50 protein-coding genes and 2 riboswitches (1 of these 52 cut by a window edge) are annotated in these 57,671 nt (G+C 72.6%); of the genes, 32 read left to right on the top strand and 18 right to left on the bottom strand.

The window, feature by feature from the left end:
* From H9652_RS06750 to H9652_RS06740, 3 genes are all read left to right on the top strand, one after another.
* Window positions 1-502: the 3' portion of a hypothetical protein gene (locus H9652_RS06750; protein WP_191795560.1), read on the top strand. 260 nt of this gene lie to the left of the window's left edge; only the last 502 of its 762 coding nucleotides appear in the window; the start codon falls outside the window, past its left edge; its stop codon occupies window positions 500-502.
* 142 nt (window positions 503-644) lie between these two features.
* Entirely contained in the window at window positions 645-1,241 is a 597-nt protein-coding gene (locus tag H9652_RS06745) for a LemA family protein (protein ID WP_036571475.1), read from the top strand.
* 248 nt (window positions 1,242-1,489) lie between these two features.
* The gene (locus H9652_RS06740; protein ID WP_191795559.1) at window positions 1,490-6,211 is read left to right on the top strand and encodes an HtaA domain-containing protein; all 4,722 of its coding nucleotides are present in this window, start codon (window positions 1,490-1,492) and stop codon (window positions 6,209-6,211) included.
* A gap of 101 nt (window positions 6,212-6,312) precedes the next feature.
* On the opposite strand, the gene H9652_RS06735 is transcribed toward H9652_RS06740, so the two are convergent.
* Entirely contained in the window at window positions 6,313-7,041 is a 729-nt protein-coding gene (locus H9652_RS06735; RefSeq protein ID WP_191795558.1) for a response regulator, read from the bottom strand.
* Window positions 7,038-8,798 (bottom strand): ATP-binding protein, encoded by a 1,761-nt coding sequence (locus H9652_RS06730; RefSeq protein WP_191795557.1) that lies wholly within the window; start codon window positions 8,796-8,798, stop codon window positions 7,038-7,040. The genes H9652_RS06735 and H9652_RS06730 overlap by 4 nt, the downstream gene beginning before the upstream one ends.
* 225 nt (window positions 8,799-9,023) lie before the next feature.
* On the opposite strand from H9652_RS06730, the gene H9652_RS06725 reads away from it, so the two are divergent.
* From H9652_RS06725 to H9652_RS06710, 4 genes are read left to right on the top strand one after another with little or no spacing between them, the layout of a single operon-like run.
* Window positions 9,024-10,097: a Bug family tripartite tricarboxylate transporter substrate binding protein gene (locus H9652_RS06725; RefSeq protein ID WP_191795556.1), complete on the top strand. Its 1,074-nt coding sequence runs from the start codon at window positions 9,024-9,026 to the stop codon at window positions 10,095-10,097.
* Window position 10,098: 1 nt separating this feature from the next.
* Entirely contained in the window at window positions 10,099-10,773 is a 675-nt protein-coding gene (locus H9652_RS06720; RefSeq protein ID WP_191795555.1) for a tripartite tricarboxylate transporter TctB family protein, read from the top strand.
* Window positions 10,766-12,325, top strand: a complete 1,560-nt coding sequence (locus H9652_RS06715) for a tripartite tricarboxylate transporter permease (protein ID WP_191795554.1) — start codon at window positions 10,766-10,768, stop codon at window positions 12,323-12,325. Before H9652_RS06720 ends, H9652_RS06715 begins: the two co-directional genes overlap by 8 nt.
* Window positions 12,325-12,714 (top strand): universal stress protein, encoded by a 390-nt coding sequence (locus H9652_RS06710; RefSeq protein WP_191795553.1) that lies wholly within the window; start codon window positions 12,325-12,327, stop codon window positions 12,712-12,714. Before H9652_RS06715 ends, H9652_RS06710 begins: the two co-directional genes overlap by 1 nt.
* A 152-nt stretch (window positions 12,715-12,866) precedes the next feature.
* Here H9652_RS06710 and H9652_RS06705 read toward each other — a convergent pair whose 3' ends face one another.
* Together H9652_RS06705 and H9652_RS06700 are read right to left on the bottom strand one after the other, a co-directional pair.
* Window positions 12,867-13,640: an HAD-IIA family hydrolase gene (locus H9652_RS06705; protein ID WP_030151063.1), complete on the bottom strand. Its 774-nt coding sequence runs from the start codon at window positions 13,638-13,640 to the stop codon at window positions 12,867-12,869.
* Complete coding sequence (locus H9652_RS06700) at window positions 13,637-14,536, bottom strand: DedA family protein (protein ID WP_318244013.1); 900 nt, start codon at window positions 14,534-14,536, stop codon at window positions 13,637-13,639. The genes H9652_RS06705 and H9652_RS06700 overlap by 4 nt, the downstream gene beginning before the upstream one ends.
* A gap of 126 nt (window positions 14,537-14,662) precedes the next feature.
* Between H9652_RS06700 and H9652_RS06695 the strand changes: the two genes are divergently transcribed.
* Window positions 14,663-15,382, top strand: a complete 720-nt coding sequence (locus H9652_RS06695; RefSeq protein ID WP_191795551.1) for a TrmH family RNA methyltransferase — start codon at window positions 14,663-14,665, stop codon at window positions 15,380-15,382.
* A gap of 170 nt (window positions 15,383-15,552) precedes the next feature.
* On the top strand, window positions 15,553-16,575 hold the full coding sequence (gene fbaA / locus H9652_RS06690) for a class II fructose-bisphosphate aldolase (protein ID WP_030151060.1): 1,023 nt from the start codon (window positions 15,553-15,555) through the stop codon (window positions 16,573-16,575).
* A gap of 151 nt (window positions 16,576-16,726) precedes the next feature.
* Here fbaA and H9652_RS06685 read toward each other — a convergent pair whose 3' ends face one another.
* On the bottom strand, window positions 16,727-17,182 hold the full coding sequence (locus tag H9652_RS06685; protein WP_138826418.1) for an STAS domain-containing protein: 456 nt from the start codon (window positions 17,180-17,182) through the stop codon (window positions 16,727-16,729).
* Window positions 17,183-17,296: 114 nt separating this feature from the next.
* Between H9652_RS06685 and H9652_RS06680 the strand changes: the two genes are divergently transcribed.
* The gene (locus tag H9652_RS06680) at window positions 17,297-19,654 is read left to right on the top strand and encodes a SpoIIE family protein phosphatase (protein WP_191795550.1); all 2,358 of its coding nucleotides are present in this window, start codon (window positions 17,297-17,299) and stop codon (window positions 19,652-19,654) included.
* A 7-nt stretch (window positions 19,655-19,661) separates the two neighbouring features.
* On the opposite strand, the gene H9652_RS06675 is transcribed toward H9652_RS06680, so the two are convergent.
* Window positions 19,662-20,000: an STAS domain-containing protein gene (locus H9652_RS06675; protein WP_030151057.1), complete on the bottom strand. Its 339-nt coding sequence runs from the start codon at window positions 19,998-20,000 to the stop codon at window positions 19,662-19,664.
* 69 nt (window positions 20,001-20,069) lie between these two features.
* On the opposite strand from H9652_RS06675, the gene H9652_RS06670 reads away from it, so the two are divergent.
* From H9652_RS06670 to purD, 7 genes are all read left to right on the top strand, one after another.
* The gene (locus tag H9652_RS06670) at window positions 20,070-20,510 is read left to right on the top strand and encodes a DUF3151 domain-containing protein (protein WP_191795549.1); all 441 of its coding nucleotides are present in this window, start codon (window positions 20,070-20,072) and stop codon (window positions 20,508-20,510) included.
* Window positions 20,511-20,895: 385 nt separating this feature from the next.
* The gene (locus tag H9652_RS06665; protein ID WP_138826414.1) at window positions 20,896-22,182 is read left to right on the top strand and encodes an adenylosuccinate synthase; all 1,287 of its coding nucleotides are present in this window, start codon (window positions 20,896-20,898) and stop codon (window positions 22,180-22,182) included.
* A 388-nt stretch (window positions 22,183-22,570) separates the two neighbouring features.
* Window positions 22,571-23,110 (top strand): hypothetical protein, encoded by a 540-nt coding sequence (locus tag H9652_RS06660; protein WP_191795548.1) that lies wholly within the window; start codon window positions 22,571-22,573, stop codon window positions 23,108-23,110.
* Window position 23,111: 1 nt separating this feature from the next.
* Complete coding sequence (locus tag H9652_RS06655) at window positions 23,112-23,843, top strand: LPXTG cell wall anchor domain-containing protein (protein WP_191795547.1); 732 nt, start codon at window positions 23,112-23,114, stop codon at window positions 23,841-23,843.
* Window positions 23,840-25,192 carry an RCC1 domain-containing protein gene (locus tag H9652_RS06650; RefSeq protein ID WP_191795546.1) on the top strand — a complete coding sequence of 451 codons (1,353 nt, stop codon included), beginning with the start codon at window positions 23,840-23,842 and terminating at the stop codon, window positions 25,190-25,192. Before H9652_RS06655 ends, H9652_RS06650 begins: the two co-directional genes overlap by 4 nt.
* A gap of 76 nt (window positions 25,193-25,268) precedes the next feature.
* Window positions 25,269-25,826, top strand: a complete 558-nt coding sequence (locus H9652_RS06645) for a signal peptidase I (RefSeq protein WP_191795545.1) — start codon at window positions 25,269-25,271, stop codon at window positions 25,824-25,826.
* An 11-nt stretch (window positions 25,827-25,837) separates the two neighbouring features.
* The gene (gene purD, locus H9652_RS06640) at window positions 25,838-27,127 is read left to right on the top strand and encodes a phosphoribosylamine--glycine ligase (RefSeq protein WP_191795544.1); all 1,290 of its coding nucleotides are present in this window, start codon (window positions 25,838-25,840) and stop codon (window positions 27,125-27,127) included.
* Between the two features lie 162 nt (window positions 27,128-27,289).
* Here the strand turns inward: purD and H9652_RS06635 are convergent, their stop codons facing one another.
* Window positions 27,290-29,536 (bottom strand): glycoside hydrolase family 6 protein, encoded by a 2,247-nt coding sequence (locus H9652_RS06635; RefSeq protein ID WP_191795592.1) that lies wholly within the window; start codon window positions 29,534-29,536, stop codon window positions 27,290-27,292.
* A gap of 227 nt (window positions 29,537-29,763) precedes the next feature.
* A complete protein-coding gene (locus H9652_RS06630; protein WP_191795543.1) occupies window positions 29,764-30,903 on the bottom strand; it encodes a LacI family DNA-binding transcriptional regulator in 1,140 nt (379 codons plus the stop codon).
* Between the two features lie 100 nt (window positions 30,904-31,003).
* On the opposite strand from H9652_RS06630, the gene H9652_RS06625 reads away from it, so the two are divergent.
* Together H9652_RS06625 and H9652_RS06620 are read left to right on the top strand one after the other, a co-directional pair.
* Window positions 31,004-33,406, top strand: a complete 2,403-nt coding sequence (locus H9652_RS06625; protein WP_191795542.1) for a substrate-binding domain-containing protein — start codon at window positions 31,004-31,006, stop codon at window positions 33,404-33,406.
* A 75-nt stretch (window positions 33,407-33,481) separates the two neighbouring features.
* Window positions 33,482-34,438, top strand: coding sequence for a phosphoribosylaminoimidazolesuccinocarboxamide synthase (locus tag H9652_RS06620; protein WP_191795541.1), 957 nt, complete (start codon window positions 33,482-33,484; stop codon window positions 34,436-34,438).
* Here H9652_RS06620 and H9652_RS06615 read toward each other — a convergent pair.
* Window positions 34,416-34,775 carry an HNH endonuclease signature motif containing protein gene (locus H9652_RS06615; RefSeq protein WP_191795540.1) on the bottom strand — a complete coding sequence of 120 codons (360 nt, stop codon included), beginning with the start codon at window positions 34,773-34,775 and terminating at the stop codon, window positions 34,416-34,418. The genes H9652_RS06620 and H9652_RS06615 overlap by 23 nt on opposite strands.
* Window positions 34,776-34,867: 92 nt before the next feature.
* Between H9652_RS06615 and H9652_RS06610 the strand changes: the two genes are divergently transcribed.
* From H9652_RS06610 to H9652_RS06590, 5 genes are all read left to right on the top strand, one after another.
* Window positions 34,868-35,266 carry a PadR family transcriptional regulator gene (locus H9652_RS06610; RefSeq protein ID WP_225227837.1) on the top strand — a complete coding sequence of 133 codons (399 nt, stop codon included), beginning with the start codon at window positions 34,868-34,870 and terminating at the stop codon, window positions 35,264-35,266.
* Window positions 35,266-35,889: a hypothetical protein gene (locus H9652_RS06605; RefSeq protein ID WP_191795539.1), complete on the top strand. Its 624-nt coding sequence runs from the start codon at window positions 35,266-35,268 to the stop codon at window positions 35,887-35,889. Before H9652_RS06610 ends, H9652_RS06605 begins: the two co-directional genes overlap by 1 nt.
* Window positions 35,890-36,173: 284 nt before the next feature.
* A complete protein-coding gene (purS, locus tag H9652_RS06600) occupies window positions 36,174-36,446 on the top strand; it encodes a phosphoribosylformylglycinamidine synthase subunit PurS (RefSeq protein WP_030151045.1) in 273 nt (90 codons plus the stop codon).
* A complete protein-coding gene (gene purQ, locus H9652_RS06595; RefSeq protein WP_030151044.1) occupies window positions 36,446-37,174 on the top strand; it encodes a phosphoribosylformylglycinamidine synthase subunit PurQ in 729 nt (242 codons plus the stop codon). Before purS ends, purQ begins: the two co-directional genes overlap by 1 nt.
* A 144-nt stretch (window positions 37,175-37,318) precedes the next feature.
* A complete protein-coding gene (locus tag H9652_RS06590; RefSeq protein ID WP_030151039.1) occupies window positions 37,319-37,600 on the top strand; it encodes a hypothetical protein in 282 nt (93 codons plus the stop codon).
* Window positions 37,601-37,610: 10 nt separating this feature from the next.
* Here H9652_RS06590 and H9652_RS06585 read toward each other — a convergent pair whose 3' ends face one another.
* The 5 genes from H9652_RS06585 to H9652_RS06565 form a co-directional block, all read right to left on the bottom strand.
* Window positions 37,611-38,282, bottom strand: a complete 672-nt coding sequence (locus tag H9652_RS06585; protein ID WP_191795538.1) for a DUF1345 domain-containing protein — start codon at window positions 38,280-38,282, stop codon at window positions 37,611-37,613.
* Between the two features lie 66 nt (window positions 38,283-38,348).
* Entirely contained in the window at window positions 38,349-39,143 is a 795-nt protein-coding gene (locus tag H9652_RS06580; RefSeq protein ID WP_318244017.1) for an MBL fold metallo-hydrolase, read from the bottom strand.
* A gap of 67 nt (window positions 39,144-39,210) precedes the next feature.
* Window positions 39,211-40,260, bottom strand: coding sequence for an LLM class flavin-dependent oxidoreductase (locus tag H9652_RS06575; protein WP_191795537.1), 1,050 nt, complete (start codon window positions 40,258-40,260; stop codon window positions 39,211-39,213).
* A gap of 121 nt (window positions 40,261-40,381) precedes the next feature.
* Entirely contained in the window at window positions 40,382-41,644 is a 1,263-nt protein-coding gene (locus H9652_RS06570; RefSeq protein WP_191795589.1) for an O-succinylhomoserine sulfhydrylase, read from the bottom strand.
* 20 nt (window positions 41,645-41,664) lie between these two features.
* Window positions 41,665-42,129, bottom strand: coding sequence for a rhodanese-like domain-containing protein (locus H9652_RS06565; protein WP_191795536.1), 465 nt, complete (start codon window positions 42,127-42,129; stop codon window positions 41,665-41,667).
* Between the two features lie 6 nt (window positions 42,130-42,135).
* Window positions 42,136-42,228, bottom strand: a riboswitch (SAM riboswitch).
* Window positions 42,229-42,302: 74 nt separating this feature from the next.
* Here H9652_RS06565 and H9652_RS06560 point away from each other — a divergent pair.
* From H9652_RS06560 to H9652_RS06550, 3 genes are all read left to right on the top strand, one after another.
* A complete protein-coding gene (locus H9652_RS06560; RefSeq protein WP_191795535.1) occupies window positions 42,303-43,109 on the top strand; it encodes a phosphotransferase enzyme family protein in 807 nt (268 codons plus the stop codon).
* 97 nt (window positions 43,110-43,206) lie between these two features.
* Window positions 43,207-43,321, top strand: a riboswitch (SAM riboswitch).
* Window positions 43,322-43,362: 41 nt separating this feature from the next.
* Window positions 43,363-44,763, top strand: coding sequence for an aminotransferase class V-fold PLP-dependent enzyme (locus tag H9652_RS06555; RefSeq protein ID WP_191795534.1), 1,401 nt, complete (start codon window positions 43,363-43,365; stop codon window positions 44,761-44,763).
* Between the two features lie 81 nt (window positions 44,764-44,844).
* Complete coding sequence (locus tag H9652_RS06550) at window positions 44,845-45,675, top strand: GNAT family N-acetyltransferase (protein WP_318244011.1); 831 nt, start codon at window positions 44,845-44,847, stop codon at window positions 45,673-45,675.
* A gap of 77 nt (window positions 45,676-45,752) precedes the next feature.
* Here H9652_RS06550 and H9652_RS06545 read toward each other — a convergent pair whose 3' ends face one another.
* Entirely contained in the window at window positions 45,753-45,929 is a 177-nt protein-coding gene (locus H9652_RS06545) for a CsbD family protein (RefSeq protein ID WP_138826384.1), read from the bottom strand.
* A gap of 123 nt (window positions 45,930-46,052) precedes the next feature.
* Here H9652_RS06545 and H9652_RS06540 point away from each other — a divergent pair, with 123 nt between their 5' ends.
* The 3 genes from H9652_RS06540 (at window position 46,053) to H9652_RS06530 (ending at window position 50,492) form a co-directional block, all read left to right on the top strand.
* Window positions 46,053-46,673, top strand: coding sequence for a GNAT family N-acetyltransferase (locus tag H9652_RS06540; RefSeq protein WP_191795532.1), 621 nt, complete (start codon window positions 46,053-46,055; stop codon window positions 46,671-46,673).
* Window positions 46,674-46,777: 104 nt separating this feature from the next.
* Window positions 46,778-48,271 (top strand): peptide MFS transporter, encoded by a 1,494-nt coding sequence (locus H9652_RS06535; protein ID WP_225227836.1) that lies wholly within the window; start codon window positions 46,778-46,780, stop codon window positions 48,269-48,271.
* Window positions 48,272-48,320: 49 nt separating this feature from the next.
* Window positions 48,321-50,492, top strand: a complete 2,172-nt coding sequence (locus H9652_RS06530; protein WP_191795531.1) for a CocE/NonD family hydrolase — start codon at window positions 48,321-48,323, stop codon at window positions 50,490-50,492.
* 85 nt (window positions 50,493-50,577) lie between these two features.
* On the opposite strand, the gene H9652_RS06525 is transcribed toward H9652_RS06530, so the two are convergent.
* Genes H9652_RS06525 through H9652_RS06515 form a run of 3 tightly spaced genes read right to left on the bottom strand, consistent with a single transcriptional unit; the run spans window position 50,578 to window position 54,397 of the window.
* Window positions 50,578-51,555, bottom strand: a complete 978-nt coding sequence (locus H9652_RS06525) for a MaoC/PaaZ C-terminal domain-containing protein (protein WP_191795530.1) — start codon at window positions 51,553-51,555, stop codon at window positions 50,578-50,580.
* Entirely contained in the window at window positions 51,552-52,904 is a 1,353-nt protein-coding gene (locus H9652_RS06520; protein WP_191795529.1) for a 3-oxoacyl-ACP reductase, read from the bottom strand. Before H9652_RS06520 ends, H9652_RS06525 begins: the two co-directional genes overlap by 4 nt.
* 11 nt (window positions 52,905-52,915) lie before the next feature.
* Window positions 52,916-54,397, bottom strand: coding sequence for an acetyl-CoA C-acetyltransferase (locus H9652_RS06515; protein ID WP_191795528.1), 1,482 nt, complete (start codon window positions 54,395-54,397; stop codon window positions 52,916-52,918).
* 323 nt (window positions 54,398-54,720) lie between these two features.
* Between H9652_RS06515 and H9652_RS06510 the strand changes: the two genes are divergently transcribed.
* Both H9652_RS06510 and H9652_RS06505 read left to right on the top strand, forming a co-directional pair.
* Window positions 54,721-55,404 (top strand): TetR/AcrR family transcriptional regulator, encoded by a 684-nt coding sequence (locus H9652_RS06510; RefSeq protein ID WP_318244010.1) that lies wholly within the window; start codon window positions 54,721-54,723, stop codon window positions 55,402-55,404.
* Between the two features lie 38 nt (window positions 55,405-55,442).
* Window positions 55,443-57,626, top strand: coding sequence for an acyl-CoA dehydrogenase family protein (locus tag H9652_RS06505; RefSeq protein ID WP_191795526.1), 2,184 nt, complete (start codon window positions 55,443-55,445; stop codon window positions 57,624-57,626).
* Window positions 57,627-57,671 lie beyond the last annotated feature (45 nt).

The following is a 57,671-nucleotide window of genomic DNA, read 5'->3' as shown; positions in this document are numbered from 1 at the left end:
GACCACGGGCTCGGGCAAGGAGTCGACGACCCACTCCGCGCACGTGGTCGCGCTGCTGCTCGACGCGTCGTTCCCGACGCTCCAGCTCACGCCCGAGGGGCTCGGTGCGAAGCTGGCCAAGGCGTTCGGGGGGCAGGACATCCAGCTCGAGTCGGACGCCTTCAACCGGGCGTGGCGGGTCGAGTCGAGCGACCTGCGGTTCGCGCACGACGTGCTGCACCCGCGCACCATGCACCGGTTGCTGGAGGCGGACTTCGAGCGCAGGTTCCTGCGGATCGAGGGCGACGCGATCCTCGCGTGGACGGGCGGGCGGACGGTGCCGGACAACCTCTTCCCGATGCTCTCGCGGCTCGCGGTGGTGGTCGACGCGGTCCCGGACTTCGTGTGGCTGGACCGCGGGGCGCTCCCGCCGCGTCGTGCGGAGCGGCCGCCGCGCGGGCCGGGCGGGGCCGGCGCGGGGTCGGCGGCCGACGCGCCGCCGTGGGGCACGCCGTCACCGTGAGCCGCACGGTCCGGCGAGGGTCCGCCCCGCTACGATGCACCTACCTTCCGCGCCGCCCGACGGCGTCTCGCGCCCGGTCCGTCAGGTCCGGCCGCGTGGTGCTCGGGCGGGCGGTCCGACCAGCTCAGCCCAAGGGGGCAGCATGACAGGCGGCACCATCGCCTTGATCGTCATCGGCATCGTCGTCCTGATCGTCCTGTTCTGGGCGGTCGCGCAGTACAACGGCTTCGTCCGGCTGCGGAACCTGGTGCAGGAGTCGTGGCGCCAGATCGACGTCGAGCTGCACCGGCGCCACGACCTCATCCCGAACCTCATGGAGACCGTGAAGGGGTACGCGGCGCACGAGCGCGGCGTGTTCGACGAGGTCGCGGCGGCTCGTGCGGCCGCGGCCGGTCCGGCGTCGGGTCCGGCGGACCAGGCGGCCAAGGAGAACCAGCTGACCCAGGCTCTGGGGCGGTTGTTCGCAGTCGCCGAGGCCTACCCGGTGCTGCGGGCGAGCGAGAACTTCGGTCGGCTCCAGGACGAGCTGACGAACACGGAGGACCGCATCGCGGCCGGTCGCCGGTTCTACAACGCGAACGTGCGCACGTTGAACACGAAGGTCGAGACCTTCCCGCCGAACGTGGTCGCGAGGATGTTCGGGTTCCAGCGGGCGGAGTACTTCGAGGTCGAGAACCCGGCTGTGCGCGCCGCGCCGCGCGTCGACTTTCACGGGAACGGGTCGATCGTCGACCGCTGAGACGTGAGCCGCCGACCGGGCGACGGGAGCGGGCGCGACGCGGCTGAGGGGGGGGGTGCCGGTGGGCGCTCCGCCCCTCAGCCGCGTCACCGGTGTCCCGGGCGATACGTGTGTGACTCCGCGCACAGCAGATAAGGTTTACCTTGCTTTGGTGAGGCAGCCCTTATATGGTCCACGGGGCGATGGTCGAGAGACCTGTCGCCATGCGTCGCCATCGCGGGCGACCCTGGACCTTCACAGGAGATCGAGTGCTCATCACGCAACGGGGAGGGCGCCGACGCGCCCTCGCGTCACTCCTGACCGGAGCGCTCGTCGCCGGTCTCACCTTCGTCGGGGTCGCTCCGGCGGGCGCCGCCGCGGACACCGTCACGGTGTCGGGCGGCAGCGCCACCTGGAACTTCACCGACGGCTGGACGGACTACGTCACCGGCCCGATCGCCAAGGGGACCGTCACGCCCGCACTGATCGACGGGAAGTCGGTCTACAAGCCGGCCTCCGGTTCGCTCGACACGGCAGGCGCGGGGACCGTGAGGTTCGCCGGGACGACGAAGTACTCGGGCCACGACGGCGCCCTCGACCTCACGATCTCGGACCTCACGCTCCGCCTCACCTCCGCGACGGCGGGCGTGCTCACGGCCGACTTCAGCGGCACGGTCAACGCGGGCGCCGGGAACGACGCGAAGGTCGCCGACGTCACCGTCACGCCGACGCGGACCGGCGACAAGCTCGCCCTCGTCGTGAACGGGACGGTCGCGAGCACCCTCGCGTCGGTCTCGAGCTACTTCAGCGCCTACACCGGCAAGCCCATGTCCACGCTCACGGCGACGCTCGACGCGCCGCTCCCGGTGGCCCCTGCCACGGCGACGACCACGACGCTCGCGGTCTCGCCCGCGGGCACCTCGGTCGAGGGCACGGCGCTCGCGCTCGGTGCGACGGTCGCGCCCGCCGCCGCGGGCACGGTCGAGTTCCGGGACGGCTCCTCGTCGCTCGGCACCGCCACGGTCTCCGCAGGTGTCGCTCGCCTGGACGTGCCCGCCCCCGCCGTCGGTGCGCACTCCTTGAGCGCGCACTTCACGCCGACGGACGCCGCGGCGTTCACTGCCTCGGCCTCTGCGTCGGTCACGCACACCGTGACGGCCAAGCAGGTCGACCCGCCGGCCCCGGCCGCAGACCCCAAGGTCACGGTCACCCCGACCAAGGACGTCGACCCCGCGGTCGAGAACACGTTCACGATCTCGGGCACCGGTTTCGTCGGCGCGGGTGCGAAGAACGGCGCATACGTGCTCCTTGGTGAGACCTCGGTCTGGAGCGGCGGCTCGGCCCTGCCCGGTGCGGGCTGGCTGAAGCAGGCGTTCGTCCCGAGCGCCCTCGTCAAGGACGGCGCGTTCACGACCACGATCACGGTCCCGGCAGGCACGCTCGACGCGTCGAAGTCCTATCAGGTGGCCACGTCGGCCGCGCACGGGCTGTCGGTCACCGACCGCTCGCTCGACACGTTCACCCCGATCACGTTCAAGGCGGAGGAGCCCACGACCCCGGTGTTCGCACCGAAGATCGACGTGTTCGCCGCCGACGGGAAGACGCCGCTCGGCACCACCGTGGTGCGTCCTGGTGACGAGATCGTCGTCAAGGGCGCCGGCTTCGACCCGGCTGCGAACGTCGGGGGTCGTGGGGTGCCGATCCCGGCGCACCTGCCGCAGGGCAGCTACGTGGTGTTCGGGTCGTTCGCGAAGGACTGGCAGCCCTCGACGGGGGCGCCGTCGTCGGCCCGCAAGGCGGGGCCCCAGGCCTGGGCCCTGGCCGAGTCGGTGCTGGACCAGGTCCCGCCGCAGTACCAGGCCGCGATCCGCAAGGACTGGGTGAACATCTCTGCTGACGGCTCGTTCACGGCGACGCTGAAGCTCACCACGCTCGACGCGATCGAGGGCGGGACGTTCGGCATCTACACGTACGCCGCGGGCGGTATGAAGAACGCCGCACAGGAGAAGTCCGTCGCGGTGAACTTCACCAACGCACCGGCCCCGGCGTTCGAGCCGAAGGTCGAGGTCTTCGCCGCTGACGGCACGACGCCGCTGAGGAGCACGTTGGTGCGCGCGGGGGACAAGGTCGTCGTGAAGGGCTCCGGGTTCGACCCGGCCGGAAACGTCGCCCCTGAGGGCAACCGTCCGCCGATCTCAGCGGGCAACCCCGCGGGGACGTACGTGGTCTTCGGGAAGTTCGCCGACGCGTGGAAGCCGTCCACGGGTGCACCGTCGTCGGCTCGCGTGGTCGGTGACCAGCGGTGGGCGCTGAGCCAGGCCGGGTTCGACGCGATCTCGCCTGCTCTCCAGGGTGCGGTGCGTGGTCAGTGGGTCACGGTCTCGCCCGAGGGCGAGTTCACGGCCGAGCTGACGGTCAAGCCTGGGCAGAAGTTGGGCGTGGACGTCGCGTGGCCGGAGTCCGGCTCCTTCGGTGTCTACACCTACGGGGCAGGCGGCGTGACGAACGCCGCTCAGGAGCTCTCCGTCCCGGTCAACTACACCGACGCAGCGGCGCCCGCAGGGCTGACCGTGACGCCGGGCCTGCCCCAGGTCGTCCCGGGTGGGAAGCAGACCCTGACGGTCGACGGCCTCGGCGCGGGGGACAGGGTCCGGGCGGTCGCGCTCGACGGTGCCGCCGCGACCTTCTCGTCCACCGGTGCCTCGATCACCGTCACGGTCCCCAGGGCGGCCTCCGCAGGGACGGCGACGGTCACGGTCCTGAGCGAGCTCGGTGCGCACGGCGAGGCGGTCTTCTCGATCGTGAAGCCCACCGTGACGGTCACGCCGAACGGCGACGTCGACCCGTCGGTCGCGAACACCTTCACGATCACAGGCACCGGCTTCGTGGGAGCCGGTGCCAAGAACGGCGCCTACGTCCTGCTGGGTGACGCGACGATCTGGAAGGGCGAAGGCCCCTTGGTCGCCGCTGGCTGGTTGCAGCTCGCGCACGTGGCCTCGATCGTCGACGGGAAGTTCACCACGACCGTCACGGTCCCGGCCGGTTCGTTCGACCCGACCACGGAGTACGTCGTCGCGACCTCCGCGGCGCACGGTCTCTCCGTGACCGACCGCACGCTCGACACGTTCTCCTCCATCACGGTCAAGCAGGCTGTTCCCGGGGCCGTCGAGACGACCACGACCCTGAGCGCGGCATCCGCCGAGGTCCCTCGTGGCGACGCCGCGGAGCTCTCGGCGATCGTCACCCCGACCAGCGCTGTCGGCACCGTCGAGTTCCTGCGTGGGGACTCCGTCGTGGCCAGGGTCCCCGTGGTCCAGGGCGCGGCACGTATCGGTGTGCCGACCTCGGGTCTCGGCCCGATCCAGTTCTCGGCGCGCTTCGTCCCGTCGGACGCGGCGGCATTCCTGCCGTCAGCGTCGCAGACCGTCACCGTGACCGCCGTCGAAGGGCCACCCGTCGACGGCAACCTCCCGGTGGGCAACCTCCAGTGGGGCGTCAAGGAGAGCTTCCGCAGCTACATCACGGGGAGCACCGCCAAGGGCGGAGCCGTGGCGTCCGCCGGCGCCTCCATCAAGGACGGGACCTTCGACTTCCGCCAGACCGGCGGTTCGTGGAAGGCAGGCTCGCTCCTCGGGACCGCCGAGTACGGCGGGACGGTCACCTTCTCGGGCCATGACGGGCTGCTCAACCTCACCCTGTCGAACCCGACCGTCGAGGTGTCGTCGGCGCTGCACGGCACCCTCGTCGTCGACGTGCGCTCCGCGAACCTCGACGGGACCACGTTCGAGGCCAAGCGCGTCCCGTTCGCCTCGCTCGCGCTGAACAACGGCGCGATCGAGCACGAGAGCGGCTCGGTCACCTACGTCAACGTCGCCACGACGCTGACCGAAGCGGGATCGACGGCCTTCAGCGGTTTCTACCCGGCGGGAACCCCGCTCGACCCGATCTTCTTCGTGATGGGTGCCCTCGGGTCCCAGGGCGGCGGCGACGGCGGCACCATCGGGACCCCCGACGACGGGACGGGAACGACCCCGGTCGACCCCGCCAAGGCCACCCTCTCGGTCTCCCAGGTCGCTCCCGGCGGCCAGGTCACGATCAGCGGTGTCGGCTTCGACGCGAACGAGACCGGCCTCAAGTCGGTCATCCGCTCGACCCCGCGGACGCTCGCGACGGGCATCACGGCCAACGCCGGCGGCGCCGCGTCGGCCACGGTCACGATCCCCAAGGACCTCGAGCCGGGCGAGCACACGCTGTCCCTCGAGGGGGCGAACCACACCGTCCGCGCGGCCATCACGGTCGTGGGGACCAGCACCTCGGGCGGTTCTGCCGCCCAGCAGTGCTACGCGCAGGGCGTCAACGGTGCGAGCCTGAGCTGGGGTGTGAGCGACTCGTTCCGTGCGTACATCGCGGGGCCGATCGCGAAGGGCTCGGTCTCGACCAGCGGCGTCAAGGACAACGGTTCGTCCTTCACGTGGAGCGGTGGCAAGGGCTCCTTCAACACCGACCTCGGCAAGGGACGCACGAGCTTCGCCGGCTCGGTGAAGTTCACGGGCCACGACGGCATCCTCGACCTGCAGATCTCCAACCCGCGGGTCCAGGTCGACGGCAGCACCGGCACCCTGGTCGTCGACGTCGTGAGCAGCGACATGCAGGGCAACAAGTCCACGAGCAAGGGCGTCGCGTTCGCGAGCCTGAACCTCTCGGGCAAGAAGTCGACCTCGGGCAGCACGATCACCTGGAAGGGCGCCCCCGCCACGCTGACCGCTGCGGGCGCCAAGGCGTTCGCGGGCTTCTACGAGCCAGGGACGGCACTCGCTCCTGTCACGTTCAGCTTCCCGGTCGGCGGTGACGTCGAGTGCGACGTCTACTCGGGCCTCGCGGACACCGGTGCCGACTCGGCGACGCTCACGGCCTTCGCCGTGATGCTGCTCCTGGGTGGCGCAGGCCTGCTCGCGGTGAGCAAGCGCCGTCGGGCGCGCGTCCACGCCTGACGACCCACCTGCACGACCCGGGCGGGGGGGGGGGGGGGGGGGGGGGGCCGGGACCTTTCGAGGTCCCGGCCCGCCCGCCGTCCTTCTGCTCCGTGGCCCCGCTAGGACGGCGACTCCGCGCTGACCGCGAGGAGCGGCTTGTAGCGGTTCTCGGGCCGACCGGCCGAGCCGTACCGCGGGTTGACCTCGGCCTGGCCGATCGCGACGAGGTGCTCGAGGTAGCGTCGGGCGCTGACCCGGGACATCCCTGTCGCCTCGGCCACGTCGACCGCCGAGGCGTCGACCGACCCGGTCCGGCACACCTCGACGAGAGCCCCGACGACGAGCTCCAGGCTGCGGTCGGACAGGCCCTTGGGCAGCTGGGGACCCTCGTTGCGGGCCTGTCGGACGAGCCGGTCGACCGTGGCCTGGTCGAGGGCGCCGTCGGTCGCCCGCACCTGTGCGCGGAACCGGACGACCTCGTCGAGCCGTCCCCGCAGCACGGCCGCCGTGAACGGCTTGACGAGGTAGTGCTGCACCCCGCCCGCCATGGCACGCCGCACGCTGTCGAGCTCCCGCGCCGCCGTCGTCGCGATGACGTCCACGGGGGGACCGGGCCGCCGGCGCAGCTGGTTCAGCACCGCGAACCCGCTCGTGTCGGGCAGGTAGATGTCGAGCAGGACGAGGTCGGGCTCGAGCACCGAGATCGCTCGCACCGCCTCCGCCCCCGTGCGAGCCTCCCCGACGACGACGAAGCGGGGGTGGCTCTCCACGAACCCGCGGTGCAGGCGGGAGATGAGGGGATCGTCCTCGACGATCAGGGTCCGCAGTCGGTCGTCTGTGGAAGTCATCGGTGCACCGTCCCGGTGAGTCGGTCGAGCGCGGCCCCCGAGAGGGCCGCGGAGGAGCGCACGGGCAGCGTCAGCGTGAGGCGCGCGCCGCCGAGCGGTGAGGTCGTGAAGCCGACGGTCCCGCCCCGTCGGGCGACGATCCGTCGCACGAGGGCGAGCCCGATGCCGCGCGCGGTTCCCGCGTCGGAACCTGGCGTCGGCTGGAGCAGAGGTGCGGGGGCGTCGTCGTGCCGGAGGGCGTCCCACCGGGGTGACGACGACGTGCCGGCACGCGGCACCCGGCGGACGGACCGGGGCGGCTGCGCTCCCGCGTGCTTGGTGCTGAAGCCGGGCCGGAAGACCGCGGCGCGCAACGCCGTCGGGACGCCCGGGCCGTCGTCGTCGACGAGGACGGCGACCTCCTCGTCGTCCTCCTGGACGAGGACCTGGACCGTCCCGCCGGGGCCCGCCGCGTCGATCGCGTTGTCGATCGCGTTGCCGAGGATCGTCAGGACGTCCTGCTGGAGGGCCGTCGCGTCGGGGGAGTCGGGGGCGTCGAGCACCGAGCAGGGGTCGACCTCGAGGTCGATCCCGCGCTCGCGCGCAGTGGTCGCCTTGGCCAGGAGCAGGGCCGCGACCTGCGGGCTGTGGACGCCCGGGGCGATCACGCTCGCCGTGAGGAGCCCGCCGTGCCCGGCGCGCTCGATGAAGGCGACGGCCTCGACGTGCTGCCCCAGCTCGAGGAGCCCCGAGACGACGTGCAGCTTGTTGGCGAACTCGTGCGACTGCGCGCGCAGCGCGTCGGTCAGGTCGCGGGCGCCGTCGAGGTCCTGCAGGAGGGCGTGCAGCTCGGTGTGGTCGCGCAGGACGAGCACCGCGCCCACTGCCCGCCCGTCGACCGTCGCCGGGTTGGCGCGGGCCAGGAGCACGCGTTCGCCCGCGAGGAGCAGCTCGCCGCTCGAGTGGTCGCCGGGCCGGTCGGCGAGCTCCAGGAGCTGGCCGTCGAGCACGTCGGTCGCGAGCGAGCCGACCGGTGCCTCGCCGGGCCCCAGCCCCAGGAGGCGGCGTGCCTCGTCGTTCACGAGGGCGACCCGTCCGGTGCGGTCCAGGGCCACGACGCCCTCGCTGATGCCGTGGAGCATCGCGTCACGCGTCTCGAGCAGGGACGCGATCTCCTCCGGCTCGAGCCGGTAGATCCTGCGGCGGACCAGCTGCGTGACCCACCAGGCGCACACGACCCCGCCCGCTGCAGCGGTGCCCAGCGCGAGGAGCAGACCGTCCAGGTCCTCGCGGAAGTCCGCGTGGAGCTGCGACTCGAGGATGCCGACCGACGCGGCCCCGATGACGGCCCGCCCCGACTCGTCGTAGATGGGTACCTTGACGCGCCACGACTCGCCCAGGGTGCCCGTCTGGGTCCCGATGTAGGTCCCCCCGGACAGGGGGACGGAGGGGTCGGTGGACACACGTTCCCCTATGCGTTCCGCCGTGGGGTGGGACATGCGGATGCCCTCGTCGTCGGTCACGACGACGTAGGTCACGTCGGAGGCCTCGCGGATGACCTCGGCGATGGGCTGGATGGTGGCTGACGGGTCGGCCGAGCCCAGCGCGTCCCTGATGGCAGGCAGCCCCGCGACGGACTGTGCGACCCCGGTCATCCGATCCAGGTACGCGTCACGAAGCTGCCGCTCCTGCAGGGTCCCGGCGACCACGCCGGCGGCCGAGACCACGGCGAGGACGATGACGACCTGCAGCAGGAGCAGCTGAACCCTGAGCGGCATTGCCCATCCCACCGGACCAGTGTGCCCCAGGCCACAGGGGCGGTCCGCCACCCGGACGCAGAACCGAGACGTACCCGTGACCTGGCGCCGGAAATTCACCTGACCACAACGACCACAACGTCCATTACGACCTCAGAGACCACGCACCACCTCTGCGCTCCTAGGCTCCGCTGCACACCAACGGCCCGGGACCACGACGTCGCGAGGCCTGCTCAAGGAGGAGAAATGGCATCCGTCGTCAGCCCGCGCAGCGGGCACAGCACCAGCCGGCCGGGGCGTCGCCGCCTGGTCGGCGCAGCAGCACTCACGAGCCTCGCCCTCGCCCTCAGCGCCTGCGCAGGACTCGCCTCGGGTGACGAGGCCCCGGCTGCCGAGGGCAGCGACAAGCCCGCCGCGGTCGGCCTGGCCTCGCTCGACATCATCGTCCCCGCAGACCCCGGCGGTGGCTGGGACCAGACGGGCCGCGCGCTCCAGAAGGAGCTGCAGGCCACCGGGCTGGCGAAGACCATCAACGTGACCAACGTGGGCGGTGCGGGCGGGACCGTCGGCCTGGCGTCTCTCGCGAACGTCACGGAGCCCAACACCCTCATGGTCACCGGGCTCGTCATGGTCGGTGCGGTCGAGACCAACAAGTCCCAGGCCCGCATCGAGGACACGACGCCGATCGCGCGCCTCACGGAGGAGCCGCTCGTCATCGTCGTGCCGGCCGAGTCCAAGTACACGACGCTCAAGGAGCTCGTGGACGACATCGTCGCCAACGGCAAGGACGTCACCGTCACCGGTGGGTCGGCAGGCGGCGCGGACCACATCCTCGCGGGGATGCTCCTCAAGCAGGCCGGTGTCCCGTCGGAGAAGCTCGTCGACACGCTCAACTACGTCGCGTACTCGGGCGGGGGCGAGTCCCTCGCCGCCCTCCTGGGCAACAAGGTCAGCGCCGGCATCTCCGGCGTGGGCGAGTACGTCGAGCAGGTCAACGCGGGCACGGTCCGCGCGCTCGCGGTCACGAGCCCCGAGAAGGTCGAGGCTCTCCCCGACGTCCCCACGCTCCACGACGCAGGCTACGGCTTCGACCTCACCAACTGGCGTGGCGTGCTCGCCCCCGCCGACATCACGGACGAGGAGCGCGCCGCGCTCGAGGCCGTCCTCACGGAGCTCCACGCGTCCGACGAGTGGCAGGCCACGCTCGAGGAGAAGGGCTGGGCGGACGCGTTCGTCACCGGCGCCGACTTCGACGACTACCTCCAGCAGAACATCGCCGACATCCAGGCGGTCCTGCAGGACATCGGTCTGGTCGTCTGACATGTCCCCGTCCTCTGTCGGCCCGCCCGGTGAATCCCCCGCACCGGGCGGGGCCTCCCCCCAGGTCGCCACGGGCCGCCGCGCCGACCCGCGCGGCCAGGACCCGGTGACCGAAGAGGTCCCGCTCACCGGCGGGACCGGGCCGTCGGGGGCCGCTGCGGCGCACACCACCGCGGCCCCCAGGCGGCGGATCGGCGAGTACGTCGTCGCCGGGGTCACCGTGGCGCTCGGCGTGTTCGTGATCGTCGACGCCGGGACCATCGTGGTCCCGGGGTCGGCGGGAACCATGGGCCCTCGCGCCTTCCCGTACCTCGTCGGCGGCCTGCTGCTGATCTCGGGCGTCCTCGTGCTGATCGGGCTCCTGCGCGGGAAGTTCGGCGAGGAGGACGACGGCGAGGACGTCGACCCGAACGTCAGGACCGACTGGAAGACGGTCGCGCTCCTCGGCGTCATCTTCGTGGCGCACGTCTACACGATCAACCTCGCCGGCTGGCCGGTGGCGGCGACGCTGCTCTTCGGCGGGTCGGCGATCGTGCTCGGCGCCCGCCCGTGGTGGCGCGCGATCGCGCTCGCCGTCGTCCTCGCGCTCGTCATCCAGCTCGTCTTCGGCGGACTGCTCGGCCTGTCGCTGCCCCCCGGCCCGTTCCTCGAAGGGGTGAGCTTGTTCCGTGGATAACCTCTCCGCACTGATGGAGGGCTTCGCGACGGTCGCGCAGCCCATGTACCTGCTCTACGCGCTGTTCGGCGTCTTCATCGGGACGGCGGTCGGAGTCCTGCCGGGCATCGGCCCCGCCATGACCATCGCGCTGCTCCTTCCCCTGACGTACTCGCTCGACGCGACGGCCGCGATCATCGTGTTCGCGGGCATCTATTACGGCGGCATGTACGGCGGGTCGACGACCTCGATCCTGCTGAACACCCCGGGCGAGTCCGCCTCGATCGTGACCGCGCTCGAGGGTCACAAGATGGCTCGGCTCGGACGCGGCGCCGCGGCGCTCGCCACGGCCGCGATCGGGTCGTTCGTCGCGGGCACCATCGCGACCGTGCTCCTGACGCTCGTCGCACCCGTCATGGCGAAGTGGGCGGTCCAGCTCGGCGAACCCGACTACTTCGCGCTCATGATCGTCGCCTTCATCACGGTGGGAGCGCTCCTCGGCAAGTCGGTCTCGCGCGGCATGGTCGCCCTGGCCCTCGGCCTGTTCCTGGGGCTCATGGGCACGGACACACTGACCGGGCAGCAGCGCTTCACGTTCGGCGTCCCGAACCTCGCCGACGGTCTCAGCGTCGTCATCGTCGCCGTGGGCCTGTTCGCGGTGGGCGAGGCGCTCTACGTCGCCTCTCGCCTGCGGCACGGACCGGTGCACGTCATCCCGGTCGAGAAGGGGTGGCGCTCCTGGATGAAGCCCGAGGACTGGCGCCGCTCGTGGAAGCCCTGGCTCCGCGGCACCGCGATCGGCTTCCCCGTCGGGACCATCCCGGCCGGTGGTGCCGACGTGGCGACGTTCCTGTCGTACGCGACCGAGCGCAAGCTCGCGGGCAAGCACAAGGACCAGTTCGGCAAGGGCGCCATCGAGGGCGTCGCAGGCCCGGAGTCGGCGAACAACGCCGCGGCCTCGGGCGTCCTCGTCCCGCTCCTGACCCTGGGGCTCCCCACGACGGCGACCGCCGCCATCATCATCGTCGCGTTCCAGTCGTACGGGATCCAGCCGGGTCCGATGCTCTTCCAGACGCAGTCGTCGCTCGTGTGGGCGCTCATCGCGAGCCTCTACGTCGGCAACCTCATGCTGATCGTCCTGAACCTGCCGCTCGTCGGCATGTGGGTCAAGGTCCTGCAGATCCCCCGGCACTACCTGTACGCGGGCATCCTGCTGTTCGGGGCGCTCGGGTCCTATGCGCTCAACTTCTCCCCGATCGACGTGCTCATCCTGCTCGTCATCGGTGTGGTCGGCTTCTTCATGCGGCGCTACGGCTACCCCGTGGCCCCCATGGTGGTCGGCATGATCCTCGGCCCCATGGCCGAGGACCGCCTGAGGCGCTCCCTGACCATCAGCCAGGGAGACCTCTCCTACCTCGTGACGAGCCCGTTCGCGGCCACCGCCTACGTCTCGATCCTGGTGATCGTGGGCCTCGGCCTGTGGCTCAAGAGCCGCGAGAAGCGTGCCAACGCCGAGCTGTCCCGGCTCGGCGAGGAGATTCGTGAAGAATCCCAGTCGCAGGAGGTGAACTGATGACCGTCGTCCTCGCCTACGCGCCCGGCGACCTCGGCACCGCCACCGCTCGTTCAGCGGGCCGGTCGGCCGCGCTGCTCGGGTCGAAGGTCGTGATCGTCAACGCGACCCGGGCGGACCGGCTCGTCGACCCCCGGTGGGCCGACGAGGCCGAGCTGGCCCACGTCATCGAGATACTCGACGAGGCGCAGGTCGGCCACGAGGTGCGCCACCTGAAGTCCGGCGCCCTGCCGGCCGACGTGGTCCTCGAGGTCGCGGAGGAGGTCGCCGCCGAGCTCATCGTCGTCGGCCTGCGTCGCCGGACCCCGGTGGGCAAGCTCGTGCTCGGCTCGACGCCTCAGCAGATCCTCCTCCGGGCGAACTGCCCGGTCCTGGCGGTCAAGGCCTGAGGCGTCCACGGACCGCCGCCCCAGTACCCCGAGCTGGTCGGGGGGCCGGGGCGGTGCGCTGTCCGGGGGAGGGGCGGCGGGGTCGCCCACGGGCGGCAGGACCACCGGTCGGCACGCCGTCCCTCGAGCAGGGCCGCCTGCCGGAGGACGGCTCAGATGCGGTCGACGAGGTCCGCGATCGAGTCGACGACCTTGCTGGGCCGGAACGGGAAGGTGTCGACCTCGTGGAGCTTGGTCGAGCCCGTCATGACGAGGTACGTGTAGAGCCCCGCCTCGATGCCCGCGACGACGTCGGTGTCCATGCGGTCGCCGATCATCGCGGTCGTCTCGGAGTGCGCGTCGATCCGGTTGAGCGCGGACCGGAACATCATGGGGTTGGGCTTGCCCACGAAGTAGGGCTCGCGCCCCGTCGCTGCCGTGATCATGGCCGCGACCGCGCCCGTGGCGGGCAGCGGCCCCTGCTGCGAGGGGCCGGTCGTGTCCGGGTTGGTGCAGATGAAGCGTGAGCCGCCCAGGATCAGGCGCACGGCCTTGGTGATGGCCTCGAACGAGTAGGTGCGCGTCTCGCCGAGGACCACGTAGTCGGGGTCGGACTCGGTGAGCGTGTAGCCGGCCTCGTAGAGGGCCGTCGTGAGGCCCGCCTCGCCGATCGCGTACGCGCTGCCGCCCGGGACCTGGTCGCTCAGGAACTGCGCCGTGGCCAGCGCGGACGTCCAGATCGACTCCTCGGGCACCTCGATGCCCGAGGTCGCGAGGCGCGCACGCAGGTCACGGGCCGTGAAGATCGAGTTGTTCGTGAGGATGAGGAACGGGCGCTCCTTGTCCCGCAGGGCCCGGATGAACTCCGGGGCGCCGGGGATGGCGTGGCCCTCGTGGACGAGCACGCCGTCCATGTCGGTGAGCCAGCTCTCGATCACGCGGGTCATCGGTGGTCCTCTCCTGGGGTGTGCTCGACGGTGCCCGTCGACGTCTCGGGCCCCGACGCCGGGGCGGTGCTCGGGTCTGCGGGGGCCGCAGCGGCCTCGCCGCTGGCCGCCGTGGCGGGCGTCGCAGAGGCGGTGGCGAGCTCGGAGACGGTCGCGGCGTCCACCAGGGCGCCCGTGCCCTCGGCCCTGACCCGCCGGGACTCCCGGCGGGCGCGCAGGACCTCGATCACGACGGGGATCACGGAGATCGCGACGATGAGCACGAGGATCGTCTCGATGTGGTCGTTGACGAACTGGACGTTGCCCAGCCAGTAGCCGAGGAGCGTCACGCCGACGCCCCAGACGAACGCGCCGATCAGGTTGTAGACCACGAACGTGCGGTAGCGCATGCCGCTCATGCCGGCGGCGACGGGGGCGAACGTCCGCAGGAAGGGGACGAACCGCGCGAGGATGACCGTGCGACCGCCGAAGCGCTCGAAGTAGTCGTGCGCCTGGTCGATGTACTTGGTCTTCAGGACGCGGGCGTCGGGCTTGAAGAGCCGCGGACCGATCTTGTTCCCGATCAGGTAGGCGAGCTGGTCCCCCAGGAACGCGGCGGCGAAGATCATGCCGCACACGAGCCAGATCGACAGGTTCAGCTCGTCCTGTGCGACCAGGAGGCCCGCGGTGAAGAGCAGCGAGTCACCGGGCAGGAACGGGAACAGCAGACCGGTCTCGATGAAGACCACGGCGATGATGCCGAACACCGCGTAGACGCCGAAGCGTTCGATGAACCCGCTGATCATGTTCCGCGCGTCGAGCCAGTCGGGCCCGAGGGCGACCACGTGGCTCCCGTCGACGGCAGAGAGCGCGGCCGTGGCGTCGGGCAGCGTGGACGTGAGCAGGTCGGTGAGCACGCACCCAGCGTAGTCGGCGCGCCGTCGCGCGGGCCCGGACCCACGTGGCGCGACCGTGAACATCGTGGGGGGATAGCCCGGCCCGGCCCGGCCCGGGTACCGAGCGGGGCCGGGGAGAATGGGGAGGTGACCGAGACCTCCGCGCACCGCACGCCGTCCGACGCACCGGGAGCGGACACCGCCGACACCCCCGCACACCGCGGCGAGGACGAGGTCGAGGTGGGCGTCGGCCCCTGGCCCGGCGGTAGGGCCGCGTGGCCGACCGACCCGCGCTACGACGTCGAGCTCCTGGAGCACGGCGACCGCCGCAACGTCGTGGACGCGTACCGCTATTGGACGGTCGAGGCCGTCGTCGCGGACATGGACGCGCGCAGGCCGCACGACCGGCGCCTGCACATCGCGATCGAGAACTGGGGCCACGACCTCAACATCGGCTCGGTCGTGCGCACCGCGAACGCGTTCAACGCGGCCGGGGTGCACATCGTGGGGCGTCGCCGCTGGAACCGTCGCGGCGCCATGGTCACGGACCGCTACCAGCACGTGAGCCACCACCCGCAGGTCGAGGACCTGCTGGCCTGGGCCGCGGACGCCCGCGGCGGCGCGGGCATCCCCGTCATCGGGATCGACAACGTGCCGGGCTCGATCCCCCTCGAGGGGTACGCGTTCCCGCCCGAGTGCGTGCTGCTGTTCGGCCAGGAGAGCGCGGGCCTGTCGGACGAGGCGCGGGCGGCGAGCCGCGACGTCCTGCACATCACGCAGCACGGCTCGACGCGGTCGATCAACGCGGGCGCCGCGGCGGCGATCGCGATGCACGCATGGGTCACGCAGCACCTCACGATCTCCTGACGGGTAGGCCCCGCAGCCTGCTCCGTGAGACGTCCCAACCCGTGGTGACGAGCGTCCACCTGAGGGACGGGCGACACCCCCGGTAGGGATCCATGACAAAATCATGGGGATAACAGGGCGCGCGGCAGTGTCGTCGGCACCCACCTCCTTCCGTCATTGGAGTTCTGCAGATGGCTATCGCAACCCCCGAGGTCTACGCCGAGATGATCGACCGCGCGAAGGCAGGCAAGTTCGCCTACCCCGCCGTCAACATCACGTCCTCGCAGACCGTGACCGCCGCCATTCAGGGCTTCGCCGAGGCCGAGTCCGACGGCATCATCCAGGTCTCCGTCGGTGGCGCCGAGTACGCGTCCGGCTCGACGATCAAGGACCGCGTGACCGGTTCGCTCGCCCTCGCGGCCTACGCGACCGAGGTCGCGAAGAAGTACGACGTCACCATCGCCCTGCACACGGACCACTGCGCCAAGCAGAACCTGGACTCCTGGGTCCGCCCGCTGCTCGCGATCGAGGCCGAGCAGGTCAAGAACGGTGGCCTGCCCACCTTCCAGTCGCACATGTGGGACGGCTCGTCCGTGCCGCTCGACGAGAACCTGATCATCGCCGAGGAGCTCCTCGAGCTCTCGGTCGCCGCGCGCACCATCCTCGAGATCGAGGTCGGCGTCGTCGGTGGCGAGGAGGACGGCCACACGGCCGAGATCAACGACAAGCTCTACACGACGGTCGAGGACGGTCTCGCGACGGTCAAGGCTCTCGGTGCGGGCGAGAAGGGCCGCTACCTGACGGCCCTCACGTTCGGCAACGTGCACGGCGTCTACAAGCCGGGTGCGGTCAAGCTGCGTCCGTCGATCCTCGCGGACATCCAGAAGGCCGTCGGCGACGCCATCGGCAAGGAGAACCCGTTCGACCTCGTCTTCCACGGTGGCTCGGGCTCGACGCTCGAGGAGATCACGGAGGCCGTGGACAACGGCGTCATCAAGATGAACATCGACACGGACACGCAGTACGCGTTCACGCGTCCGGTCGTCGACCACATGTTCCGCAACTACGACGGCGTCCTGAAGATCGACGGCGAGGTGGGCAACAAGAAGGCCTACGACCCGCGTGCCTGGGGCAAGCTCGCCGAGGCCGGCATGGCTCAGCGCATCGTCGAGGCGTCGCAGCAGCTGCGTTCCGCGGGCCAGAAGATCCGCTGAACCCGGTGAGCCGCACACCAGGGCGGTGACCCCGGCGGGACGTCCCGCCGTCTGAAGTGCCAGCAGGCCCCGGTCCGTCGGGATCGGGGCCTGCTGCGTGTCGTCCGGGGCGCGGGTGCCCGACGGCGGAGCGTGGGCCGGGCGGGCCGCGTCAGCGGTCGGTGCGCGGGAGGCGACGGCTCCCGTTGAGGTGCGTGACGCCGTCGGGCAGGTCGAAGCCGGGGTCCTCGTCGACGATGTCGAGCATGTCCCCGATGCGCGTGACCTCCAGCAGGAACCGCACCGTCGGCGGGGCGCGCAGCACCCGGACCCGGTGCGGGCCGCGGGTCGCGAGCCGCGCGAGGAAGGCGACGCCCGAGGAGTCCATGAAGGTCACGTGATGGGCGTCGATCTCGACGGGCAGGCCCGTGGCCTCGGCGTCGGCCGTCGCGTCCAGGAGGTCGGCGCCGAGATCGGCGTCGATCTCACCTGACAGGACGATCCGTGCCCGGGTCGCCCCGACGATGACGTGGACGCTCGCAGGATCGGCCTGGTCCGTGACGACGCCGCTCGCCCCGAGTTCGGGGTCCTCGGGCTCGCTACCAGCCGTGGTGTTACCGTCGCGCACGTTGCTCCTCCCAGCGTGGACCGGACCCGCACAGGTCTCGGAGATCACCAATCTACGGTTGAATGTCCACTCGGGACAGTAACGCGCTCACGGCAGTGTCGTTCGGAGGTGGAAATGGTCGGCTCGTCGAGCCTGGGTCTGGGCTCCTGGGGCCACGTTCCGCGTGTCGGTGGGACGTCGCTGCCGGACGGCGGGGCGGAGACTCTCGCCCGTGCCGTCCAGCGCGCGGGCGTCGCGGCGTTCCTCCTGGGACCGGCCTCCGCGGGCATGCCCGTGCTGTGGGTCAACGACGCGTTCAGCAGGCTCACGGGCTTCTCGACCGACGAGGTCGTCGGGCGTCGGCCGCAGTTCCTGTCGGACGTCCTCGCGGACCAGTCGGAGGCCGAGCACTTCCGGGCCGGCGTCCTCGAGGGGCGCGAGGTCAAGCGCACCGTGGAGCACGAGCGCCACGACGGGTCGATGATCTGGGTGCAGCTCACGCTCGCGCCCGTCGACGAGGCCGGTGGCGAGGTCGGGCACTGGGCGGGCTCGATGGTCGACGTCACCGAGCACGTCGACCGGTCGGCGGCCCAGCTCGCGTCGCTCGAGCTCGAACGGCGCAAGCGCGCGGGGCTCGCGATCATCACCGAGACCTCGGACCTGCTCAACGACCTGGACTACCCGCTCGCGCTGCGGGAGATCTGCGACGTCCTCGAGGGGGCGCTCGTGGAGTGGGCCGGCTTCTACATGAACGACGACGGGCTCCGGTTCGCCGAGGGCATCGACACCACGACCCCACCGAGCGGGCGAGGGCAGCGCCACGGCCGGTACATCGCGGACGGTGCGGGCATCGTCGAGGGGGCCATGGGGCAGACCGACGCGCTGGGCGACGCGACGGGGCCGGCCCTCCTGGTCCCGGGGACCGTGATCGACCTGCAGGACACCGTGCAGGACCTGCTCGACGGACGGATCGACGGTCCTGTCCGGCTCGACCTGTCGGCGGACTACCCGCAGTGGTCGGCGTCGGGCTGGCTGAGCCGGGACGTCCGGCAGCGCACCTCCTCGCTCGTGGGTGCGCCGCGCGAGGTGCTGCTCCACGCGATCGCGGGGCGCCGCCGCGTCCTGGGGGTGCTCGCGACGAGCGGGCTGCCCGCCTCGCCCGGCACGGTGTCGGACCCGGAGAGCGCCGACGCGGTCCTGCGCACGCTCGCGAGGCGGGCCGGTCTCGCGATCGACAACGTCCGTCTCTACGCCCGGGAGCACCGCCTCGCGGAGACCCTGCAGCGCGCGATGCTTCCCGAGCAGGCGGACGTGGCCGGGCTCGACGTGTGGACGTACTACGCGCCCAACTCCGAGCACGCCCAGGTCGGCGGCGACTGGTACGACGTCCTGCAGATCACGCCCGACGTGGTCGGGCTCGTCATCGGGGACGTCGTGGGGCACGACGTCGAGGCGGCCGCGGCCATGGGGCAGCTCAGGTCGGTCGTGCGGTCCTACGCGTACGAGCTCACGACGCCCGGGCCGGTCCTCGAGCGCGTGGACCAGCTCGTGGTCGGCATGCGCATCCCGCGGTCCGCGAGCCTCGTCTACGCGTCGCTCGTGCGGCACGACGAGCAGCCACCGTCCGAGGACGGCGTCGACGAGCACGGCACCGACGGGCCGGGCACGGACGAGACAAGCGCCGACGAGGGCGCCACCGGGGACGCGCAGCGCTGGACGATCGAGTACTCACGGGCCGGGCACCTGCCGCCTTTGCTCCTGCGCGGCGGTGAGGTGACCCAGCTGAACGAGGCGGGCGGCTCGCTCGTCGGGTTCGGGGTCGGGACGCGCGCGACGGGACGGGCGGACCTGCAGCCGGGGGACGTCCTGCTCTTCTACACCGACGGTCTCATCGAGCGCCGGGACCGGGCGCTGCGCGTGGGCCTCGACGCCCTGGTCGAGGCGACCCGGGCGATCACGGCGATCGACTCCGCGGGCATCGGCGAGGAGCTCCTGTCGCGCCTCGCCGACGCCCCCGAGGACGACGTCGCACTCGTCGTGGTCCGTGTCCCGGACCCCGTGACGGACCCGGTGACGTCGGCCCTGAGCCCTCGCAGCCGCCGCTGGCTCCTGCCGAGCGAGCCCGCGTCGATCGGTCGGGCGCGGCACGCGGTCCTGCGCACCTGCCAGGCGTGGGACCTCGGCGACAGCGCCAACGCCGAGCTGGTCGTGTCCGAGCTGGTCGCGAACGGTGTGCTGCACGGGTGGGGGCACCTTGCGCTGCGGCTCTTCGACACCGGGGACGGTCTGCGCGTCGAGGTCGAGGACTCGAACCCTGCGCCGCCCGTGTCGACCGACGGGCACGTGCATCGCATGGGCGGGTTCGGGATGCAGATCGTCGAGCGCCTCGCGGACTGGGGCTGGCGTCCGGCCGGCTCGGGCAAGCTCGTGTGGGCCAGGCTGCGGTCGGCCGCGGAACGCGCGGACCGAGGGGCGAGGTCCGAGGGCGCCTGAGGGCCCGTCAGGCGGTCGCGCTCACCGGCGGGTCGCAGCGGTGGTCCGCGTCGATGCGGAACAGGTCGAGGGCCCCGCACACCTCGAGCACGAACAGGTCCCGGTCGTCGCAGCCGCGCAGGACGGTCGCCCCGCCGCGCTTGCGGCCGGAGTCGGCGAGCGAGATGAGGAAGGCCGCGCCGGTCGAGTCCATGAAGGTCACACGGCACATGTCGATCACGAGGAGCTGGCGGCGCAGCCCGACGACGCGGGCCGCGATCTCCGGGAACTGGTCACGTTCCGCGAGATCGAGGTCCCCGGCGATGACGAGCGTGGTCGTCGCGGGGGACGTGGAGATCTCGATCATGCTCATGACTCTAGGGTGCGGGGCGCCTCGTTGCACATGCGCTCGTCAGGAGCCTGCGAGAATCGCTGGATGTCTCACGCACCCACGCACCGCAACCTCCTCGACGGGCCTGCGCCCGTCCGCCTCCCGGCCGAGCCGGACGTCGACGCGGCGATCGCCCGGGGCGACGACGCGTTCGCCCTCGCCGGCGCGCACCCTGCCTCCTCGCTCCCGTGGGCCCTCCTCGCCGAGGCCACGCTGCGCGAGGGCGGCGAGCACGCGGCCGTCACGGCGTACGCGTTCGCCCGCACGGGCTACCACCGGGGGCTCGACGCGCTGCGTCGCGCCGGCTGGCGCGGTCAGGGCCCGATCCCGGCCGACCACGTGCCCAACCAGGGCTTCCTGCGGGCGTTGCTCGCGCTCTCGCGCGCGGCGTCGTTCATCGGCGAGGACGGCGAGGCCGACCGCTGCGCCCAGTTCCTGGTGGACTCGGGGACGTCGGCCGACGAGGTCGGGGCCCTCGCGGGCTGAGACCCGCCCCGGCGCCTGCGGCGACCGGGGTGTGCCGGGCCGCCGGACGTCGGTCCGGGCGGTCGCCGGGCCCCGCTGCCGTGCTCCCTCCCGCCGCCCGACGGCGTCGCGCACGCTGCGTCGTCGGGCCGCGGGATGCTCCACGGTGGGCCGAGGGGCCCGCCGAGGTCAATGGCAGGTAAACTCGTCCAGGCTTCCGGGTGACTGCCGCCCGGACGCGCCTCGGGCCCGCGCAGGACCCGTCGGCGGTACGCGCCGTGCGTCGACCCCCGGTCGATGGTGCGCGACGCGGTCGCTCGCCGACCGGACAGTCCTGACGTACGTGCCGGTCGGTGCCGGTCCGTGACCCGGTCCGAGGAACAGGCAGTCTGAAAGTGGGGAATCCATGCCAGGCGTGGTGCTCATCGGTGCCCAGTGGGGCGACGAAGGCAAGGGCAAGGCGACCGACCTCCTCGGGTCGCGGGTCGACTACGTGGTCAAGTTCAACGGCGGCAACAACGCCGGGCACACGGTCGTCATCGGCGACGAGAAGTACGCCCTGCACCTGCTGCCCTCCGGCATCCTGTCGCCCGGGGTCACCCCCGTCATCGCGAACGGGGTCGTCGTCGACATCGAGGTCCTCTTCCAGGAGCTCGACGACCTGATCTCGCGCGGCGTCGACGTCTCGCGCCTTCTGGTCTCCGGCAGCGCCCACGTCATCGCGGGGTACCACCGCACGATGGACAAGGTCAGCGAGCGCTTCCTGGGCAAGCGCCGCATCGGCACGACCGGCCGCGGGATCGGGCCGGCGTACGCCGACAAGATCAACCGCGTGGGCATCCGCATGTGGGACCTGTTCGACGAGAAGATCCTCGCGGAGAAGATCGAGGGCTCGCTCGACCAGAAGAACCACCTGCTGGTCAAGGTCTACAACCGGCGCGCGATCACGGTCGACGAGACCGTCGAGGAGCTGCTGGCCTACGCGGACCGCGTCAAGCCGATGGTCGCGGACACCTCTCTGATCCTCAACCAGGCGCTCGACGCGGGCAAGAACGTCCTGTTCGAGGGCGGCCAGGCCACGATGCTCGACGTCGACCACGGCACCTACCCGTTCGTGACGTCGTCCAACGCGACGGCCGGCGGGGCGCTGACGGGATCGGGCGTGGGACCTACGAAGATCTCGTCGGTGATTGGCGTCATCAAGGCGTACACGACCCGTGTCGGCGAGGGCCCGTTCCCCACCGAGCTCTTCGACGAGATGGGCGAGTACCTGCTCAAGGCCGGTGGCGAGTACGGCGTGACCACGGGTCGAGCGCGTCGTTGCGGCTGGTACGACTCGGTGATCGCCCGCTACTCGAGCCGTATCAACGGCATCACGGACCTCGTCGTGACCAAGCTCGACATCCTCACGGGCATCCCCAAGATCCCGGTCTGCGTCGCGTACGACGTCGACGGTGTCCGCTACGACGAGATGCCGACCGACCAGACGGCGTTCCACCACGCGAAGCCGATCTACGCCGAGTTCGACGGCTGGACCGAGGACATCTCCGGCTGCCGGACGTTCGAGGACCTGCCGGCCAACGCGCAGGCGTACGTGCGTTCGCTCGAGGAGCTCTCGGGTGCGCGCGTCTCGGCAGTGGGCGTGGGGCCGTCGCGCGACGCGATCATCCCGCTGCACGACCTGCTGCACTGAGGGGCGCCCCCGAGAGAGCATTTCCGGGACGCACGTACCGGTCTTGGCCCGTCCTCCCCTGGAGGGGACGGGTCGGAGCGGTCGTCTCGACCACGCCGAGGCCCTGTGCCCCGTTCGCCGTGAGGCGCGCGGAGCGCAGGGCCTCCGTCGCGCACGCTCCGCACATGTGACGTTCATCGCACGGCTTGTCAGAAACCGGACAGTGGTGCACAAGTTGCCCGGGTGAACCTGCGGGCGTGTCTTCACCACGAGAATTGTTCCCGGTATGGTATTGGCGTACCAAGAATGTCGAGAAAACGGCGCTTCTTGGGGTGACCGCAAGGAAGCTTCAGGGACGACGCCGGCCGTACGTCGCGCTCTCCCTGACCGAGAGACAGGTGTCGACGTCATGCAGGAATCACGCAGCCGCAAGATCAAGATCGGGCTCGCAGGTCTGGTCGTCCTCGGGGTCGGCGTCGCCGCGACCAGCGCTCTGTGGAGCGACAACGTCTGGTTCGCGGGTGACGTGTCCGCCTCGTCCTTCAACCTGGTGGGCTCGGTGACCGGTGCCGACACCGGCTTCCAGGAGGGCACCACCGAGAGTGTCGCGCTCACGATCCCCGTCGTCGAGGACCTCGCCCCCGGCGAGACCGTGACCCGGACCGTGTGGGTCAGGAACGCGGCGACCTCGACCCACGCTGCGGACCTCGTCGACACCCCCGTCGTGACGGTCACCGGCGACGCCGCGTCGTTCCTCACGGTCACGGCCGCCTACAACCCCACGGGGAGCGAGAACCCCGACGCGCTCGCGCCCAACGAGGTCGTCCCGGTCGACGTCACGTACCAGTTCACGAACCCCGACACGAGCGTCACGGGCCCGAACCAGGGCGCCATGGGCAAGGCCGCGAAGATCACGGTCCAGGTCACGGGTACCGAGGTGACTCCCTGACATGACGTCGACCCCACGCACGGCGCGCGCCGTCGTGGGGGTGACGACCCTCTGCGCGATGGGCGGCGCCTGGCTCCTCGGAGGAGCGAGCGCCGCCGTCGCCGTGGAGCTGCCCGCCAGGGCGCCGGCCGGGGAGGTGAGCCCCCTGCCACGGTCGTTCTCCTTCGACGGCATGTCGCCGGGCCAGACCCGATCGACCGTCGTCGACCTGGCCTCGACCCACGCGACCGACGGCTCCGTCGTCGAGGTCCGCGTCACGACGAGCGGGGAGCTCGCACCGTCGCTCAGCACCGTCGTCGAGGCGTGCCACGCCGCATGGGCCGACGACGACTGCCCGACCGGCGCGGTCGTCCTCGTCGACGGGTGGCGGGGCGGGCAGGCCGGGGCTGCGCACGAGGACGTCGTCCTGCCCGCGGGGGCCACGACCGCGCTCAAGGTCTCCGTCACGCTCGACGAGGACGTCCCTGCGGGGGCGACCGGCAGCATCCGGTACGACCTCGCGCTGCGCGGCGAGGCTGAGGGGACGCCGGGCACCGGGACCGACCCGTCGGGTACTGACGGGTCCGGCACGGCGGGCGGGACCGACGGCTCGGGGGCCGCCGGTGGCGGCTCGGGCACCGGTCCGCTCGCGCTGACCGGTGCGAACGTGTGGACCCTCGCGGCGCTCTCCGGGGCGCTGCTCGGGATCGGTGCGGCGCTCGTGCGCCGCCGACGACGAGAGGAGAGATCGTGACCGACCGAGCGACGACCCGTGTCCACCCGTTCTCTCCCGGTCGGCTGCGCGAGCGCGTGGCCGCGGTGCTCGCGTTCCTGCTCGTGGTCGTGACCGCCCTCTGGGCCGCCGGTGGTCCGCAGCCGACCGCCGCGGCCTGGACCGACGCCGTCCCTGCCCAGGGTGAGGTCGCGATCGCGACCGCCGGCATCCCGACCGAGGTCGCCACCGGAGCCGACTTCTCGTGCGCCCTCGTGAGCGGTGAGGTCTGGTGCACGGGGGACAACTCGGTGGGCCAGCTCGGGACGGGGGACACCACGTCGTCCGACGTGTTCGTGGGTCCCGTGCGTGGAGAGCTTCAGGGCCGGACCGTGCTCGACATCGACGCCGGCACGTCGCACACCTGCGCCACGACCGACGACGCCGTGTTCTGCTGGGGGCTCAACGACCAGGGCCAGCTCGGGGTCGAGGGGGTCGCGAGCTCGACCCTGCCGGTGCGCGTCCCGGCGCACGGCGACGAGTCGGCGGCCACCGACCTCGAGCTCGGGGCGTCGAGCTCGTGCGTGGTCGCCGCGGGCAAGGCCTACTGCTGGGGCGACACGCACACCCAGGTGGGCAGCACCGGCGCGCCGGTCCAGGTCTCGGGCGGTGCCCTGCCCGTGTCCGCGACGGTGACGGACGTCGGGGTCGGTGACGACTCCGCCTGCCTCGTCGCGGACGGCGTCCCCTACTGCTGGGGGAAGAACGCCCGGGGCCAGCTCGGAGACGGGACGACCGCCGAGAGCCTCACCCCGGTCAAGGTCGTGACGACGGGCGCGCTCGCGGGTTTCACGAGCGGCGACGTCTCGGTCGCCGACGAGTTCGCGTGCGTCATCGGGTCCGGCCCCGACAACGCCGAGCGGACCTTCTGCTGGGGCGACAACTCGGCCAAGCAGCTCGGACAGTCGACGAACGGCGCCCAGGTGGAGATGTCCTCGACCCCGCTCCAGGTGCGCGGTGCCCTGACCGAGCTGCGCTCGGCGCTCGTCGACCTCGGCGGGAAGACCGCCTGCGTGCTCGCCCACGACGGCGCCGCCTACTGCTGGGGCGACAACTCCTCCGCGCAGACCGGTGCCAACGAGGACGAGTGGAGCGTCCCGGTGGTGCGGGACAGGCCCGAGCGGATCCTGACCCGGCAGATGGGGGAGGACCGACTCCTGCAGACCGTCGACGTGTCGGTCGACCACGGGTGCACCCTGACGACGGGTGGCCGGGTCTTCTGCTGGGGCAGTGACGCCAAGGGGCAGCTCGGGATCGAGGGGGCCGCCGGGCCCGGCGCGCGCAAGGTCTTCCCCTGGGCGGCCACGCAGACCTGGTCGACCTGGGGATGACACGCGTGGTGGCAGCGTGGTCCGGACTGCTCGTGGCACCGTGGACGCATCGTCGACCCGTCCTCGGAGGTCCCGCATGAAGTGGCTCAAGCGCGTCGGCGACGCGTTCCTCACGGTCGCCGCGGTCGCCGGGGTGCTCGGACTCGTGCTGTTCCTCGGCATCCAGACGGGCAACCTGCAGTCCCTCGTCGTCGTCTCGGGGTCGATGATCCCCACCTACGAGGTCGGCGACGGGATCGTCTCGCGCCGCGTCCCGGCCCGGGCGCTCGAGGTCGGCGACGTCGTGAGCGTCTTCACGCGCGACGGGGTGCTCGTCACGCACCGCATCGTCGAGGTCGAGGACGGGCCGGGAGATGCTCGCACCCTGACGCTGCGCGGCGACAACAACCCGGTCGACGACCCCGACCCCTACGTGGTCGAGGACGCCCTGGTGCCCATGGTCCGGATCCCGGGAGCCCGGGACGCGGTCGAGGTCCTGCGTCGCCCGGCCGTCGGGATCCCGATCGTCGTCGCGGCGTGCGCCCTCGTCGGGTTCGCGCTCATGCCGTCCTCGAAGAAGCGCGCCGCAGAGGACGGTGCCGCCGCGGCGCCCGACGCCGTGGACGCCCAGGGGCCCACGACGCCGGATCGGTAGACTGCGGTCCCGTGAAGATCCTCGTCATCGGTTCGGGTGCCCGCGAGCACGCCATCGTCCACTCGTTCGCCCAGGAGGCCGCGGCCACCGGTGCGGAGGCGCACGAGCTGCACGCCGCCCCCGGCAACCCCGGCATCGGCGAGCTCGCGACCCTGCACGCGGTCAGCGCGGTCGACGGAGGGGCCGTCGCGGCACTCGCGACCAGCCTCGGCGCGGACCTCGTCGTGATCGGCCCCGAGGCACCGCTCGTCGCGGGGGTCGCGGACGCGGTGCGCGCGGCCGGCATCGACTGCTTCGGGCCGAGCGCGCAGGCTGCCGCGCTCGAGGGCTCCAAGGCGTTCGCCAAGGACGTCATGGCCGCCGCGTCGGTCCCGACCGCGCTCGCGCACGTCTGCACCGACATCGACCAGGTCGCCGACGCGCTCGACGCGTTCGGCGCTCCCTACGTCGTCAAGGACGACGGGCTGGCCGCGGGCAAGGGCGTCGTCGTGACCGACGACCGCCAGGAGGCGCTCGAGCACGCGCAGGCCTGCTTCGCGACACCGCGCCCCGGTGCGGGGGACCCCGTCGTGGTCATCGAGGAGTACCTCGACGGTCCCGAGGTCTCGCTCTTCTGCCTGTCCGACGGTACGAGCGTCGTCCCCCTGGCCCCCGCGCAGGACTTCAAGCGCGCGTTCGACGGCGACGCCGGCCCCAACACGGGAGGCATGGGCGCCTACAGCCCGCTGCCGTGGGCCCCGGAGGGCCTGACCGAGGAGGTCGTGACCCGGGTCGCGCAGCCCACGATCGACGAGATGGCGCGCCGCGGCACGCCGTTCGCCGGCGTCCTCTACGTGGGCCTTGCGCTCACGAGCCGTGGCACCCGCGTGGTCGAGTTCAACGCGCGCTTCGGTGACCCGGAGACGCAGGTCGTCCTGGCCCGCCTCACGACCCCGCTCTCCGCGGTGCTGCGCGCAGCGGCTCGCGGCGAGCTCGCGGACTTCCCGCGCCTGCGCTGGTCCGACGACGCCGCGGTCACCGTGGTCGTCGCCGCCAACGGCTACCCCTCCACCGTCCGCAGCGGCGACCCGATCACGGGCATCGACCGTGCCGAGGCGGTCGAGGGCGTGCACGTCCTGCACGCGGGCACGGCGCTCGACGAGGGCACGCTGCGCAGCGCGGGCGGCCGCGTGCTGTCGGTCGTCGCCCGCGGCGAGGACCTCGCGGAGGCGCGTCGCCGGGTGTACGCGGGCGTCGACCACGTCGTCCTGCCCGGCTCGCACCACCGCACCGACATCGCTGAGAAGGCCGCGCGGGGCTGACCGTGCGCCTCTGACGGCCCGTGAGGGCAGTGCGCGTGAGGCGGACCGGCGGACGAGGAAGGCCCCGCGCGCGGAGGCTCGCGGGCCCTCACCGTCCGGTGCCGTCCGACACAGGGGACCCGGACGGTGCGCCTCGTGGCCCGAGGGCCACGGACGTCCTGGTCAGGAGGTCGTGCAGGACGTGCCGTTGAGGGCGAACGCGACGGGCGCACCGTTCGTGCCGCTGTGGTCGGCGTTGAAGCCGACCTCGACGGATGCGCCGGGTGCGAGGTTCGCGTTCCAGGAGAGCCCGGTCACCGTGACGTTCGCGCCGGACTGCGTGAACTGACCCGACCACGAGTTGGTGATGGTCTGACCCGACGGGAACGCGAAGGCCAGGCTCCAGCCGTTGATCGTGCTGGTCGAGGTGTTCGTGATCTTCACGGTGCCCGTGAAGCCCGAGCCCCAGCTGTTCGCCGAGTAGGCGACCGTGCACGAGCCGGGTGGCGGCACGACGATCGTCGTGGTCGTCGCGCTCACCGCGGCAGAGGCCGCCGAGAGGTTGCCCGCGGTGTCCTTGGCCCGGACCGTGTACGAGTACGTGGTGCCCGCCGTCAGACCCGTGTCGGTGAAGGACGTCCCGGTCGGGGTACCGACCTGGGCTCCGTTGCGCAGGACCACGTAGCCGGCCACGCCGACGTCGTCGGTCGACGCGTTCCAGGAGAGCGGGACGGTGCTCGCCGTGGTCGTCCCCGCGGTCAGACCCGTGGGTGTCGAGGGCGGCAGGTCCGTCTGGCCCGCCGCGGTCGTGACCGACCGGGCGGCAGACGGCGTCGAGACGTTGCCGGCCGCGTCGCGCGCCGTGACCGTGAACGAGTACGTGGTCGCGGGGCTCAGACCCGTCGCCGTGAAGCTCGTCGAGGTCGAGGTGCCGACCTGCACGCCGTTGCGGTAGATCGTGTAGCCCGTCACGCCGACCGCGTCGGTCGAGGCCGTCCACGAGAGCGGGACCGAGGTGGCCGTGGCCGTGCCCGCGACGAGGCCTGTCGGGGCAGTGGGAGCCGTCACGTCGCCGGGCGTCGTGCCGCCGCCCTCGATGACCGGGTAGGCGTTCTCGACGAGCATCTCGAACTGCGCGTCGAACCACTGGCCCGCGAGCGGGGCCCCGCCCAGCGCGCCCGTCAGCTGGTTGGCGAGCTTGGGCGAGACGAACGTCGGGTCGCACATACGGTCGAACCGCTTGCCCTGGTCGTTCGGGATGTCCGTCGAGGCGCCGTCGGACTCGCCCGGAGGCTTGACCCACACGAACGCGTGCAGGTGCGACTCGGGGTAGCCCGAGGGCGTGGCCTGCGGGCGCTCACCGATCCCGGCGCCCGCCGGGTTGCACCACGCGCCACGGTGGACGCGCTTGTCCACGCGGGACTCGTCGACGTAGGTGTTGTGGTTCGTCGACGTGCTGACCGCGGTCGGTCGAGCGTCGCCGCCCCAGCCGTTGCGGGACGTGTCGATGAGCATGCCGATCGAGGCCGGGAAGCCCTCGGCGACCAGGAGGTCGTAGAGGTGCGCGGTCCAGTCGGTCTCGTCGAAGTCGGCGTTCCACTCGTAGAAGCTCGACGACCGGACGGGCGTGCCGCCGATCTGGATGTCCTCGAGGAACGGCTCGGCCAGCGGCGTCGAGTTCGCGGTGTTGGTCACGAAGCCCGTGACCGACGCGAAGCCCGCGTTCGTCGACCTCACGACGTCGGCGAAGAGCTTGGCGGCGGGGCCCGAGTTGCTCGGCCAGCCCAGCCAGCCCGCGTGCGCGGCGTCGATGTAGGAGTAGACGTTGCCGACCGTGTGGAGCTCGTCGAGCGCATACTTCACGCCCGCGCGGTAGTACGGGGCGGACTGCTGGCAGTCGGGCGTGCTGATGTTGGTGATGAGGTTCGGCAGCGAGTCGGGCTCGATCGTCGCGGCGATGCGCAGCGAGTCGTACCTGGGGTCGTCGAGGATGTCGACGATCGGGTCGATGTACTCGTTCTTGTAGCGCACGAGCCCGGCGTCCGTGGCCGGCAGCTCACCGTTCGAGGCGAGCGCGTAGCAGTCACGACCCGGCAGGTCGTAGATGACCAGGTTGAAGACGATCGGCACCCCGGCGTCCTTCTGGGCGAGCGCCTCGTCCAGGTGGTACCGCAGGCCGGGGCCGTCGACGTTGCCCTCGATCGCGCTGATCCGGTCCATCCAGACGGCCGTGGGCTCGTCCGAGATCGCCTGCATCTTCACAGCCAGGTCGCCGTCGGCGCGGGCGGCGGCCGCTTCCACGGCGCCCGACCAGTACGGGTTCACGTACTGGGTCGCACCGGCGTACGGGTTCGCGACGCGTGCCTCGGCGGCGGCGGCCGGGATCTGAGCGAGCGTGAGGGGTGCGGCGACCAGCGCCGCAGCAGCCATGGCTGTCGCGCCCTTGCGCAGCCGATGGGGGGTTGGTGACACGAGGTCCTCCTGAGGTTCGTCCTCGGACCGGACGACACCGGCCGGTCCGTGCCGCGGGGGTGCGGCGTCGAGCGCAACGTGTCACGGACCGGGTGAGGACGGAACGGCGTGAAACGTTTAGGACGACTCGGCCGATCACCCGGCGGCGGACCGGAGGTGACGGGCGAACGATGTGCCGTGCGAGGTCAGCGCGGAGGAGCCGTGGTGCCACGGATGACGAGCCGTCCGCCGGGGACCGTCCGAGAGGCCACGTCGTCCGGGGAGCCTCCCCCGTGTCGCCCGACGGCGTGCAGGACCTGGCGCCCCGCCTCCTGCCCGAGAGCGCGGAGAGGCCGCGCGACGGCCGTGACGGGTGGGGTCGACAGGCGCAGCACCGGGGCGTCGCGACCGGCGACGACCGACACGTCCCACGGCACGGCCAGCCCGGAGCGGCGGGCGACGGCGCGCCCGACCAGGGCGCCGTGGTCGTCCGAGGTGACGATCGCCGTCGGGCGGTCCGGGGCCGCGAGCAGCCGACGAGCGGTCGTCGCCACGTCCTCCAGCGTCGTGCAGGGCTCCACGATCGTGATGCCCCCTCGACGGTCGACCTCCTCACCCACGGCGTCCGCAGCGCCGTGCCCTGACCGGAGCGGCGTCGCGGGCGCGAGCACCGCGACGTGCCGGTGTCCCAGGTCGCCGAGGTGTCGGCCGACCTTGACGTCCGCTGCGGCGTCGAGGGCCACCGTCCGCGGGGCCCAGGCCGCCGCGGACATGGTGTGCGGCGGTCCGGCCGGCCTCTGTCGCCTCGGCGCGCCACGGCCGTCGTCGAGGTCCGCCGGACGGGGCCAGGAGACGTGGTCGACCAGCACGGCCACGACGCCGAGCCGTTCGACGACGGCGAGGCGAGGGTCGTCGGTCCGGATCCCGGTCATGACGAAGGCGTCGTAGCGGTGCTCGGCCCACCAGGTCGCGATCGCGGCCGCCGCCGCGGACGGGGACTCCACGAGGTGCACGGCCAACGGGAGGTCGGCGCCGAGGACGTCGCGAAGTCCGTCGGCGAGCTCGAGATCGGCGTCGGCCGACGTCGCCCCGACCGTGTCCCGGACCAGGAGCAGCGCGACCGTCCCGGGCGTGCCGCGCAGGGCCCTGGCTGCGGCGCTGGGTCGCCAACCGAGGTCCTCTGCGACCTGGAGCACGCGGCGTCTGGTGCGTTCGGAGACGCCCGGGCGCCCGTTGAGGGCGTAGGAGACCACCGCGATCGACACCCCGGCCGCGCGGGCGACGTCGGTGATGGTGGGACGTCTACCGGTAGCAATCGGGCTTTCCGGACGTGAGAATGTGGCCACGGTCACACAGCATGCCGCAGGCGGCGCGCGCAGCACGACCCGACCGGCCCGACGGCGGACCGGTCGCACGGAGAACGCGGTACACGACGGAGTGGACACCATGGTCGATGTCACGACCCACCGACGAAACCTCACGATCGGTGTGCTCTCACCCGTCGTGGGCGGCTTCTACTTCGGCAAGATCCTCGCGGGGATCTCACGAGGACTGCGGACGGGTGGCCACCGGGTGGTCGCGTTCCAGACCTATCCGGCCGACCTGGACCGGGAGGAGTTCCCCGACCGGCCGCCGCCCCGGCAGGTCGTGGGGCTGGACGCGATGGACGGCGTCATCGTGGTGACGTCCGCGGTCGAGCACGACGTCCTGCGCGGGCTCGATCGGTCGGGCAAGCCTCTCGTCGTGATCAGCGAGACGGTCGACGACCTCGGGGCGCCCGTGGTCACTCCCGACAACGCGGGTGGTGTGCGCGCCGCAGTCGAGCACCTCCTCCAGCACGGCCACGAGCGCATCGGCTTTCTCGGGAACCCGCGCCAGCACGACCTCGTCGAGCGGCACGCCGCGTACGAGACCGCGCTGCGCGCCCACGGGATCGAACCCCGGCCCGAGTGGATCTATCAGACCCGCGACAACCAGGAGGCAGCGGGGGCGGCAGCAGGACGGGCCGCGCTCCAGGAGGGGCTCGACACCACCGCGACCGTCGCCGGCACCGATCGCAATGCGGTGGGCTTCCTCCGGTCGCTCGCCGACGCCGGCCTCGTGCTTCCCCGCGACCAGGCGCTGATCGGCTTCGACCACTCCGACGGTGGTGCCCGGTCCCGGCCGCGGCTCTCCTCGGTCGACCCCCATCACGACCGGGTCGGTGAGCTGGCCGCCGAGCTGTTGCTCGCGCGCATCCACGGTGAGCAGGCAGGGCCCGGCCAGCACCTCGCCGAGGCCACGCTGGTCTGCCGCGAGTCGTGCGGCTGCGTCGACAGCACACGGACGGACCTGCTCGTCGACGGCAGGCCGACGTCGGCCGAGGTGGCGGAGGACGACACCGCCACGGCCCGCCTCGACGCCGTCGCGCGCGCCGTGCTCGACGACTCGGTCGTGCTGCGTGCCCGCCGGGGGGCGGGAAGCACCGGCTCGACCGGGTCTGGGGAGAGCGCCGTCGGTGGGTGGGTTCGGGCGGTGGTCGGCACCATGACGGACGCGGCCGGCGGCGGCGCGCTGCCCGCACCGCAGTTCTACCGGGCGCTCGCCGACCGCACCGCCGTGCTGCGCCCCGTGCCCGAGGCGCTCGAGCTGCTCGTGCCGGCCGTGCGTGCGCTCGAGGCCGAGCTCCTGGTCGGGATCAAGCGCCGCGGCCCGGCGGGGTCGATCGGTGCCGTGGTCGGGGTCGGGGTAGGTGCGACGCGGGTGCGCCCGCAGGGGCGCTCGCGGGCACTGGGCGACGTGACGACCGAGATTCTCGTCGCGCTCGCCAAGGGGTGCACCCACGCGCTGCTCGTCCGGTCGGGGAACCTCGAGCGTGCGATGGTCGACCAGTACGAGCTCGACCTCGAGCTCATGCACGCCGACAGCGCCTCGCTGCGCCACCTCGACTGGCTGCCGAGGGGACAGGTGGGTCCGGCTGCGATCGCCCTCTGGAGCCCGCCCGGTGACGGGCCGGGAGGGGATGTGCTGAAGGTCGTCGGCGTCCGTGGCGGTCTGGCCGCTCAGCGCCTCGTGGGGCACAGCTTTCCCGCGGCGCAGTTCCCGCCGCGTGCGCTCCTGAGCACCGACGCCCTCTCGTTCGTCATCCCCGTGGCGTTCGACGCGAGCGACTGGGGGCACCTCGTGATCGGCGGCCCGGTCGACACCCGTGCGACCAGCGCACGCGAGAAGTACAACCACTGGGCGGCGATGCTCGCGGTCGCGCTCGATCAGGAGGATCACCTCGCCGCGCTGCGAGCCCAGCGGACGGAGCTCGAGGAGGCGGCGCTGCGCGAGCGGCGGCTGGCGGAGGAGATCAGCGTGAGCGAGGAACGCTATGCCCTGGCCTCGGTCGCCGCGTACGACGCGACCTGGGACTGGGACGTCGCGACCGGCACGGTCTACTACTCGCCGTCCTGGAGAGCGATGCTCGGCCTCCCTGCCGACGACCTGAAGGCTGCCGACCCCGAGGAGTGGCTCGACCGGGTCCATCCCGAGGACCTCCAGGCGGTCCAGGTCGCGCTCGCGGTCCAGCTCGGCGGCGTCGGCGGGAAGCTCGACCTGGAGCACCGGCTGCTGGCGGCCGACGGCCGCTACCTGCGTGTCCACTGCCGTGCCGTGACGGTGAGCGACGGTGCAGGATGCCCGACGCGGATCGTCGGGGTCCTGACGGACTGCTCGGACGAACGCCGGGAGAACGCCTCCCGGGCGGAATGCGCACCCTCCCGCGGGCTCTCGGTGGTGCGCCCGCCGGTGGGCCAGGCGCAGCCGACACCTCGCCGGGGCGGTGCGTCCGTGACTCGCGGGACCAGCGCCCCGGGCGCCGGGTGAGACGGCGCGCCCGGCGGCCGCACCGCCATCCGGACGGCCCCGGAGACCTGCGACGTGGATGAGAGACTAGGCGCCGTGACTGACTCGCGCGACGCCCTCGACACGGCCCACCTCGATCTCCCGGGGTGGCGGCACGTCTACTCGGGCAAGGTCCGCGACCTGTACGAGCCCGACCTCGCGCAGCTCGGCGGCGCCCACCCGCTCGGTGACGTCGTCCTGGTCGTCGCGAGCGATCGCGTCAGCGCGTTCGACCACGTGCTGTCCCCAGGCATCCCCGACAAGGGGGTCGTCCTGACACAGCTCAGCCTGTGGTGGTTCGACAAGCTCGCGGACCTCGTCCCGAACCACGTCGTCAGCACCGAGGCCAGCGCCATGCCGGGCGACGGTCTGGTGCCGGACCAGGTCGCAGGCCGCGCCATGATCTGCCGCCGTCTCGAGATGTTCCCGGTCGAGTGCGTCGCCCGCGGGTACCTCACGGGCTCGGGCCTCGTCGAGTACCGCGTGGACCGTACGGTGTGCGGAGTTCCGCTGCCCGAGGGGCTCGTCGACGGGTCGCGTCTGCCCGAGGCGATCTTCACCCCCGCGGCCAAGGCCGAGGTGGGGGAGCACGACGAGAACGTGTCGTTCGAGGTCGTCGCGGGGACCATCGGTCTCGACGCCGCGACCCGCCTGCGCGACCTGACCCTCGCCGTCTACTCGCGGGCCGAGGAGATCGCGCGCGAGCGCGGCGTGATCCTCGCCGACACCAAGCTCGAGTTCGGCATCGACCCCGTCACGGGCGCGACCGTCCTGGGCGACGAGGTGCTGACCCCCGACTCCTCGCGCTTCTGGCCCGCCGACCAGTGGCAGCCGGGGCGCTCGCAGCCGAGCTTCGACAAGCAGTACGTCCGCGACTGGCTCGCCTCCGAGGCCTCGGGCTGGGACCGCGCGTCCGACGCGCCGCCGCCCTCGCTGCCCGCGGACGTCGTCGAGCGCACGCGCGACCGCTACCTCGAGGCCTACGAGCGGATCACGGGCGAGTCCCTGTTCTGAGCCCGGAGCCCGTCGGGGAGCCGAGGCGCTCGCGGACGTAGCGGTGCCCGGTCGGTGACGTCCAGCGGACCGTGCCGTCGGTCGCGAGATCGGGGCGCCAGCCGGACCGTGCCCGGACCACGTGGTGATGCCGGCACAGGGAGATGAGGTCCTCGGGCCGGACGTCGGGCTCGGGGGCGTCCGGCTCTCGCGGCGCAGGGCGGACCACGTGGTCGAGGTCGCAGCGGAACGCGGGCACCGAGCAGCCGGGAAAGGTGCACGTGCGGTCCCGTGAGAGCACGGCGGCGATCACCTGGACCCCGGGCCCGGGGCGGGCTGCGAGCGACGGATCGAACATGTGTTCGATCGTAGGCGAGGCCTCTGACACGGTCCGAGGAGGCCGCCTCCGCGCGAGTTGCCCCATGGGTCGTTGAGCGATATATATCGACCATGCCCACTGCGACGAGCGGCCCGGCCGGCGGAAAGTCCTTCCGCATGACCGAGCAGGCCTACCTGATCCTGCTGTCCCTCACCCCCGAGCCGCTGCACGGCTACGCCGTCATCCAGGCCGTCGCCGAGATCTCCGACGGGGCGACGGCCCTCGGCGCCGGCACGCTGTACGGCAACCTCGACCGGCTCTCGGGCGCGGGCCTCGTCGAGCCCGCAGGTGAGGAGGTCGTCGACGGTCGCCTCCGGCGCTACTACCGGATCACCGACGACGGCCGCCACGCCGCCGAGCAGGAGACGGACAGGCTCCGCGAGCTCGCCGCCCGGGCGCAGAAGGCCCTCGACAAGCGCAGCACCGCAGCGCGCCCGACGTCGGGCAGGCTCGCCGGAGGGCTGGCCTGATGCGCCGCCGCGACCTGACGCCCGACGAACGCTTCGAACGGTCGGCGCGCTTCTGGGCGCGGGCCTACCCACGCCGCTGGCGCGAGGTCCACGGCGACGAGCTCCTCGCGGTCCAGCAGGACGTCGCGCACGCGGCGGCCGAGGCCACCGGGGCGCCCGCGCCCGACCGGTTGAGCACCGACGAGGTCCGCAGCCTGCTGCGCGCCGGCTGGGGCCTTCGCCGGCGGGAGCGCCCGCCGCTGTGGCGCTGGGTCCTGTACCGGTTCGGCCTCAGGCTGCCCGCAGAGTACTGGTGGTGGGTCGCGGACGACATCCGGGGAGCCTTCTACTCGGCGCGGGACGCCGCGTGGACGCTGCTCCTGATCTACAGCCCGTTGCTCGCGGTGCTCACGGGGTACGCGTGGGTCACGGGACGGCCTCTCGCCGACCTCTGGCCCACGTTCCTCACGACGTGGTTCTTCTGGGTCCTCGTCACAGCGATCGTGGTCGTGTCAGGGACGGCGTTCCGCGAGAGCCGCACACGGACGGCCTGGTACCGCCACGTGGTCTACGGCAACGTGCCCGAGCCGATGCGGCTCCCGTCCGCCTCACCCGACCCCCGGGACGCCGAACCCACCTCCTGAGGTGCGCTCCGCCGTCGGGCAGGGAGATCCCAGCGGCCGAGAACGAGGTCGAGGTCGCCGAGGCGCGCAGAACGGCCACGACCTGGTTCTCGGCACCCAGGAAGCCCCGCCCCGACCGACGCCTGAGACGCGACCCGGCCCCGTGCGCGGCCCGGGTAAACTGGCCCCGGAATCCCCACCCACCGAGATCCGTGCGACCTCGTCGCCGCCCTCGCGGCGCGCCCCGAGCCTCGTGCGGACCTGTCCGAGCCGAGCCGGCCGGACCAACTTCCCGAGGAGCTCCTGTGGGACGCGTAGTCGTCGAGGTCATGCCCAAGCCCGAGATCCTGGACCCGCAGGGCAAGGCCGTCGTCGGGGCGCTCCCGCGCCTGGGCTTCACCCAGTTCACCGGCGTGCGCCAGGGCAAGCGGTTCGAGCTCGAGGTCGAGGGCGACGTCACCCCCGAGGTGCTCGCCGCGGCCCGCGAGGCCGGCGAGAAGGTTCTGTCGAACCCGGTCATCGAGGACGTCGTCCTCGTCGCCGAGCTGACGGCCGAGCTGGGCGGGGAGAGCGCCTGATGAGCGCCCCCGCAGCGACCGGCCTGGCCACGGCCCGGATCGGTGTCATCACGTTCCCCGGCACGCTCGACGACCGCGACGCGGCGCGGGCGGTGCGCCTGGCCGGCGGTGAGCCCGTGTCCCTGTGGCACGCGGACGCGGACCTGCACGGGGTCGACGCGGTCGTGCTCCCGGGCGGCTTCTCGTACGGCGACTACCTGCGCGCCGGGGCGATCAGTCGCTTCGCGCCCGTCATGGACTCGCTCGTCGACGCGGCCAAGGGTGGCCTGCCCGTCCTGGGCATCTGCAACGGCTTCCAGATCCTCACCGAGGCGCACCTGCTGCCCGGCTCGATGATCAAGAACGACCACCTCGCGTTCATCTGCCGCGAGCAGACCATGGTCGTCGAGAACGCCGACACCGCCTGGACGCGCGACTACACCGCGGGCCAGCGCATCACGGTGCCGCTCAAGAACCAGGACGGCCAGTTCGTCGCCGACGAGCGCACGCTCGACGAGCTCGAGGCCGAGGGGCGTGTCGTCTTCCGCTACGAGGGCTGGAACCCCAACGGTTCGCGCCGCAACATCGCGGGCATCTCGAACGCGGCGGGCAACGTCGTGGGCCTCATGCCGCACCCCGAGCACGCGGTCGAGGCCGGGTTCGGCCCCGCGAACGAGTCCGGCCCGCGCGCGGGCACGGACGGGCTGGGCTTCTTCACCTCGGTGCTGAGCACGCTCGTCCAGGCCTGAGAACCCCGTCGCCCCGCGCGACATTTTCGCACTGCCCGACGGCGGCGCTCACCTCCCGAGGTGAGCGCCGCCGTCGCGCATCGCGGGTACGTCCGTCCGCGATATCACCCGCTGCCTGGCCGCCCGACCCGTTACCCTGGTCCGGTGCTCACCCTCTTGTCCGGTTCCTCCGTGTTCGGCGCCCATGTGATCGACTGCGTCGCGTGGGTGACCGGGATGCTCGGCGCGGCGCCGGGCCGGGTGGGGGCGATCGGCTCGCGCATCGAGGCCGTGGTCGCGGACTGGGGCTGGTTCGGCCCGACGGGCGAGATGACCGAGCGCATCGCGTACACCCCGCTGAGGGTTGCCCTCGCACTCTTCCTCGTCACCGCGGTGGCCGCGGTCGCGGCGCTCGTGTCGAGCCTCCTGACCCGCCGGAGCCGGTGAGACGACGGGGTCAGAGCCCCGCGACCAGGTTGACGACGGCGCCGATGATCACGGTCCCGAACATGTAGGACAGCAGGGCGTGCCCCAGTGCGGTCCGGCGGATCGCGCCCGACGTCACGTTGGTGTCGGAGATCGCGAAGCTCATGCCGACCGTGAACGCCACGTACATGAAGTCGAGGTATCGGGGCGGCTCGGCCTGGTTGAAGTCGATGCCACCGTCGACGCCCGTGTAGTACTGCCGCGCGTAGGCCAGCCCGAACAGGGTGTGGACGGCCGCCCACGAGATCGCGACGCTCCCCACGGCGAACACCGCGGTGAGCGCCTGCGCGCTCTTGTCGGCGGGAGACGCGAGCAGCAGGAGCCCGACCCCGACGAGGCTCACGACCGCCGCCGCCAGGATGAACAGGTGCGCCACCCGCCGTGACGGTTCCTCGCGCGTGGCATGGCTCGCGGTCACCCGGGCGTCCATGGGCGCGATGACGGCCCAGGTCCACACGACGAACAGCAGGGCGGCGACGCTCCACCCCGCGAGGACCGCGAACCGCAGGTAGCCCTGCGAACCGAGCCAGGTCCCGACCGCCACCCCGACCAGGACCCCGGCCGCCAGGCGCCACCCGGGGCCGGGCCCGAGCCGGTCGCGGGGGACGGGGTCGGAGGGCAGGTCGGGTCCGGAGGGCGTCACGCGGTCAGTCAACCACCGGCCGCGCGGCCCGGCGCGTCGGCCGGACTCGTCCCGGGGTGTCTGCGGCTACGCCCCTTCGGCGAGGTACCGGAGCTGTGCCCGGACGCTCTGCCGTGCTGCGGAGAGCAGACCGGGGACGACGTCGCCGTAGACCGAGGCGGTCACGTCGTCGACGAGCGCCTCCGTGACCGGGTCGCCCGCTCGGTCCCCGAGCGCCGTGCGCACCTGGGCGAGCCTGCCTGCCCTGTGCTCGCGGTACGTCCGCACGACGGCGGACAGGTCACCCAGGTGCGGGCCGTGGGCAGGCAGGACCGTCGTGGCACCGATCGACTCGAGCGCGTCGAGGCTCGTGAGGTAGTCGCGGAGCGATCCGTCGGGCTCGGCGATGACCGTGGTGCCGCGACCAAGGACCGTGTCGCCCGTGAGCACGCTGCCGTGCGGTCCGTCGTCGGGGAGGTGGAAGCTCGTCGAGTCGCCCGTGTGCCCGGGAGTCGCGAGGACCTCGATCCGCAGCCCGGCCGCGTGGATCGTCTCGCCGCCTCGCAACGGGGTCGCCTCGCGGGAACGGGCCGGGTGGCAGTGCGCCGGGTCCGCGGCGCGGACCGGCGCGCCCGTGAGCTCGGCGAAGCGTGCCGCTCCTGCGGTGTGGTCGGCGTGACGGTGCGTGATCAGCACGACCTCGACGCGCGGGCCGTCGGCCAGGGCGGTGAGGTGAGCGACGTCGTCGGGCCCCGGGTCGACGACCACGCGCGTGCGGGCCCCCGGTGCGGCCAGGACGTACGACCTGGTCCCGTCGAGCGTCATGGGACCGGGGTTGGGTGCGAGCAGCACCGAGGCCAGGCCCGTGACCCGCACGGGCACGCCCGACGACGCCGCGTGGGCGGGCCGTCGGGTGCGGTCGTCGCCGGGTGGGGTCACGGGACGGCCGTCAGTCCTGGAGCGCGGCCGCGAGGAGCTCGATCGTCTGCGTGCGGCCGGGGGTCGCGTCGAGGGACTCGTCCGCGCGCGAGCCTGCGACGGGCACGATCATGACCTCGTCGACGCCGTGCCGGGTGGCGAGCTCGCGCACGCGGCGGGCCGCGGCCTGCGGCTCGTCGACGATCCAGCGGTCGAGCATCTCGTCGGCCATCTGGGACGTGAGCCCGTCGAGCGGCGTGGACGCGGCGTCCTCGACGCTCTCCTGTGCGCCCAGCGGCTTGCCCGAGCGCAGGCGGGCCATCATGCGGGCCTGCGGCAGAGCGCGGGCGCGGGCTTCGTCGAGCGTCGGGGCGACCGACACGTTGACCGTCAGGAACGTCTCCGGCGTCGGGTGCTCGGCCGACGGGCGGTAGCCGTCGCGGTAGAGGGCGAGGATCTCGTCGATGCCGGCGCCCGAGAAGTGGTTGGCGAACACGTACGGCAGGCCGAGCTCGGCCGCCAGGCGCGCGGAGTAGTCGCTCGACCCGAGCAGCCACACGGTCGGCACCGACTCGGCGGCCGGGGTCGCGTGGACGTCGTAGACCTGACCGGTCGTGAGGCGGACCGAAGCGCCCTCGGCACTCATGAGCGAGCGGATGTCCTGGACGTGCTGGGGAAAGCGGTCGACGTCGGACGTCGGGCCGCTGCTGCGCAGCAGGGCGGTGACGACCGGGTCGCTGCCGGGCGCGCGCCCGATGCCCAGGTCGACGCGCCCCGGGGCCATGGCCTCCAGGACCGCGAACTGCTCGGCGACGACGAGCGGCGCGTGGTTGGGCAGCATCACGCCGCCCGACCCGACGCGGATCCGCTCGCTCACCGCGGCGGCCGCCGAGATCATGACGGGCGGTGCCGACGCCGCGACCGCGGGCATGTTGTGGTGCTCGGCGAACCAGTAGCGCGTGAAGCCGAGACGGTCGGCGAGGCGCACGAGGTCCAGGGAGGCGGCGATGGCCTGGGCGGAGGACTGTCCCGAGCGGACGGGGACGAGGTCGAGGACGGAGAGGCGCGGCGAGGTAGTCATCGCCAGGTGCAACCCCGGGATACGGCTGGGGTATTCCTGCGCAGCCGCTGGGTGCGGAGCGGGTGTCGTCGATCACTCGCTCCGGCGACACGTACTCCGCACCCAGCGCGCGGCCGAGGGCCTAGCGTGCGGCGAGCGCCTGCTCGACGTCCTCGATCAGGTCGAGCGGGTCCTCGAGGCCGATCGACAGGCGCACGGTCGTCTCCGCGATCCCGACGGCGGCACGCCCCTCCGGACCCAGCTTGCGGTGCGTCGTGGTCGCCGGGTGCGTGATGAGCGACTTGGCGTCACCCAGGTTGTTGGAGATGTCCACGACCCGCAGGGCGTCGAGGAACTGGAACGTGCGCTTCTTGAGGAGCTCGGGGTCGGTGTGCGGGTCGTCGGCGCCGGGCACGTCGAGGTTGAACGTGACGACCGTCCCGCCGCCGCTCTGCTGGGCCTTGGCGAGCTCGACCTGGGGGTGCGAGGCGAGGAACGGGTAGCGCACGGCCGTGATGCCGGGCAGCTCCTCGAGCGCGGTCGCGACGTGGAGGGCCGAGGCGTTCTGCGCCTTGACGCGCACCGACAGGGTCTCGAGCCCCTTGACGAGGACCCACGCGTTGAACGCACTGAGCGAGGGGCCGGTGTTGCGGATGAAGGTCTGGACGGGGCCCTTGACGTACTCCTCGGAGCCCAGGATCGCGCCGCCCAGCACGCGGCCCTGCCCGTCGATGTGCTTGGTCGCCGAGTACACGACGACGTCGGCGCCGAGCTCGAGCGGCTTCTGCAGCACGGGGGTCGCGAACACGTTGTCGAGCACGACGACGGCACCCGCGGCGTGCGCGAGGTCGCTCACGTGGCGCACGTCGATCACGTCCTGCATGGGGTTGGACGGGGTCTCGAAGAAGACGACGTCCGCGGGGGTCGACAGCGCCTCCTCCCACTGGGAGAGGACGTGTCCGTCGACGTAGTCGGTGCGCACGCCCCACTTGGCGAAGATCTCGTCGAAGATCACGAGCGACGAGCCGAACAGCGCGCGGGCCGCGACGATGCGCGACCCGGCCCCGACCAGCGCCGCGAGGGACGTGAAGACCGCAGACATGCCCGACGCCGTGGCGTAGCAGGCCTCGGCCCCCTCGATGAGGCGCAGCCGCTCCTCGAACGTGTGCACGGTCGGGTTGCCGTAGCGCGAGTAGATGAAGCGGTCGACCTCGCCCGTGAACGCGGCCTCGGCCTCGGCGGCGCTCCCGTACACGTAGCCCTGCGTGAGGAAGAGCGCTTCGCTCGTCTCCTCGAAGTTGGTGCGGGCGTGGCCGCCGCGCACGGCGAGCGTGTCGGGGCGGACCGAGCGGGGGAGCGGGCCTCGCCCCGAGCCGCCCGGGATGCCGGCGGGGATGCGGAGCACGCCGTCCCCGGTCGCGGCGCTCACGACTGCGTCCAGGGCAGGCCCGCGGCGCGCCAGCCGTCGGAGCCACGGTGACCGGCGTCGTCGAGCGCTCCCTCGAAGCCCTCGAGGACGTTGTACGCGGGACCCAGCCCCGCGGCGGTCGCGGCCTTGGCCGCGCCGATCGAGCGGGCTCCCGAGCGGCACAGGAAGACGACCGGACGCTCAGGGCTCAACCCGGCCGCGGTGAGCTCCGCGACGAACGCCGCGTTGGGGCGGCCCGTGACGTCGACCCACTGGGTCAGGACGGGCTCACGGCCCGTCGAGGCAAGATCGGGGATCCCGACGAAGCGCCACTCGGCGTCGGTGCGGACGTCCACGAGGACGGCGCTCGGGTCGCTCTGGAGAAGGGCCCACGCCTGCTGGGGCGTGATGTCGCCGGCGTAGCCGTCGGCGGGCCGGGCATCGGGGACCGGGGCAGCGGTCGCGCGGTCGGGGGCACTCATGGTGATCCTCCATCGGTCGTGGCGGTAGCACCCTCGCCCGTCACCGGGGGGTTGCTGCGGCGTCATCGTGCCAAGTCACTCAGCCGCTCTGGATGGTTGCGTCGGATCGTACGCCACCGTGACCACGGAAAAGAACAGGTGTCTCGCAGGGTGGTCGGGCTAGGTTCCTGCCCATGAGCCACCTCCCCGAACCGGACCGCGCGCCCGACCAGGCCGAGGAGCTCCTGGCCGGAGGGAACTCGACGACCGTGGTGCGGCGCGGTGAAACCGTCCGGCGGACCGCAGGGCCCTGGACGCCCACGGTCCAGGCGCTCCTGCGGCACCTGCTAGCACAGGGCGTCACCGAGGTGCCCGAGCCGCTGGGGACCGACGACCAGGGCCGCGAGGTGCTGTCCTTCCTCACCGGTGACGTCGCGCACTACCCGCTGCCCGAGTGGGTCTGGGACGAGTCGGTGCTCCGTGACGCGGGCGCGCTGCTGCGGCGCGTGCACGACGCGAGCGTCGGGTTCCTCGCCGCGGGCGGTGCGCCCGCGCCATCCGTCTGGCAGACCGCACCGCACGAGCCCGCCGAGGTCGTGTGCCACAACGACGTCGCCCCGTACAACCTGGTCTTCCGCGACGGGGTCGTGGTCGGGCTCATCGACTTCGACACCGCGAGCCCCGGCCCCCGGATCTGGGACCTGACCTACCTGGGCTACCGGCTCGCGCCCCTCGTGGCGGATGCCGCGGAGGGGGAGGGGGGCGACGCCGTCGGGCGCTTGGACCCGTTGGCGCGGCTCGACACCCTGGTCTGCGCGTACGGGATGCCGTACTCGCGTCGCGAGGTCCTGACCGTCGTGGTCGCTCGCCTCGACGAGCTCGCGGCGTTCACGGACGAGCGTGCGGCCGCGACCGGACGCGACGACTTCCGGGCGCACGCGACCATGTACCGGGCCGACGCGCGACGTGTCCAGGCACTCGCGGACGCGTCGCCCCGCTGAGCCGGCCCGCCCGCCTGACAGACCGCACTGACCACCATCCGAGACGCGGTGCCCACCGGTTGACACGCTCTGCGGGCCTCGACCATCCTGGACACCAGGTCATGAGTGCCAGCGCAAAACCCCGGTTTGCTGGCCGGCAACCCTCCTCCGCGGTGGGGTGCCCCGGGTGACGACCAGGTCCCTCTCTATCTGGAGGGGGGCAAGCGCGGAGGGGCCGGCACGGCGAACTCCGACGACCACCGGAGGACGTGCCATGAGCGCACACGCAGTCATCGAAGCACCCACCTCGTGTGCCGTGCTGCCCGTCGTGGGCAGCGACACCCTGGTCCCCCTCGTCGACGGGCGGAGCGTCCCGTACGCGAACCTCGACGTCGCGGCCTCGGCCCCGGCGCTCCAGGTCGTGGCCGACCGGGTGAACGAGGTCCTGCCGCTGTACGCGAGCGTGCACCGCGGCGCGGGCTACCTCTCCCAGGTGTCGACGGCCCTCTACGAGGCCGCCCGCCAGACCATCGGCGCGTTCGTCGGCGCGCGCGAGGACGACGTCACGATCGTCACGCGCAACACCACGGACTCCCTCAACCTCCTCGCGGGCTGCGTCCCGGTCCAGGCGGACGGCTCGCCGGGGCGCGTGCTCGTCCTCGACGTCGAGCACCACGCGAACCTCCTGCCCTGGCAGCGCACGGGCGGGGCCACGGTCCTCGTCGGTGGAGCGACGGTCGCCGAGACCCTGTCGGGCCTGCGCGCCGAGCTCGCCCGCTTCCCGTACGCGCTCGTCGCGGTCACGGGGGCGGCGAACGGCACGGGCGAGTCGCGGCCGCTCGCCGCGGGCGGGGCCGCGGCGCACGACGCCGGCGCGCGCGTCCTGCTCGACGGCGCCCAGCTCGTCCCGCACCGGGGCGTCTCGCTCGCCGCGAGCGACGTGGACTACGTCGCGTTCTCGGGGCACAAGACGTACGCGCCGTTCGGTGCGGGCGCTCTCGTCGGGCGCCGCGACTGGCTCGACTCCGGCACGCCCTACCTCGCCGGTGGCGGGGCGGTGCGCAACGTGACGCTCGACGGCACCACGTGGCAGAGCGCCCCGGCACGGCACGAGGCCGGGTCGCCCAACGTGATCGGCGCGGTCGCGCTCGCCTCGGCGTGCGACGCGCTCGCGGCCCTCGAGCCCGGCGAGCTCGTCGCGCACGAGACCGAGCTGCGGGCCCGACTCGTCGAGGGGCTGGAGGCGATCGACGGCGTGCGCGTCGTGCGGGCCTGGGCCGACGCCGTCGACCCGGTGGGGGTCGTGACGTTCTCGGTCGACGGCTCGGACGCGGGGCTGGTCGCGGCCTACCTGTCGGCCGAGCACGGCATCGGCGTGCGCGACGGCCGCTTCTGCGCGCACCCGCTCCTGGCCCGGCTGGGCTTCCCGGCCGGGGCGATCCGGGCGTCGATCGGGGTGGGCACCACGGGCGAGGAGATCGACCGTCTCGTCACCGCGCTGCGCACCTGGGTGAGCGAGGGGGCCAAGGCCCGGTACGAGGTCGTGGACGGCTGCTGGGTCGTGAGCGACGACCCGCGTCCGCTCCTGCAGGTCGCGGGGCTCTCGGGCCTGTTCGCGACGGCCGCCGCAGGCAACATCACGGCCGCCGTGGGCTGCGGACCAGCCCCCGCGTGAGTACCCTCTGACCTGCGAAGACGTTGCCTGGAGCGCAACGTTCACCGGGGCGTCACCTCGTCGTTCACGAACGACCGCTCCGTGGTCTTGGCGGCGACGCCTGCGTGTGTTCTGATATGCGCTGTGCAGCACGATGTCCACCTAGAAGGCCACGGGTTCCGCCTCGAACCCCTGGCTGTCGCGCACGCCGGTGCGCTGGCCCAGATCGTCGATCCGTCGATGTGGGCAGGCATGAGTACGACCCTCCCCGAGGGGGAGGTCGGGATGGTGAACTTCATCGAGGACACCCGCGCCACCCGCGCGCTGACGGCCTTCGCCGTCGTCGACGCGGGCTCGGGTCTCGTGGTGGGGAGCACCGCTTTCCGTGACCTGTCGCTCGACGACAGGCGCGTGGAGATCGGGCGGACCTTCTACGCCCGTTCCACGTGGGGGAGCCTCGTCAACCCGGTCTCGAAATGGTTGCTGCTCCGACATGCGTTCGAGTCGTGGGACGTGCACCGCGTGGGGTTCCGGGTGGACGCGCGCAACGCGCGCTCGCTCGCCGCGATGCGTCGCCTCGGCGCCTACGAGGAGGGCGTCATGCGGGGTCATCGCACGGCGCCCGACGGGACCCGTGCCGACTCGGTGTGCTTCTCGATCCTGGCGCACGAGTGGGCGGGCGTCGAGCTCGGCCTGCTCGACCGCATCGCGAGCCCGCGCATCGTGCCCGTGCTCGGCCCGGTCGGGCTGACCGATGCCGGGGAGCCCGATGCCGGGGCGCTCGGTGCCGCGGTGCCTGTGGGGCCGCCGGTCCTCACCGTGGTGCCGCCCGTCGGCGAGGTCCCGCTCGGAGGGGGCTTCGACGTCGTGGTCGCGGCCGGCCCGGGCGACCTCGCCGCGGTCCCCGACCTGCCCCCGGTCATCGCGCTCTGACCTTCGCCGCGTCCACCCTGTCCACAGCACCGCCCCGGGGCCCACAAGCGGGTCCCGGGGCGGTCCTCGTCGGGGCGTCAGTCCTTCTTGAAGGCGTCCTTGACGTCGTCGCCGGCCTGCTTGACGTTGGCCTTCGCCTGGTCAGCGTGGCCCTCGGCCTCGAGGCGCTCGTTGCCGGTCGCCTTGCCGGCGCCTTCCTTGACCTTGCCCTTGGCCTCTTCGGCACCGTGCTTGATCTTGTCTCCCAGTCCCATGGGGTTCCTCCCTCGGTGGTGGTGGCTGCTTCCCGACGACCGTAGGCAGGGGTCGCGGGGACTCGCATCTCGGGTGACGGGCGGTCCACGAGACCTTCACAACTGGTCGGGCAGGATGACCGGATGGAGAACGACGTCGTCCTGGAAGGGTTCGGGCTGCGGCTCGAGCCGCTCGCCGCGCAGCACGCGCCCGCGCTCGGCGCGTTCGTCGACGACGCCCTGTGGGCGGGGATGTCATCGCCTACGCCGCGCGGTACGTCAGCGATGTCCGCCTACGTGCGCGAGGCGGTGGCGGCGCCGGGGCGCCTGGCGTGGGCCGTCGTCGGGCCGGTGGCTCGGGGGTCCGCGCCCGACGGCGCCACGTGCGTCCGCGGCAGCACCTCGCTCTACGAGTGGTCGCCCGCCCAGCGGCGCGTCGAGCTCGGATCGACCTTCTACGACCGCCCCTGGTGGGGCGGCGTGACCAACCCGGCGTGCAAGTACCTGCTGCTGCGGCACGCGTTCGAGGTGCTCGACGTCGAGCGCGTCGCGCTGCGGGCCGACGCGCGCAACGCGCGGTCCATCGCGGCGATCCGGCGCCTCGGGGCCGTACCCGAGGGGGTGCTGCGCAGCCACCGCGTCGCGCCCGACGGGTCGCGCGGCGACACCGCCTACTTCTCGATCCTCGCGGACGAGTGGCCGGGGGTCCGCGACGGGCTGCTGGAGCGGCTGCATCGCCTGGGCACCGCGCAGCGGGCGAGGTGACGGGCCGACCTGAGGCGCCCCTGTGGCCTCTTCGCCCGAACCTCCTTAGGTTGGAAGGATGCCTCCGCGGACCTGCGACGGGCTGACCGAGCGCTGGAGGGCTGTTGACGACCGAGGACGCGCGACCGGCAGGACCCGCGGTCGACCCCGACGACAGAGCCTTCTTCGGGCACCCCCGAGGCCTCTCGACCCTGTTCGGCCTCGAGGTCTGGGAGCGGTTCTCCTTCCTCGGGATGCAGGCGATCCTCGTCCTGTTCTTCACCGCGTCGGTCGCGGACGACGGGCTCGGCATGGCCGCCGGGCCCGCGGCCTCGATCGCGGCCGGGTACGGGACCATGGTCTACCTGGTCTCGGTCGGCGGCGGGTGGATCGCGGACCGGGTCCTGGGCTCGTACCGCGCGGTCCTGTGGGGCGGCATCCTCATCGCGTGCGGGCACTACACCATGGCGATTCCCGCCGAGCTCTCGACGTGGCTCGGCCTGGTCCTCATCAGCCTGGGCACGGGCCTGCTCAAGCCCAACGTGTCGACGCTCGTGGGCAAGCTCTACTCGACCACCGACGAGCGCCGGGACGCCGGGTTCGCGCTCTACTACATGGGCATCAACGTCGGCGCGTTCTTCGGCCCCCTCGTCACGGGATGGCTCGGCGCCGACGTCGGCTGGCACTGGGGCTTCTCGGCCGCCGCGATCGGCATGACCGCCGGAGTGGTCCAGTACGTCGTGGGCCGCAAGCACGTCCCCGGGCACGGGCGCGGCCCCGAGGCGCCCCTGCCGCCGGCCGTGATGCGCCGGACCCTGTGGATCCTGGGAGGGGTCGCGGCCGGGGTGGTGGTCCTCGCCGTCGGGCTCGCGCTCGTGGGGCGACTCAGCATCGCGGGCGTCGTCGACGCGCTGACCGTGGTCGCGATGGCCGCGCCGATCGTCTACTTCACCGTCATGTTCCGCAGCCCGCGCGTGACTGGCGAGGAGCGCGGCAGGCTGCGCCCGTTCCTCGTGCTGTGGTTCGCGTCGGTCGCGTTCAACTTCGTGCTGTTCCAGGCGTACAGCGTCCTGATCCTGCTGGCCGACCAGCACGTCGAGCGCACGATCTTCGGGTGGGAGGCCCCCGCGGCCTGGTTCAGCTCGTTCCTCGGCGGCGTCGAGGTGCTCGTCGCGCCCGTGGTCGCGGCGCTGTGGACCTGGCTCGGACCGCGGCAGCCGCACGCCTCCAAGAAGATCGCGATCGGCGCACTCCTCGGTGGGCTGTCCTACCTGGTCCTCGTGCCCGCCGTGACGGGGCAGAGCGGCGACTGGAAGATCGCCGTGTGGTGGCTCCTGGCCTCGCTCCTGCTGCTGGGCCTCGGTGACGTGCTGCTGCAGACGACGGGCCTGTCCGCGACGACCAAGCTCGCGCCCGCGGCGTTCTCGAGCCAGTCGATGGCCGTGTGGTTCCTGTCGATCGCGCTCGCCAACGGCATCCAGGCGCAGACCGTCAGGTTCTACGGCGAGATCCCCGACGGCCTCTACTTCACGCTCAACGGGGCCGTGGCCGTGCTCGTCGCGGTCGTCGTCCTGATCCTCTCGCCCTGGATGAAGCGGACCATGCACCCCGTCCACTGACCCAGCACCACCCGCACCACCCGATCGACCCAGCACCGGAGGAACGACCATGCGGTACGTGACCGAGCTCCCGTTCGAGACCACGGTCGAGGACCACTGGATACCCCTCGCCGACGGCACGCGCCTCGCCGCGCGCGTGTGGCGACCGGTCGACCCCGCGCCCGTCCCCGCGATCCTGGAGTACCTGCCCTACCGGCTGTCCGACTGGACCGCCCCGCGTGACGCGCAGCGTCACCCCTACTACGCGGGCCACGGCTACGCGTCGGTGCGCGTCGACATCCGCGGCAGCGGGAACTCGGACGGGCACCAGGACGACGAGTACTCCCCGACCGAGCTCGCGGACGGCGTCGCGGTCGTCGAGTGGCTCGCGTCGCAGGAGTGGTGCAGCGGCAAGGTCGGGATGTTCGGCATCTCGTGGGGAGGGTTCAACGCCCTGCAGGTCGCGGCCCTCGCACCCGAGGCGCTGCGCGCGATCGTCACGGTGTGCTCGACCGACGACCGCTACGACAACGACGTCCACTACACGGGCGGCTCGGTGCTTGCGGTCGACATGCACGCGTGGGCCGCGACCATGCTCGCGTTCTGCTCCCGGCCCCCGGACCCGGCCGTCGTGGGCGACCGGTGGAAGGAGCAGTGGCTCGACCGCCTCGAGCACACCGAGCCGTTCGTCCACACCTGGCTCGACCACCAGGTGCGCGACGACTACTGGCGCCACGGCAGCGTCGTCGAGGACTACTCGGCGATCAAGGCCGCGGTGCTCGCGGTCGGCGGGTGGAACGACCCCTACCGCGACACGGTCCTGCGGCTCGTCGCCGCAGGGGACCAGGCGGCCGACGGCGACCGCGCCCTGGGCGGTCCGGTCCGGGGCATCGTCGGTCCCTGGTCGCACCAGTACCCCGACCGCGGCCTGCCCCCGGGCCCCTCGATCGGCTTCCTCCAGGAGACCCTGCGCTGGTGGGACCAGTTCCTCAAGGACGAGGACACGGGCGCCCTCGACGAACCGGCGCTGCGCGCATGGGTCACCGAGTCCGTGCCGCCCGCCACGGTCTACGACGAGCTGCCCGGCCGCTGGGTCGGGGAGGAGCGGTGGCCGTCGCCGCACGTGCGTCCCACGGCCCTCCCGCTCGCGGGAGCGCCGGGCGGAACGGACGACACCGACGACGCCCTCGGCCGGGTGCTGCGCACGACCGCCCCGCTCGTCACGCACCTTCCCGCCCACCCGGGCCCAGCGGGCGGCGAGCCGGGGGCCCCGGCGGACGTGCCGCCGTCGTGCCTCGTGGCCTCTCCCCAGCACACCGGGATCGACGCGGGGCGCTTCTTCCCGTTCGGCAACGACGCGGACCTGCCGCCCGACCAGCGCGAGGAGGACGGGCGGTCCGTGTGCTTCGACTCGGCCCCGCTCTCCCAGCGGCTCGAGATCCTGGGCCGGGCACGGGTCCGACTGCGGCTGTCGTGCGCGGGCGACAAGGGGCAGGTCGTGGCACGGTTGTGCGACGTGGGCCCCGACGGCTCCTCGACGCTCGTGACCCGCGGCGTGCTCAACCTGTCGGCCCGCGAGGGGCGCGACCGCGTCGTCCCCTGGGAACCCGGTACGACGCGCGACGTGACGTTCGAGCTCAGCGGCGTCGGGTACGCCCTCGCCCCCGGGCACCGGCTCCGGCTCGCGGTCTCGTCGGCGTACTGGCCGTGGGTGTGGCCGCAGCCGGGCGGTGCGGCGCTCGCGGTCGCGCCCGCGGGCAGCTCGCTCGAGCTCCCGCTGCACGACGGCGCGGCTCCCGGCGGGCACCCGGTCGTCACCTTCGAGGAGCCCGAGCAGGCGCCCCCGCTCGGGGTCGTCTACCCGGAGGACGCCGACCAGCGACCCGAGCGGCGCGTCGTGCGCGACGTCGCGGCCGACGAGTGGCTCCTCGAGGTCGACCCGCGGTACGGCGGGACGCGCATCTACCCCGACGGGCTCGAGTTCACCGAGGACGCGCTCGAGCGGTACTGGATCGGGCGCGACCCGCTGAGCGCGCGCACCCGCTCCGACTGGAAGGTGCGGCTGCGCCGACCCGGTGCCACGCCGGCCGACCTCGCGTGGGACGCGAGCATCGTGACGCGCTCGGAGATCACGTGCGACGCCGAGTACTTCCACACCGACGACGAGGTCGTGGCACGTGACGGCGACGACGTGGTGTTCGAACGTCGGTGGCGGCGCAGCATCCGGCGCACCGCGGGGTGAGCTCCGCCGAGAAGTGAGCAGACGCCCCTGATCTGACCCGACCAGGGGCGTCTTCTCACTTCTCGGCGAGCGGCAGGAGCAGCGTTCAGCGCGGCGTGACCGTCCCGCCGAGGTGCCGCTTGCCGCTCTTCCCGTTCCACCCCACGTACGTGAAACCGCCCGGGTGAGCGGCGTCGTCGGGCGTGCGGGTGATCGCGACCTGGACCGTGCCCGGGAGCAGGACCGGCTTCTCGAACTCGACCGTCCAGTCGTAGGCGTCGCCGCGCGCGGCGCCGACCTCGGCCAGCGCGCGGGCCGCCGTGTACATGCCGTGCGCGATGGTCCGCGGGAAGCCGAACGCCTTGGCGCCCAAGGTCGAGGTGTGGATGGGGTTGCGGTCGCCGGAGATCGCGCCGTAGGCGCGCCCCGTCCCGCTGCCGAGCGCCCAGCGTGCGGTCGGGAACGGTGGCACGAAGTCCTCGCGGGGCACCTCGTCGGTCTGCTCAGGGAGCGGCTCCTCGCCCGACGGCAGCCGGAAGCCCTTGGCCAGGTACGTCGAGACACCGCGGTACACGAGCTCGCCGCCCGTGCTCACCTCGGTCACGAGGTCCACCTGGACCCCGCGCCGGTGCGCGCGCAGGTTCTCGGCGGACGCGCGTACCTCGAGCACGTCGCCGACCCGCACGGGCCGGTGCACCGAGACCGCGTTGGACACGTGCACCAGCCCCAGCAGCGGCAGCGGGAAGTCGCCGCGGACCATGAGCGCGGTCGCGAGCGGGAACGCGAGCACGTGCAGGTAGCCGGCGGGCAGGGTGTCGTCGACGCGCTCGCCGACCAGCCGCTGGTACGCGGTCAGGTGCTCGGTCACGTCCGCGGTCGGGACGTCGGCGACGCGGTAGACGACGTCCGGCAGGACGACGTCGCGCGGCCCGGGCAGGACGCGCCCCACGGGGGAGCGCGTCACGGCGATCCGGCCCGACGACGCCACGCCCTTCGCGTACAGGCCGCCGAGCCCCGGCAGCGTGGGCAGCGTGACGAGACGCGGGTTGCGGCGCTCGGGGGCCTCCTGCGCGGCGGCCGTCACGCGCCCACCAGGCTCTGGCCGCACACGCGCAGCACCTGGCCGTTGACGCCCGCCGCGGCGGGGGACGCGAGGAACGCGATGGCCTCGGCCACGTCGATGGGCTGACCGCCCTGCTGGAGCGAGGACACGCGGCGCGCCATCTCGCGCTGGACGAGCGGGATGGAGGCCGTCATGTCGGTCTCGATGAACCCGGGCGCGACCGCGTTGGCCGAGCCGCCGAGCGGGGCCAGGAGGCGCGCGGTCGCCCGCGTGTGCCCGATGACCCCGGCCTTGGAGGCACCGTAGTTCGTCTGGCCCCGGTTGCCCGCGATGCCGCTCGTCGAGGCGAGCGAGACGATGTGCGGGGCCTCCGAGAAGCCGTTCGCGCCCAGCAGGTACTCGTTGATCCGCAGCTGCGAGAGCAGGTTGACCGCGATCACGGCGTCCCACTTGTCGGGGGACATGTTGGCGAGCAGCTTGTCGCGCAGGATCCCGGCGTTGTGGACCAGGATGTGCAGGCCGCCGTGGCGGGTCCGGGCGTGCTCGAGGATGCGGGCTCCCGCGTCCTCGGCCGTCACGTCGAGCTGCAGGGCCGTGCCCTTGATCTCGTTGGCGACCTTCGCGAGGGACTCGCCCGCAGCGGGGACGTCGACCACGACGACCGTCGCGCCGTCGCGTGCGAGCGTGCGGGCGATGGCCGCGCCGATCCCGCGGGCCGCGCCCGTCACGACCGCGACGCGCCCCGCGAGGGGACGGTCCCAGTCGGTCGTGGCCTCGGCCGCGGCCGGGCCCACGTGCAGGAGCTGCCCGTCGACGAACGCCGAGCTGCCCGACAGGAAGAACCGCAGCGTGGCCAGGGCCGACGTCGAGTCCGGTGCGGCATCGGCCGTGAGCTGGATGCCGTTGGCCGTGGCGCCCGCGCGCAGCTCCTTGGCGAGCGAGCGCAGGAACCCGTCGACGCCCTGGCGGGTCGCGGCGAGCAGGGGCGTGTCGTCGTCGGCCGGTGCACGCGAGACGGTCACGACGCGCCCGCCCGGCGCGAGGCGGCGCAGGTTCGCGCCGAGCTCGAGCACGGGGGCCGAGAAGTCTGCGGGGCTGGTGGCGCCCGTCAGGACGACCACGATCGCCCCCCAGCGGGTCTCCCCGTCGCCGGCGTTCTGCCGGACGTCGAGGTCCCACCCGAGCAGGGCTTGCGCGACGGCGTTCGTGTCCTTGGCCGAGCCGGGCTCGCCGATCACGAGCACCGGGCCGGGCACGAGCGGGTCGCCCGGGCGGTAGCGGCGCAGGACCGCGGGCCGGGGCAGACCGAGCTTCTTGGCGAGGGTCTTGGTGAAGCCGGAGTTCACGGCGGACAGGTACTTGTCGGTCATGGTGGGCTCCCTCAGCTCTCGGTGCTCTGTGCGGGCGTGACGGCCGGGCTCGCGGTGCTCTCGAGGATCGCGGCGAGGCCCAGGCCACCGGCCGCGCAGATCGAGATGAGCGCGCGGGCCGGGCGGCCCGTCTCGCGCGCCTTGTCGGCCACGAGCTTCGCGGCGGTCGCGACGATGCGCCCGCCGGTCGCGGCGAACGGGTGCCCCGCGGCCAGCGACGACCCGTGGACGTTCAGACGAGAGCGGTCGATCGACCCGAACGCGCCGTCGAGGCCGAGCTCGGTGCGGCAGTAGTCGTCGTCCTCCCACGCGGCCAGGGTCGTCAGGACGGTCGAGGCGAAGGCCTCGTGGATCTCGTAGAAGTCGAAGTCCTCGAGTGCCAGGCCGTTGCGGGCGAGCAGGCGGGGGACCGCGTGCGCCGGGGCCATGAGCAGGCCCTCGTGGCCGTGCACGAAGTCGACCGCGGCGGACTCGGCGTCGACCACCCGGGCGAGGACGGCCAGGTCGTGCTCGGCGGCCCACTCCCGCGACCCGAGCAGGACCACGGAGGCGCCGTCGGTCAGGGGCGTCGAGTTGCCGGCGGTCATCGTGGGCCCTGTCGGCAGAGCGGGTCCTCCTGCCTCGCTCGCCGCCGCCCCGTGCGTGGGTGCGCTCGGCGTGAGGTGCTTGCCGAAGACCGGCTTGAGCGACGCGAGCTTCTCGGCGGACGAGTCGGCGCGCATGTTCTGGTCCTGCGTCAGACCGCGGAACGGGGTCACGAGGTCGTCGAAGAACCCCGCCTTCCAAGCGGCGGCGAGGTTCAGGTGGCTGTTCAGGGCGACCTCGTCCTGCGCCTCGCGGCTGATGCCCCAGGCCGCGGTCGTGATCGCCTGGTGCTCGCCCATCGACAGCCCCGTGCGGGGTTCTCCCGTGCTGGGCGTCGACGGCGCCAGGTCGCCCGGGCGCACCGCTGCGAAGGCCTTGAGGCGAGCGCCCAGGGTCTTGGCGTGGCTGGCCTTGAGCAGCGCCTTGCGCAGTCCTTCGCTCACGGCGACGGGCGCGTCGGACACGGTGTCGGAGCCGCCCGCGACGCCCGACTCGATCTGCCCGAGCCGGATCTTGTTGGACACGGTCACGACGGCCTCGAGGCCCGTGGCGCACGCCTGCTGGAGGTCGAACGCGGGGGTCTGCGGGGAGAGCGACGAGCCGAGGACGGACTCACGGATCAGGTTGAAGTCGCGCGAGTGCTTGAGCACGGCACCGCCGACGACCTCGCCCAGGCGCTCGCCCTGGAGGCCGTAGCGTGCCACGAGCCCTTCGAGGGCGGCCGTGAACATGTCCTGGTTGCTGGCTCCCGTGTACTTGCCGCCCGCACGGGCGAACGGGATGCGGTTGCCGCCCAGGACGTAGGCGTCGCGAAGGGCGGGAGTGCGCCCGGGCTGCTCGACGGGCAGCGCGTCCGGCCGCTCGTCGGTTCCGGGGGTGGTGGTCTGGGGTGTCTTCGGGGTGGCCACTTCGCCTGCTCTCTCTCGCGTCGTTGCTGAGGGTGGGGACCGCGGGCGCGATCCACGCGGTGTCCAAGACCCACAGTACCTGATACTCTCGGTACCGTGAGGTGGGTCACACCCCTCGCTCCCTGCGCCCCGGCGGTCCCCGCCTCGAGGGGGCGCCGCCCGGCCGGCCACTCGCGGACCGCCGGACGGACGACCAGGGACGACACCGACGTCGGGCACCACTGGAGGACTGCGTGATCAACGGCGACACGAACGGACGAGCCGGGAGACCCCGCACTGCCGTGCTCTCTCGCGACCCCGGACGCACCGCACCCCCCGCCCCCGTGACCGACGGCCGCTCGACCCGCTGGGACGACCACCGCGCCATCCGTCGCGCCGAGCTCGTGCACGCGGCCCGCAAGGCCGTCCACAAGGGCGGACCCGGGGTCTCCATGGACGAGATCGCGGCGGCCTCGGGCACGTCCAAGTCGATCATCTACCGCTACTTCGAGGACAAGACGGGGCTGCAGATCGCGATCGGCGCCTCGGTCGTCGGACAGATGCACGACGCCCTGACCCAGGCCGCGGAGTCCGCCGAGACCCCGCGCCGTGCGCTGCGCGCCATGGTCGGCGTCTACCTCGAGATGATCGCGAGCTCGCCCAACGTCTACTACTTCGTGACCCGCACGGGCGCGATCGCGGGCACCGACGGCACGGCGCGCACCGCCTCCGCGCCCCTCGCGGCGTTCCTCGACTCCGTGACCCAGCTCGTCGCCCAGCCCTTCACGCGCGCGACCGACGTGAGCCCCGCCGACGCCGCCGCGTGGGCCGCGGGCGCCGTCGGCTTCGTGCGCGGCGCCGGCGAGTGGTGGCTCGGGAACCACGACGGGCCCGACGCCCCCGACCGTGACGAGCTCACCGAGCGCGTCGCCGCCTGGCTGTGGGGCGGACCCGTCGGGGTCATGGCCCGCGGGCGGGGCGCAGCGCCCGCCGCGGAGGACACCGCCCCCTCGACCGACGACCTCTGAACCTCTCTCATGGCTACCACCGGCACACAGGAGTCCCGATGACCACCACCTCAGACCGCACCACCGCCCGCGACACCCGCGGCGACGGCGCAGCCGCCTCCACGTCGATCCCCGCCGCGGGCGTCACACCCTCGATGCCTGCGGGCGAGGTCCGCATCGACGTGGCCGACCTCTCCCACCAGCTCCTGGGCCGTTGGGCGGACCTGCGGGCCAAGGCTCGCGCGACCGCCGGCGAGGAGCGTTTCCACCGCATCGAGGGACTCTCGCTCACCGAGCACCGCGAGCGCGTCATGGACCAGGTCAAGGCGCTCGTCGAGATCGGGCAGGTGCACCGCGGGTTCCCCACGCGGCTCGGCGGGCAGGACGACGCGGGCGGCAACCTCGCCGGGTTCGAGGAGCTCGTCGCCGCCGACCCCTCGCTCCAGATCAAGGCGGGCGTCCAGTGGGGTCTGTTCGCGTCGGCGATCCTGCACCTCGGCACGCCCGAGCAGCAGGACCGCCTGCTGCCGGGTGCGATGGACGCCTCCGTCCCCGGCGCGTTCGCCATGACCGAGACGGGCCACGGCTCGGACGTCGCCTCGATCGCGACGACCGCGACGTACGACGTCGCGACGCAGGAGTTCGTCGTCCACACCCCGTTCCGCGGGGCGTGGAAGGACTACCTCGGCAACGCGGCCGTCAACGGGACCGCGGCGGTCATCTTCGCGCAGCTCGTGACGAACGGCGTCAACCACGGCGTCCACGCGTTCTACGCGCCCATCCGCGAGACCACAGCTGACGGAGGGGCCGGTGCGTTCTTGCCCGGCGTCGGCGGGGAGGACGACGGGCTCAAGGGCGGGCTCAACGGCATCGACAACGGGCGCCTGCACTTCACGCACGTCCGCGTCCCGCGCGAGAACCTCCTGGCCCGCTACGGCCAGGTCGCCGAGGACGGCACGTACACCTCGCCGATCGACAGCCCCGGGCGCCGCTTCTTCACGATGCTCGGGTCTCTCGTCCAGGGCCGCGTCTCGCTCGACGGTGCCGCGATCACCGCGTCGAAGCTGGGCCTCGCGACCGCGGTGACCTACGGCAACCAGCGCCGCCAGTTCAACGGCGCGTCGGCCGTCGACGAGGTCGTCCTCCTCGACTACGGCACCCACCAGCGCCGTCTCCTCCCGCGCATCGCGCAGACGTACGCGATGCACTTCGCGCACGACCGTCTGCTCGACCTGTTCGACACCGTGTTCTCGGGGGAGAACGACACCCCCGAGTCGCGCGAGGACCTCGAGACCATGGCGGCCTCGCTCAAGCCGATGAGCACGTGGTTCGCGCTCGACACGCTGCAGGAGGCACGCGAGGCCTGCGGCGGCGCCGGGTTCCTCACCGAGAACCGGCTCACGAGCCTGCGAGCCGACCTGGACGTCTACGTCACGTTCGAGGGTGACAACACGGTCCTGCTCCAGCTCGTCGCCAAGCGGCTCCTGGCCGACTACGGCAAGGAGTTCAAGGACATCACGCCCGGGCAGATGGCCCGGTTCGTCGTCGAGCAGGCCGCCGACGCCGCGCTGCACCGCACGCCGCTCAAGCGCGCCGCGCAGACCCTCGCGGACGTGGGCGACCCGCGCCGCGCCGTCGGGCACCTCAAGGACGTCGGCAACCAGCGCGACCTGCTGACCGACCGGGTCGAGACCATGGTCGCCGACGTCGCCGCGGCCCTGCGCCCGGCCCAGAAGGCCACGCCCGAGAAGGCCGCCGAGCTCTTCAACGAGCACCAGCACGAGCTCATCGAGATGGCGAAGGCGCACGCCGACCTGCTGCACTGGGAGGCGTTCACGCAGGCCCTCGACACGATCGAGGACGCGGGCACGCGCCAGGTCCTCACGTGGGTGCGCGACCTGTTCGGGCTCACGACCATCGAGCGCAACCTCGCGTGGTACCTCATCAACGGGCGCCTGTCGGCGCAGCGCGCGCGCACCGTCAGCGGGTACGTGGACCGCCTCGTCGCCCGACTGCGGCCGCACGCGCAGGACCTCGTCGACGCCTGGGGCTACGGCCCCGAGCACCTGCGCGCCAAGATCGCGTCGGGGGCCGAGCAGGTCCGTCAGGACGAGGCCCGCGAGTACTACCGGCAGCTGCGTGCGAGCGGCGACGAGCCCGTGAGCGAGAAGTCGATCAAGGCCCGCGAGAAGGCCGCGGCGAAGGCGGCGGCACGAGGCGGGTCGAAGGTCGCGAGGCGCTGACGCCGTTTCGGCGCCGAGCACGGGGTTGAGGTCGTCATCCGGCCC

Source organism: Oerskovia rustica (assembly GCF_014836555.1).
GTDB lineage: Bacteria > Actinomycetota > Actinomycetes > Actinomycetales > Cellulomonadaceae > Oerskovia > Oerskovia rustica.
The sequence above is the reverse complement of the archived record's forward strand: the minus strand, read 5'-3'. Positions and strand labels throughout refer to the sequence as shown.

Excerpts from the sequence above, each read along its gene's own strand:
- H9652_RS06635 (WP_191795592.1), bottom strand. The coding sequence starts at position 29,536 with ATGGCTGCTGCGGCGCTGGTCGCCGCACCCCTCACGCTCGCTCAGATC.
- H9652_RS06555 (WP_191795534.1), top strand. The coding sequence starts at position 43,363 with ATGAGCGCACACGCAGTCATCGAAGCACCCACCTCGTGTGCCGTGCTG.
- H9652_RS06655 (WP_191795547.1), top strand. The coding sequence starts at position 23,112 with ATGACGTCGACCCCACGCACGGCGCGCGCCGTCGTGGGGGTGACGACC.
- H9652_RS06610 (WP_225227837.1), top strand. The coding sequence starts at position 34,868 with ATGCCCACTGCGACGAGCGGCCCGGCCGGCGGAAAGTCCTTCCGCATG.
- H9652_RS06725 (WP_191795556.1), top strand. The coding sequence starts at position 9,024 with ATGGCATCCGTCGTCAGCCCGCGCAGCGGGCACAGCACCAGCCGGCCG.
- H9652_RS06540 (WP_191795532.1), top strand. The coding sequence starts at position 46,053 with ATGGAGAACGACGTCGTCCTGGAAGGGTTCGGGCTGCGGCTCGAGCCG.
- H9652_RS06660 (WP_191795548.1), top strand. The coding sequence starts at position 22,571 with ATGCAGGAATCACGCAGCCGCAAGATCAAGATCGGGCTCGCAGGTCTG.
- H9652_RS06745 (WP_036571475.1), top strand. The coding sequence starts at position 645 with ATGACAGGCGGCACCATCGCCTTGATCGTCATCGGCATCGTCGTCCTG.
- H9652_RS06545 (WP_138826384.1), bottom strand. The coding sequence starts at position 45,929 with ATGGGACTGGGAGACAAGATCAAGCACGGTGCCGAAGAGGCCAAGGGC.
- H9652_RS06705 (WP_030151063.1), bottom strand. The coding sequence starts at position 13,640 with ATGACCCGCGTGATCGAGAGCTGGCTCACCGACATGGACGGCGTGCTC.
- H9652_RS06720 (WP_191795555.1), top strand. The coding sequence starts at position 10,099 with ATGTCCCCGTCCTCTGTCGGCCCGCCCGGTGAATCCCCCGCACCGGGC.
- H9652_RS06530 (WP_191795531.1), top strand. The coding sequence starts at position 48,321 with ATGCGGTACGTGACCGAGCTCCCGTTCGAGACCACGGTCGAGGACCAC.
- purQ (WP_030151044.1), top strand. The coding sequence starts at position 36,446 with ATGAGCGCCCCCGCAGCGACCGGCCTGGCCACGGCCCGGATCGGTGTC.
- H9652_RS06615 (WP_191795540.1), bottom strand. The coding sequence starts at position 34,775 with ATGTTCGATCCGTCGCTCGCAGCCCGCCCCGGGCCCGGGGTCCAGGTG.
- H9652_RS06505 (WP_191795526.1), top strand. The coding sequence starts at position 55,443 with ATGACCACCACCTCAGACCGCACCACCGCCCGCGACACCCGCGGCGAC.
- H9652_RS06625 (WP_191795542.1), top strand. The coding sequence starts at position 31,004 with ATGGTCGATGTCACGACCCACCGACGAAACCTCACGATCGGTGTGCTC.
- H9652_RS06520 (WP_191795529.1), bottom strand. The coding sequence starts at position 52,904 with ATGACCGACAAGTACCTGTCCGCCGTGAACTCCGGCTTCACCAAGACC.
- H9652_RS06605 (WP_191795539.1), top strand. The coding sequence starts at position 35,266 with ATGCGCCGCCGCGACCTGACGCCCGACGAACGCTTCGAACGGTCGGCG.
- H9652_RS06675 (WP_030151057.1), bottom strand. The coding sequence starts at position 20,000 with ATGATCGAGATCTCCACGTCCCCCGCGACGACCACGCTCGTCATCGCC.
- H9652_RS06730 (WP_191795557.1), bottom strand. The coding sequence starts at position 8,798 with ATGCCGCTCAGGGTTCAGCTGCTCCTGCTGCAGGTCGTCATCGTCCTC.
- H9652_RS06575 (WP_191795537.1), bottom strand. The coding sequence starts at position 40,260 with ATGACTACCTCGCCGCGCCTCTCCGTCCTCGACCTCGTCCCCGTCCGC.
- H9652_RS06665 (WP_138826414.1), top strand. The coding sequence starts at position 20,896 with ATGCCAGGCGTGGTGCTCATCGGTGCCCAGTGGGGCGACGAAGGCAAG.
- H9652_RS06710 (WP_191795553.1), top strand. The coding sequence starts at position 12,325 with ATGACCGTCGTCCTCGCCTACGCGCCCGGCGACCTCGGCACCGCCACC.
- H9652_RS06645 (WP_191795545.1), top strand. The coding sequence starts at position 25,269 with ATGAAGTGGCTCAAGCGCGTCGGCGACGCGTTCCTCACGGTCGCCGCG.
- H9652_RS06670 (WP_191795549.1), top strand. The coding sequence starts at position 20,070 with ATGTCTCACGCACCCACGCACCGCAACCTCCTCGACGGGCCTGCGCCC.
- H9652_RS06735 (WP_191795558.1), bottom strand. The coding sequence starts at position 7,041 with ATGACTTCCACAGACGACCGACTGCGGACCCTGATCGTCGAGGACGAT.
- fbaA (WP_030151060.1), top strand. The coding sequence starts at position 15,553 with ATGGCTATCGCAACCCCCGAGGTCTACGCCGAGATGATCGACCGCGCG.
- H9652_RS06565 (WP_191795536.1), bottom strand. The coding sequence starts at position 42,129 with ATGAGTGCCCCCGACCGCGCGACCGCTGCCCCGGTCCCCGATGCCCGG.
- H9652_RS06680 (WP_191795550.1), top strand. The coding sequence starts at position 17,297 with ATGGTCGGCTCGTCGAGCCTGGGTCTGGGCTCCTGGGGCCACGTTCCG.
- H9652_RS06560 (WP_191795535.1), top strand. The coding sequence starts at position 42,303 with ATGAGCCACCTCCCCGAACCGGACCGCGCGCCCGACCAGGCCGAGGAG.